Source organism: Pseudomonas sp. QTF5, from assembly GCF_000512695.2.
GTDB lineage: Bacteria > Pseudomonadota > Gammaproteobacteria > Pseudomonadales > Pseudomonadaceae > Aquipseudomonas.
Window position 1 is genome coordinate 1 of sequence record NZ_AZRW02000004.1, and the last position, 57,196, is coordinate 57,196.

Genomic DNA, 57,196 nt, shown 5'->3' on the forward strand with positions numbered 1-57,196 from the left:
TCCCCCTTCGGTTTTTACCGGACACTAGTGACGCTCTGCGTGGGAATGCAGCCCGTGACGCTCTGCGTCACATCGGTGTCTGGCTCGACAGCGGCGGTGTGGCTGGAACGCGGAGCGTCCCTTGAGGCATTCCTACGCGGAGCGTGGGAACGATCACCGTGTAGAGTTGGCGAAATCAGGATTGTCCGCTCAGCAGCCCAGCGGGAGCAAGCTCCCTCGCCACAGCAAGCCCCCTCACCACAAAACTCCGGTTACGGCTGAAGTCCGGTGATCAGATGAACAACCCCATCCCCCAGCATCATCACCCCCGGCACCCCCGCCACCGTCAACGCCTGCCGATCCATTCGCGTCATGTCCCGCAATTCCACCCGCACCCGGGTCAGCGCCACTGGCTGTTGCGACTTGAGGTTATCCACACCACCCAGGGCGGCGACGACATTCGCGGTCAAACCGAAAACAGGCTGAGCCACCACTTTCGGCTCATCCACTACCAGGTCCGGCGTCAATGCTTTCCAGAACGCCCGCTGCATTTTCTCGAACATGCTCAGTTCTCCAGAATCAATGAAGTATCGACCGTCGCCTCACGGTGCAGCCGCAGTGCCTCGCGCACTTGCTCGGCACTTTCCAGCCCCAGCACCTGCTGGGCGATGGCTTGGCAGTCCAGCAGATCCACTTCGCGAACTGCCGCTTTGATCGCTGGAATCAACGGCACGCTCACCGACAGTTCATCCACCCCAAGCCCCAGCAACAGCGGCACCGCCAGTTTTTCCGAAGCCATGGCGCCGCACACACCGACCCATTTGCCATGGGCATGGGCGGCTTTCACGGTATTGGCGATCAAACGCAGCACCGCCGGATGAAAACTGTCGGCCTGACTGGCCAGCCGTGGGTGATCGCGGTCCATGGCCAGGGTGTACTGGGTCAGGTCGTTGGTGCCAATGGAGAAGAAATCCACCTCGGGCGTAAACAGATCAGCCATCAGTGCCGCCGCCGGCACTTCGATCATGATCCCCAGCTTCGGTAGTTCGGTAAGCCCTAATGCCAGCGCCTCTTCTTCAAGCAGCTGACGGGCCTGCCGCAACTCCGACAGCTGCGCGACCATCGGCAGCATGATGTGCAGGCGAGCCAGCCCGGCGCTGCTCAAAATCGCCTTGAACTGATGGCGCAACAGCTGCGGGCGCTCCAGGCACAAACGAATTCCGCGCATACCCAAAAACGGATTGGTTTCGCGCTCCATCGGCACATAGGCCAACGGTTTGTCACCGCCGACATCCAGGGTTCGCACCACCAGATTGCGCGCCGGCCCCAAGGTGCGGGCGATGGCGCTGTAGGTGGAGGCCTGCTCGTCATGGCTCGGTGCGTGGTTGCGATCCAGATAAAGAAACTCCGAACGCAACAGACCGACGCCCTCGCCGCCCAGCGCCATGGCCTGTTCGGCTTCGGCCAGCGAAGCGATATTGGCGGTGATTTCAACGTGATGCCCATCGCGGGTACAGGCGGCCAGTCCTGCATTTTCCAGTTCGTATTGTTGGCGTTTCTTTTGTCGCTGACGATTGGCTTGCAACTGCTCAATGGCCGCCAGCTCGGGATCCAGCTGCAACTCGCCCTTGTCAGCATCGAGCAACACCCGGGTGCCGTTGGCCAGTGCCAACACCTGAACCGGCAAGCCGCAGATCGCCGGCAAACCGAAGGCCCGCGCCAGAATCGCCACGTGGCTGGTGGCGCCACCGCCGACCGTGGCGAACCCCAGCACCTTGCGCGTGTCCAGGCCAGCCGTCTGGGAGGGCGTCAGTTGCTCGGCAATCAAAATCGCCCCGTCCGGCAACTCCATCGCACGATCTTCTACGCCGAGAATCAGCTTGAGCACCCGTTGACCAACGTCGGCCAAATCCGCCGCCCGTTCGGCCAGCAAGGCATTGCCCAGGCTTTTGAACAAGGCTGCCGTCGACTCGGTGGCCGCACGCCAGGCGAAACCGGCGCTTTTGCCTGCATCGATCAGTGCCAGGGCCTGATCCAGCAGGCCTGGGTCTTCGAGCAGTTCCTGATGCGCCTTGAAGATGTCTGCCTGGGCGTCACCCGTGGCCTTGTCTCGCAACTGCTGCAAGGCCAGAACCGCCGCCACCAACGCCAGGGACAGGTACTCGCGCTCAACCTGAGGACTAACGCCTGACTCGCTCACCTCGAGAGTCTGCTCGGCAATCTGCACCACTTGGCCAAACGCCGCCCCCGGCGAAGCACAGACGCCGCGCAGCACCTTCAGCGATGAGGCTTCAGCGGCAACCGTCTCAACCTCTGCCATCACCGTCACGGTTTCCCCGCAACCGGCAGCCAGCAACTCGGCCAGCGTCTTGATCGCCATTTCGGCATCCGCGCCCGCCGCGCTGACCTGCAGGATGTCACCATGGGCGGTTTGCAAAGCCATGATCGCCACCAGGGATTTGGCATTCGCGCTGTCCTGCTGTTTATGCAGGCAAATGCTCGCCGAAAAGCCTTTCGCCGCCTGGGCAAACACTGCCGCAGGGCGCGCGTGCAAGCCGTTGGCATTGGGCAACGTCACCGGTTTGGAGAACAGCGCTTCACCCTCCTCCGGCATCGGCTCAGCGGCCACCACTTCGGATGGATTCAAACTCAGCAGCGGCTGACCGCTTTCCACCCCACCTGTTTCGGGCGTCAGCCAGGTGAACGGCTCACCGCTGACCACCAGCATCAAAGTCAACAAACTGCGGGCGTTCAAGGCAATGTAATCGGCATCGAACTCGATCAGCGCCTGCCCCACTGCTACCCGCTGACCTTCCTCCACCAACCGGGTGAAACCTTTTCCAGCCAGATTCACGGTGTCGAGGCCGATGTGCATCAGCACCTGCACGCCATTGTCGTCGGTGATGCTGACGGCATGCCCACTGACCTGCACATTGCTGATCACCCCGGCCAGCGGTGCGCACAAGGTTTGCGAAGTCGGATCGATGCACAGACCGTCGCCGATCACGCGACTGGAAAACACCTGATCGGGCACTTGGTCCAGCGGCATCAGCACGCCGGACAAGGGTGCCAGCAGTTGCAATTGTTGGGGTGTGGCCATGACGTCACCTGCTGTTTTGTTCTTTAAAAGACGCTTGCGATCTCGCGGTACCTGGTAGGAGCTGCCGAAGGCTGCGATCTTTTGATCTTCCGCTTGAGATTCAAGTGAGCCCAAGAGAAAAGATCGCAGCCTTCGGCAGCTCCTACGGGGCTATGCGGCGTTTATTTCCACCAATACTCGACCTGCAATCCGACGTTCGAACCGTGTCGCGCTGTGCCGAAGGCGCCGGTGTCGGACAACGCCGAACCCGCCGCCAGTTCATTGGCCGCCCGTTTGGCCGCCTCGTTCCAGCTGGCATAGGTGTAATACAGACGCACCTCGGGGCGCGCCCAGAATTCCGGGCCCTTGGGCGACCAGGTCGGGGCGAAGGTGAACTTGCTCAGCTTGCGCGTCCCGCCCGTGGCTTCAACCTGATCGTGGCCCAGTTCGGTCACCAGTTTGAACTGCTCGGTGATCGCATAGGCCGGGCGAATCCCGAGGGAAATCCAGTTCTGGTCGGTGCCGTCCGGGCGAATGTCTTTCTGGTAGACCGCCTCGACTTGCCCGCCGAAACGCGGCGTCACTTGCCAGTCGAAGAACTCCACCACCCGGTAGCTTTTGCTGCTGTCGTCCAGCCTCACGTTACCGGTATAGCCCAACCCGGTGCCGGGGCCTTCACCGTACTGAAAGGCCAGTTTATTCTTGCCGCCCAGAAAGCCCTTCTGCACATGCTGGGTGGTAATTGCCCAACCGCGATGAGCGTCACGGCTGTCGGGTTTGTCGATGTAGCTCAAACCGAATTCCAGCTCACCCCCAGGGTTGGTGTTGAAGCCGGCGACGTTGAAATCGTGACGGTTGATGTAGTCTTTCTGGTACAGGTTGTCCTTGCGCGAGAAGGCGTAGCTGTACTTCAGATCACCAATCAGCACATCTTCGATACCGCCGCCGGTGGCGCTCTGGTTCCAGTAGTAGAAGTCGGAAATATGGATATCGTTCCGCTTGTAATAACGCCGACCGGCCCACAGCGAACCACCGTTTAGGCTGGGCATGTTCGACCATTGCGCGTACAGCTGCGGCAGGCGCACCGAGCCGTTGTCACCGTTGAACGTCAGGTCCTTGTCGTATTGGTTATACAGCGATGCCATGCCGTCGACGCTGAGCACCGAACCATCGTCCAGGGTGTACAGATCCTGGCGCAATTCAAGTTCAGCGTACTGCTCACATTCGTTACCCAAGCGGTATTTGGTCTGCGCTCCCGGCAGCTGGAAACACTGCTGTTTACCGCTGTTAACCGAGGTGCCGACGCCGCTGCGCAAGTAACCGGCGAACTCCAGCGCCTGGGCTGACAGTGGTAAAGCCAGGCACACGCCCGCCGCTACAAGGCTGTGATTTATTGTTGTTTTCAAGAACCACCTCATTATTTTTATTGTGTGATGCAGCAAAATCGGCGCGCAAAACTCCCCCGCGCAGCGTTCTGCGTGTTTTTTGAAACGGTGTTTTTTTAGTGGTTAGTCAGGTGCAGCACGAACGACTCAAACGGCCGTAAAAACACCTGCTGATTGCGCAGCGGACAGTCCGGGTAGTTGCTGATGACCAGACGTTGAGCCATCGCTTCATTGATCACGTCTGGCGGTAGTTCGACTTCGCACGGCGCGCCATAGAAGTTGTTCAGCACCAGCAAACGCTCACCATCGCCTTCACGCACATACGCCCAGATTTTCGTGTGCTCAGGCAATAATTGCCGGTAAACGCCATCGGACATCAGCGTTTCACTGCGGCGCAGGGCAATCAGCTGACGGTAGTGATGCAGCACGGAATCCGGATCGTCGAGTTGATGAGCGACGTTGATCTGCGCTGCGTTGGCCGGCACCCCGATCCATGGTTCGGCAGCGCTGAAACCGGCGTTCGGCTCGGCGTTCCAGTGCATCGGCGTGCGACCGTTGTCCCGGGACTTCTGCATGATCGCCGCCATGTTGTCGACGTCACTGCTACCTGCCTCGCGCTTGAGCCGGTGAATGTTCAGGGTCTCGACATCGCGGTACTGATCGATGCGATCGAAGCCCGGATTGGTCATGCCTAGCTCTTCACCTTGATACACAAACGGCGTGCCCTGGAGGAAATGCAGCGCCGTGCCGAGCATCTTCGCCGACACCACCCGATGCTCACCGTCATGACCAAAACGCGAGACCACCCGTGGCTGGTCGTGGTTACACCAGAACAGCGCGTTCCAGCCGCCGCCGGCCTGCATCCCGGTCTGCCAGTCGGAGAGGATGCGCTTGAGTGCGAGGAAGTCGAAATCGGCGCGAACCCACTTTTGCAGGTTCGGGTAATCAACCTTCAGGTGATGAAAGTTGAAAGTCATGGACAGCTCTTTCGACTCCGGCCGCGAGTAACGAATGCAGTGTTCCAGGCTGGTGGATGACATCTCGCCGACGTTGATCAGGTCATGCCCCTCGAACACTTCACGGTGCATCTGCTGCAAGTAGTCGTGGACGTTCGGGCCGTCGGTGTAGAAGCGCCGACCGTCGCTGTTGTCCTCGGGGAAATTCGCCGGCTTGGAAATCAGGTTGATCACGTCCAGCCGGAAACCGCCCACACCTTTGTCGCGCCAGAAACGCATCATCTTGAAGACCTCGGCACGCACCTGGGGGTTGTCCCAGTTCAGGTCGGCCTGAGTGTGGTCGAACAAGTGCAGGTAGTACTGACCGGTCTGGGCCTCGTACTCCCAGGCCGAACCGCCGAACTTGGATTCCCAGTTGTTCGGCTGGTCGCGCCAGATGTAGAAATCGCGGTAAGGGTTGTCGAGGCTGCTGCGGGCCTGCTGAAACCAGGTGTGTTCGATCGAGGTGTGATTGACCACGATGTCGAGCATCAATTTGATCCCGCGCTTGCCCGCCTCGGCGATCAGCAACTCGCAGTCGGCCATGGTCCCGTAGCTGGGATCAATGGCGTAGTAATCGCTGATGTCGTAACCGTTGTCGCGCTGGGGCGAACGCAGGAACGGCGTGATCCACAGGCAATCGACACCCAGCCAGTGCAGGTAGTCGAGCTTGGCCACGACGCCGAGCAAATCCCCCGTGGGGTTGCCGGCGTGGCTGTGAAAACTCTTCGGGTAGATCTGGTAGATCACCGAACGTTGCCAGTCTTGCATGGCGGGATTCCTTCAATAAATTAGTGCGGTGACTGTTCTGGCCCCTTCGCGAGCAAGCCCGCTCCCACATTGGAATGCGGTCAACTGCGGGAGCGGGCTTGCTCGCGAATGCGATCAGGCGACCCGATACCCGGGCCGGACAATCTTCATGCTCAAGCCGCAGGTCAGAACAAACGGCACGACCATGGCAATCACCATCCCGACCACGAACATGGGAATGAACTGCGGAATGATCGAGATAAAACCGGGCAAGCCGCCGACGCCGATCGCCGAGGCCTGGACCTTGTTCAGCGACAGGAAGATGCAGCCCAGCGCCGAGCCGATCAGAGCCGCATAGAACGGAAATTTGTAGCGCAGGTTGACCCCGAACATGGCCGGTTCGGTGATGCCGAAGTAGGCAGAAATCGCCGAGGTCGAGGCCATGCTTTTGTCCCGCACACTGCGGGTCATGTAGAACACCGCCAGTGCCGCGCTGCCTTGGGCGAGGTTGGACATGACGATCATCGGCCAGATGAAGGTGCCGCCCTGAGTGGAGATCAGTTGCAGGTCGACCGCGAGAAACATGTGGTGCATGCCGGTGATCACCAGCGGTGCGTAGAGCAGGCCGAAAATTGCGCCGCCGACCATGGGCGCCAGGTCGAACAGGGTAACCACGCCTTCGGTAATGAGAATCCCCAGATGGCGGGTCACCGGACCAATCACCGCCAGCGCCAGCACACCGGTGACGACGATCGTGGTGATCGGTACCACCAGCAATTGCACCGCGTTAGGCACTCGCGCCCGCAGCCACTTTTCGATGACGCTCATCACATAGGCCGCCATCAGGATCGGCAGGATTTGCCCTTGATAACCGACCTTCTCGATCTGAAACATACCGAGGATGTCGAAGTACGGCAGGCTCTGCCCCTCCAGCCCAGCCACCGCTTTGCCGTAGTTCCAGGCGTTGAGCAGATCTGGGTGCACCAGCATCAGGCCCAGCACGATGCCGAGGATTTCGCTGCCGCCAAAGCGCTTGGCCGCCGACCAGCCCACCAATGCCGGAAGGAACACGAACGAGGTGTTGGCCATCAGGTTGATCAGGCTCCAGAGCCCGTCAAGCTTGGGGTAGGCATCCAGCAGGGTCTTACCCTCGATGAACATGCCCTTGGCGCCGATCAGGTTGTTGATGCCCATCAGCAGGCCGGCAATGATCAGCGCCGGGAGGATCGGCATGAACACGTCGGAAAATACCCGCACCAATCGCTGCATCGGGTTGATCTTGTCGGCGCTTTTCTGTTTGACGTCGGCAATGGTCGAGGCTGCGAGACCGGTTTGCCGGCGTAACTCGGCGTAGACCTTTTCCACTTCGCCGGGGCCGATCACCACCTGGAACAGGCCACCGGTAAAGAACGAACCTTTGACCAGATCGATCTGGTTCAGCGTGGCGCTGTTAACCAGCTTGGGGTCCTTGAGGGCCAGGCGCAGCCGTGTGACGCAATGCGCGGCCTGCTCGAGGTTGTCGCTGCCACCGAGGCTGTACAGCAACTCAGTGACGATGTTCGGATAGTCGTGGCTCATGCTTGTTCTTCCGCTGTAGTTTTTTGTTATTGGCAGCACGCCGAAGCGAAAAGTACTCGTCTGTACGAGTTAAAGCAATAACTCGTACAGACGAGTTTGATTTTGTTTACCCTGAACCCGACAGGCGGCGACATTTCCTACCTCCGAAGTCACAGAAACCCAAAGCCGCATGGACAAACCCCTACCCTGCCCTTAAGGTTCAAAACCTTGAGCACAACGCGGCACAGAGCCATCCCCATGAGTAAATACAACCAGATCTACAGCGATCTGCTTGCCAGCATCACGACCGAACGCCTGGAACGCGGCGCACGACTGCCTTCTGAAACCGAATTGATGGACAGCTATCAGGCCAGTCGCGGCACTGTGCGCAAGGCCATCGAGCAATTGCAGGAGCGCGGTTTCGCCCAGAAAGTCCACGGCAAAGGCACTTTCGTACTGTCGACCAACCCGATCGAATTTCAGCTCGGCGGCATCGTCAGCTTCCAGGAGACCTACCCGCGACTGGGCAACGACGTCAGCACTGAGGTGGTCGAGTTCACACAAATCCCCCTCGAAGGTCCGCTGCTCGAACACATCAAGGCTGCGGAAGGTAGCCTGATCACCCGGATCAAGCGCGTGCGGCGGATTGACGGCAAACGGGTGATCCTCGACATCAACCATTTCGTCAGCGACGTGATTCCCGGCCTGTCCCGCGACATCGCCGAGCACTCGATCTACGCCTTCATCGAACAGACCCTGCAACTGCAAATCGCCTACGCCCAGCGCACCATCGAAGCAGTGCCCCGCAGCAAGGACGACCAGCAACACCTGGACCTCGACGGCCAGAGCCATGTGATCGTGGTCAGTAACCAGACTTTCCTGCAGGACGGTCGACAATTCGAGTACACCGAGTCGCGACATACCCTGGACAAGTTCTATTTTTCGGATGTGGCCCGGCGCTGACACTACACGGTACTGAATCGACAATGGGCATAACTATGTAGTGCACATTCCTTGAGCGAACGGGTCATCCTCGATGCCCATTTCTCAAGGATAGAGAGCATGAACCCGAGTGAAACCCGTCCACTGCCCAATGCCGCCGACAAGGCAGCGCTCAAGGCCATCGCCACCACGGTGATCCAGACGTGCCCCGGCCTGCAAGACACGGCCCACGAAGTTGCCAGCGACCTGTTGAAAAAATACGGCATCGTCGGCCTCGATCCGGATCGGGTGTACTTTCACCGATTCCAGGCCGCCCAGAGTAATTCGAAAACCTTCACCGGCTGGGAGCATGTCAATGAACCTGCCTCGACGCCCCTGAGCTTGACGCAACTGGTCATTCAGCGCTTTCGCGCTACCGACCAAGACAACGCCGATCTACTGGACCTCTATGGTGGCTTTTACACGGCAGGCCCGGAGGCCGGGGACTTCGATGAGAAAAACGAAGTGCGGCTGCACGGCAACGAAGTCCTGAAAGATTTCTGGAACATTAACTTCAGTGATCTGTACACCGCTCGGTTGACCACCTTTTGGGAACGCTCGGCCAGCGACTTCCGAACTCTGACCAAGTGCAACTTCCTGATCAACGCCGTGCAGGCACGGGACAAGCGCCAGTTGAGCGACGACGATTTCAATCTCGTGGTAAACGCCGTCATGGGGCCGATCACCTGGCCGATCAGCCTGCAACAGCTGCAAACGGAACACCCTGATACACAAGGGCGCGTCCGCACCCTGGACGTCGATGGCTACGTCGCCACCAATACTCTGCGGATCGTCGCCCCCAAAGGCCGGCAGATCGTTTACCTGCCCGGTGAAACCAATGCCTTCCAGGTGCTGGAAACCGCCACGGACATGCACTTCTGGATGTTTCAAAGGATGAACACAGAGGATGCACGCCAGGCTTTCATGACTCACTTCGCCCTCGCTGACAGGCAGAAGATCGCCGAGAACATCACCGATATCATGAATCGGCTGGTCAAGACCTGGGGCAAGTACGACCATCACATGATCAACCAGAAAAACCAGATCATTCAGGGTGATGCATTTAGTTGGTTGCGCGATTCCACCAAAGAGGCAATGTTCGCCGAGGCCGAACTGGCGCTGACATCCAATGGCGATCTGCGCAAAAAACTCTGGATCGGATACCTCAGCGCCGGCTTGAAAGTTTTCGGTCCGATGGCCGTCGTCGGCTGGCCAATCGCACTGCCCGTGGTCGGCGCCAGCATTGCCAACATGGGCTTGAACATCGATCAGGCAGTCAATGCCAAAACTGCCGACGAGCGCAAGGCCGGCATTCTTGGCGCCGTGCTGAGTGGTATTGATTTGCTGTTCAACCTGCTCGTCCTGAAAGGCCCCGGCACGCTGCCAGAAATCGGCCCCGAAGTCGATGCCGCCGAAGCGACGGAAATGACCGATCTGATTGAATCGACGCAACCGGTCAAAGGGACCGGCCCGGCGACCGACCTCGAGGTCACGGCACCACGCACTACTCCGTCAAGCGCGAAGGTGCCACAGTCCGGGCTCGCGGATACCGAAGCGCTTGCCGGTGAACTGACTGATGACGTACTCGTCCCTGCCCTGCCAATGGCTGCACAAGGCCCCACGGTGCCGGACAACTGGCAAGCCAACGAATTGCTCGAAGGACTCACGCCTGTCAGCGAGCCCGGAAACTACCAAGGCATCTACCGCCTAGACTCCGAACCTTCCACTGCCATCATGATGAACGACGCTGCGTACTACGTGCGCTTCGAGGGCGACATCAACGGTGAAGGGCACTGGATGATCATCAATCCCGAGTTTCCCAACAGATTCCCGGGATCGATTCCCGTACGCCTGAACGCGGAGGGTAACTGGGGAACGATGCCGCGAAGCGGCCTCAAGGGTGGCGGCAAGACTCCAGGCCTTGCGGGTACAAGCGCACAGTCACCCGTTCGGCTACCCGACTCGCCTTATGAAGTCCCACAGCATTTGAGAGCCGAGCTGGAAGTCGGCGCCGATGGGCATGAACCTTATGCACTCCGTGATGAATACGACAGCCTCAAAGAGTTCGACCCCCACCGAGAATTCAAAGCCATCAGAAAACGCCTTTACCAGGATGCCGTACGTTTTTACGAAAATCCCGACCTCCCACCACGACCACCCATTCCACAACTCGCTCAGAACGCCACGGCAGAAGAGATTATCGACGCAACGCTGGAGCACGCCCGAGGACTGGTCATCGGAGAGAGTCATAGCGATATCGGCAGCAAACAATTCCTGATCGACAACATGGAACTGCTGGCCCGCAAAAAGGTGAAAACGCTCTACATGGAGCATCTGCTGACCGATTTCCACCAAGCAGATCTAGACACTTTTGCCGAGACACACGTGATGTCCATCAAGCTGGAAAAGTACCTTAGAGGTCTCGACATCGGGCAGATGACCGACCCGCTTGGCCGCTACACGTTTCTCGAACTGGTCAAGGAGGCCGGCAAGCACAGGATTCGGGTTCAGGCGATCGATTCCATGGCGAGCTACCGGGTCGAAGGCATGACCTTCCTTGGCCCGCAAGGGCGCGTTATCGACGAAACGGTGCGGCAGAAAATGATGAATTACTTTGCCAGAACCATCATTCGTACCGATCAAGCCATGCGCGGTGCTCACAAGTGGGTGGCGTTAATGGGCAACACACATTCCAATACGTATGAAGGCCTCGCCGGTATCAGTGAGCTTGAGGAAGGCATCGGGATTCGTGTCGAGGATGTTGCCGAAGGCACCGAAACCGGTGTCGATATCGACCCCGGAAGACGTCTTCCCCTCAAGAATATGCCGCACAGCCCCACTGCCGTGGTCAAAGGCGACTTGCGACTGCGAGTAGAAGTGCCGTGGGGGACGCAAAACCTGCAGGAAATCGAGGCGTTATTACCGCGTGCCGGCATGTACACCTTGAAGCAGGAACCGGGTGCTACATACGTGATGCATCGCAGCCGCGCTAAAGAGCTGGTACGCACTGTCATCCAGGAAGATGGAGATCGTTACTACATCGAACGTCCGCAATGGGCCTCGGTGAGCGGAAAACGCTTTGGCAGTATCAGGCAGCTGTTGCAGGCGCTGGACAACATGGGCATGGCATTGGCGGGTTGGTCGAAGCCGCTGTAATCGGCAAACGAAAAAGCCGTGTGAAATCGAGTTTCACACGGCTTGTTTTTACTGCTGCGTTCAAGCCATCACGGCCTGCGCGGGATCACTCCCACTCAATGGTCGCTGGCGGCTTGCTCGACACGTCGTAAGTGACGCGGGAGATGCCTTCGATTTCATTGATGATGCGGCCGCTGACGGTTTCCAGCAGTTCGTAAGGCAGGTGAGCCCAACGCGCGGTCATGAAGTCGATGGTTTCCACGGCCCGCAGGGCAACGACCCAGGCGTAACGACGGCCATCGCCAACAACGCCAACCGATTTCACTGGCTGGAACACCACGAATGCCTGGCTGACCTTGTGGTACCAGTCGGCTTTGCGCAGTTCTTCGATGAAGATGTGGTCGGCGCGACGCAGCAGGTCGGCGTATTCCTTCTTCACTTCACCCAGGATGCGCACGCCCAGGCCCGGGCCCGGGAACGGGTGGCGGTAGACCATGTCGTACGGCAGGCCAAGTTCCAGGCCCAGACGACGGACTTCGTCCTTGAACAGCTCGCGCAGGGGTTCAACCAGCTTGAGGTTCATTTCTTCCGGCAGGCCGCCCACGTTGTGGTGCGACTTGATCACGTGCGCCTTGCCGCTTTTCGCGCCAGCCGACTCGATCACGTCCGGGTAAATCGTGCCTTGGGCGAGGTATTTGATGTTATCCAGTTTGTTGGACTGGGCATCGAACACGTCGATGAAGGTACGGCCGATGATCTTGCGCTTCTTCTCTGGGTCGCTTTCGCCTGCCAGATTGTCGAGGAACTGGTCCTCGGCGTTGGCGCGAATCACCTTGACGCCCATGTTCTCGGCGAACATGGCCATCACTTGCTCGCCTTCGTGCAGGCGCAACAGGCCGTTGTCGACGAAGACGCAGGTCAACTGGTCGCCGATGGCCTTGTGCAGCAACGCGGCAACCACCGAGGAGTCAACGCCGCCGGACAGGCCGAGCAACACGTTGTCGGTGCCAACCTGGGCGCGGACCTGGGCGATGGCATCTTCAGCAATCTTCGAAGGTGTCCACAGGGCTTCGCAGCCGCAGATGTCGAGGATGAAGCGCGAGAGGATGCGACCACCTTGTTTGGTGTGGGTCACTTCCGGATGGAACTGTACGCCGTAGTAGCCGCGAGCATCGTTGAACATGCCGGCAATCGGGCAGCTCGGGGTGCTGGCCAGGATGTGGAAGTCTTCCGGCATCCTGGTGACCTTGTCACCGTGGCTCATCCACACGTCGAGGCCGAACAGGCCATCGGCGTCGATATGGTCTTCGATGCCATCGAGCAGACGGCTCTTGCCGACCACGTCAACGCGGGCATAACCGAACTCACGCAGCTCGGAACCTTCGACCTTGCCACCCAGCTGTTCAGCCATGGTCTGCATGCCGTAGCAGATACCGAAGACCGGTACGCCCAGGTCAAACACCGCTTGCGGGCAGCGCGGGCTGTCGGCTACGTGCACGGACTCGGGGCCGCCGGCGAGAATGACGCCTTTTGGAGCGAATTCGCGAATCGCTTCGTCGTCCATGTCGAACGGATGCAGTTCGCAGTACACGCCGATTTCACGCACGCGGCGGGCAATCAGCTGGGTGTACTGGGAACCGAAGTCGAGGATCAGGATGCGGTGGGCGTGAATGTCGAGGGCCATGTGGTCAGTCTCGTCTATGCAGTTCGGTGAAGAAAATCAGAAACAACTCGGGGCTGAAAACAGCCCCGGTTACTTAACTTATTGCTGGAAGCCTCAACCTACGCGGTAGTTTGGCGCTTCTTTGGTGATTTGCACGTCGTGAACGTGGGATTCGGCCATGCCGGCACCGGTGATCCGCACGAACTCAGGCTTGGTGCGCATTTCTTCGATATCGGCGCTACCGGTGTAGCCCATGGAAGAACGCAGCCCGCCCATCAGTTGATGGATGATGGCGCTCAGGGTGCCCTTGTAAGGAACACGCCCTTCGATGCCTTCCGGAACCAGTTTCTCGGCGCCTGCCGAGGAGTCCTGGAAGTAACGGTCGGAGGAACCTTGAGCCTGGGACATGGCGCCCAGCGAACCCATGCCGCGGTAAGCCTTGTACGAACGGCCCTGGAACAGTTCGATTTCGCCTGGCGCTTCTTCGGTACCGGCGAACATCGAGCCCATCATCACGCAGGAGGCACCGGCAACGATGGCCTTGGACAGGTCACCGGAGAAACGGATGCCGCCGTCGGCGATCAACGGAACGCCAGTGCCTTCAAGGGCAGCGGCGACGTTGGCGATAGCACTGATTTGCGGGACGCCGACACCGGCGACGATACGGGTGGTGCAGATCGAGCCAGGGCCGATACCGACCTTGACTGCGTCAGCGCCGGCTTCGGCCAAGGCCTTGGCGGCAGCGCCGGTGGCGATGTTGCCGCCGATGACCTGCACTTCAGGGAAGTTCTGTTTGACCCAGCGAACGCGGTCGATCACGCCTTTGGAGTGACCGTGAGCAGTGTCGACCACTACCACGTCAACACCAGCGTGGACCAGGGCAGCTACGCGGTCACCGGTGTCTTTACCGGTACCGACTGCAGCGCCAACACGCAGACGACCTTGATCGTCCTTGCTGGCCAGCGGGTAAGCCTTGGCTTTTTCGATGTCGTTGACGGTCATCATGCCTTTGAGGGCGAATTTGTCGTCGACGATCAGCACGCGTTCGATACGGTGCTTGTGCAACAGCTCACGGACGTCGTTCTTGTCGGCGCCTTCTTTGACCGTGACCAGACGCTCTTTAGGCGTCATCACTTCACGGACGCTGGCGTCCATGCGGTTTTCGAAACGCACGTCACGGGAAGTGACGATGCCGACCAGGTCGCCATCGTGCAGTACCGGAACGCCGGAGATGTTGTGCTGGCGGGTGAGTTCGAACAGTTCACGAACCGTGGCGTCAGCCTCGATGGTGATCGGGTCCTTGACCACGCCGGCCTCGTACCGCTTGACCTTACGCACTTCGGCAGCTTGCTGCTCGATGGTCATGTTCTTGTGGATGATACCGATGCCACCTTCCTGAGCCATGGCAATTGCCAAACGGGCTTCAGTAACGGTGTCCATGGCAGCAGAAACCAGTGGAATATTCAGCTCGATGCCACGGGTAAGGCGGGTCTTGAGACTGACTTCGTTAGGAAGAACCTCGGAATAACCGGGCACTAAAAGAATGTCGTCGAAGGTCAGAGCTTCTTGGCTGATACGCAGCATCGCGGGGGCTCCCGAGCGGGAAAATGGAAGCGCGCCATTATAGTCAGACACCCCCTCGGGTTCAATGTAAAACTCTGTCTATTATCGACGCGGTGATCGACGGAGGTTTTGGCACACAAATCCCGTAGGAGCGAGGCTTGCCCGCGAAGGGGCCATCACTGGCGCCAAAAGCTTCGCGGGCAAGCCTTAATGCCAGTCAGTTAAGCGCAATCCATGTGGGAGCGGGCTTGCTCGCGAAGACGGCGGCATAGTCAACATTGATGTCGGGACACACCGCTTTCGCGAGCAAGCCCGCTCCCACAGGTATCGCACCTTAACTGACTGGCATTGGGGCAAGCCTCGCTCCTACATTTACAGTTCGACCTTGACCCAACTCACGGGTTGATCCAGCCAATCGGCAAATTCGTCGATGAAGCTCTGCTTGAACCCGGCCTCGAGCCAGTTGTTGAAGATGAACCCCAGGTTAGAGAAGCCGCATTCCTGCAAGAACAGAAACCCGTTGATGTCGTCTTCATGCCCGCATTCAGGGCAGGTGAAGTTATCGGTGCGCCCTGGCATCCAGTCTTCCAGGCTTTCGAACAGCGCTTCGCCGATTTCCTTGCGGCACTCGGCGCAGCCGGCTTCTTCGAGAAATCCCTTGGCCGGTGTATAGATGCAGCGCTTGGTGATGATCTCCAGGCCATTGACCGGCTCGCCGAACGGCAGCGCGTCAGGGTGCAGGACCACCGCGCGAGCGCCGTCGGCGATGGCGTGGGCCATGCGATTGCCGGTGCGGCCACAGGTGGTCAGCTCTTCTTTAATGATGTTCTTGCGCACCAGCCAACGCACGACCGCCCGGGCCCGGGGTTCGTGTACCGGCAGTATGGAGATTTTCGGGACGATGATGCTTTGGGAGTTCATGGTGCAAGCCTACAAATACTGAATGATCCACCCTTGTGGGAGCGAGCCGGCTCCGGGCGGCGTTCCGACGATGAGGCCATTGCCAGCCAACATTGTTGTTGCCTGACCCACCGTCATCGCGAGCAGGCTCGCTCCCACAGGATTTGCGGCCGGGCAGCTTAATCCCTGACGAAATCCGGTCAAGTACTCAAATAACGCCCGATCAAGGCAATCCCGCTGGCCAGTACCAGCCAGGTCACCAGCCGCACGAATGCCTCGCGGGACAATTTCATGGTCAACCGCCGGCCGATCCACAACCCCAGCGCCATCGCCGGCAACAAACACAGCGCCAATACCAACAAGGGTAGCTCGGCATACACTCCGGCGACGGCAAACAGGCTCAAACGCACCACGGTGCTGCAACTGATCAGCGCACTCTGGGTCGCCCGGGCCGCGTCCTTGGGCAGGCGACTGTTCAAATAGATCGCATATAAAAAGCCGCCACTGCCAAACAACGCCCCGAACATCCCGCCCACCGTGCCCATCGGCACCGCCCACCCGGCGGACAATTGCGCCGGACGGGCTTTAATCCACAGGCTGTAAACCGCATAGGCACTGATAAACAGCCCCATCAATAGCAGCAAAACATCGGATTTCAGGTTCAGCAGAAAAATCACCCCCAACGTGCAGCCCACCGCCATGCACGGCAACAATCGCAGCAACTCGGGGCTCGCCACATTCCGTCGCGAAGGCAGTAAATTGCCGAACGCCGCGACGAAATCCAGCAGCACCAACAGCGGCACGATTTTCGACAGCGGCATGAACAGGATCAGAATCGGCCCCGCCACCAGCGCGGTGCCAAAACCGGCGATGCCGAACACGATGTAGGCCAGGGCAACGCCTAACCCGATCACCAGCCAATCCACCGCACCCCACGGCCATTGGTTTAACAACTCCAGCACACTCATCGTCACGGCTTCCTTTAATTCCTGTGATGACTTTAGCCAGCGCCGAGCGTTGCGACTAATATCTTCAATGTCGACTACTCATCTCGAAAAGGCATGCCTTGTGCTTTCAACCCGTCAATTACGCTACTTCGTGGAAATCGCCGAGAGCGGCAGCTTCAGCGCTGCGGCCGAACGACTGTTTATTGCTCAATCCGCCTTGAGCCGGCAGATCAAGGACATGGAAACCCGGCTGCAAACGCCGCTGTTCGAACGCACCGCGCGCCAGCCCCGACTGACGGCGGCGGGTGAAGCCTTTTTGCCTCGGGCGAGAAACCTGCTGAATGAATTGACCAAGGCCAGCGAGATGGCCACTCAGGTGGGTAACGGTCAACTCGGCGTGTTGCGCCTGAGTCACTCCAGCACTGTGCCCATGAGCGGTCGGCTGCTGCGAGCCATCAGCGTCTATCTGGATCGGCACGCCGGTGTGTCCGTGGACATCGTCAAACTGTCCTCCGAGGCGCAACTGGAAGAATTGGCCGAAGGTCGCCTCGATGTGGGTCTGTTGCGCCTGCCAGTATTGCGTCAGCGTGAAGGGGTGCAGATTGTTCCGCTGTACAGCGAGCGTCTGTTGCTGGCGGTGCCGCCGAATCATCGGCTGGCTGTGGATAAGTCCGCGCAAGGCATCGATCTGGCGCAATTGAAGAATGAAGCGTTTATTTCCATCCCTCATCCACAGCGTGGCGGCCTGAGCTATCTGTCCGCCGAGTTGTGCATGCGCCAGGGGTTCTTTCCCCGGGCGGCTCGAGTGGTGTCGCGCAAAACCACGCAACTGCAATTGATCCAGGCCGGGTTCGGCATCGCGCTGTTACCGGAATCGATGCAAGACATCGCGCCGCCGGATATCCATTTCCTGCCCTTGGCCGACCCCGATTGCCACAGCACCGTCGCCCTCGCCTGTCGGCAACATCCCACGGCACTGGTCCAGCAATTCATCAAAACCTGCACAACCCACTGTGGGAGCGGGCTTGCTCGCGAAAGCGGTGGGTCATTCAACAATGATGGCGACTGACATGACCTCTTCGCGAGCAAGTCGGATCGCCGCACCGCCGCTCCCACAGGGGATTTGTGTTGACTCATGGAGATTGATCGCCGAATGCCTTTAAACTGCGCCCCATGATTAAAGATCCCTTTGCAAGACTCGGCCTGGACCGGGAAGTCCTGACTGTCAGCCAGCTCAACGGCCGCGCGCGGGTGTTGCTCGAAGACGTGTTCAGCAACATCTGGGTCGAAGGCGAAATCTCCAACCTCGCCCGCCCGGCGTCCGGCCATGTGTATTTCACCCTCAAAGACAGCGGCGCCCAAGTCCGTTGCGCGCTGTTTCGCCAGAACGCCGCGCGGGTTCGCCAGGCGTTGAAGGACGGCTTGGCGGTCAAGGTGCGTGGCAAGGTTTCGCTGTTTGAAGGTCGTGGCGATTACCAATTGATTCTCGACACCGTGGAACCGGCCGGTGACGGCGCCCTGCGTCTGGCCTTCGACGCGCTGAAGGAAAAGCTCAGCGCCGAAGGCCTGTTCAGCGCCGAGCGCAAAGTGCCGCTGCCGGCGCACCCGCAACGCATCGGCATCATCAGTTCGCCCACCGGCGCAGTGATCCGCGACATCATCAGTGTGTTCCGCCGCCGCGCGCCGCAGATCCAACTGACGCTGATCCCCACCGCCGTGCAAGGCCGCGAAGCCACCGCGCAGATTGTCCGCGCGCTGAAACTGGCGGACGCCCGCGGTTTCGACGCGCTGATCCTGGCCCGTGGCGGCGGTTCGCTGGAAGACCTCTGGTGTTTCAACGAAGAAGCCGTGGCCCGCGCCGTGGATGCCTGCGTGACGCCGATTGTCAGCGCCGTCGGCCATGAAACCGACGTGTCGATCAGTGACTTCGTCGCAGACGTCCGCGCCCCGACACCCTCTGCTGCTGCCGAACTGCTCGCGCCGGATTCCGGCGATCTGGTGCGGCGCGTCGAAAGTCTGCATCGGCGCCTGGTGATGCGCATTCGCGACCGTTTGATGCGCGACCGGTTGCGTCTGGAAGGCATGGCCCGGCGCCTGCGTCATCCCGGCGAACGTCTGCGTCAGCAAGCACAACGTCTGGATGATCTGGACATGCGCATGCGCCGCGCGTTCGAACGCAGCCTCAATACCCGTCGCGAACGTTTGATCCGTCTGGAAACCCGCCTCGCCGGGCAACATCCGGGGCGGCAACTGGCGATGCTTCGCCAACGCCTCGACAGCCTCGCCGAACGCCTGCCCCGGGCCATGCGTGAAGGGCTTAAGTCCCGCCGTCTGCAACTGCAAAGTCAAATGCAGACGCTGCACGTGGTCAGCCCGTTGGCGACCCTCGCTCGTGGTTACAGCATTTTGCTGGACGAGCGCGGCAACGCGATTCGCAGCGCCGCGCAGACCCATACCGGCCAGCGCCTGAAAGCCAAACTGGGCGAAGGCGAACTGCAAGTGCGGGTCGAAGACAATCACCTGACGCCTGTCACCCTTTCTTTACTGGATTGATCCATGCCGCGTTTTTTAGCTCCGCTGCTGTTGCTGTGCCTGACCTTCAACGCCTACGCCGACAGCTACATCACCCGCCTGTTGAACAAACCGGTGCCGGGCGGCGTGGCGGTGGTGGATCTGGGCAGCTCCGCCCAGGCACCCAAAGCCAGCTATCAAGGCAAACCGGTATTGGTGGTCAAGGAACAGAACAACTGGCTGGCCATTGTCGGCGTGCCGCTGACTGTCAAACCGGGCAGCCAGTCGCTTAGCAGCGGTGGTCGTAACCTGAACTTCACCGTCGGCAGCAAGCAATACCCTGAACAGCACATCACCCTGAAAAATACTCAGCAGGTCAATCCGAACCCGGAGAATCTCAAGCGCATCGAGGGTGAGCTGGCGGAGCAGATCCAGGCCTACCGCAGCTTCAGCCCGAACACCCCGAGCAATCTGCTGCTGGACAAACCGGTCAACGGGCCGCTGTCGAGCAAGTTTGGCGTGCGCCGCTTTTTCAATGGCGAAGAACGCAATCCACACGCAGGCCTCGACTTCGCGGTGCCTGCCGGCACGCCGATCAAAACCCCGGCCGCCGGCAAGGTGATCCTGATCGGTAACTACTTCTTCAACGGTAATACGGTGTTTGTCGACCATGGTCAGGGCTTTATCAGCATGTTCTGCCACATGTCGAAGATCGACGTGAAGGTTGGCCAGCAATTGGCGCGTGGTGGTGTGGTCGGGAAAGTCGGCGCCACCGGGCGCGCGACCGGACCGCATATGCACTGGAATATCAGCCTGAATGATGCGCGGGTGGATCCGGCGATTTTTATTGGGGCGTTTCAGCCGTAAATAGTTGTTGAGGCTGATGGCCTCTTCGCGAGCAAGCCCGCTCCCACATTAGATTTTCGGCATGCACAGAATATGTGTTCACGCCGATCAAATGTGGGAGCGGGCTTGCTCGCGAAGGCGGCCTCATTGGCGCCGCTTATTCAGCCTCAAGATCCTCAATCCCATGTATCTCTCTGTGCGCCAGACACTCTTTGACCCAAGCCTGGGTTTCCTCCGAGAAACCAGCCAATTCTTCAGATGTGATCAGCTCATGAGTACACAGCCCCAGCAAGTGAGCAGGCGCTTCATTGCGTGAGTGACTGAAAACGCCAAACGCCCAATACAGCTCCTGCTGACCGGCCTTCAGCCTTTCTTCACTGGCTTCAATACGCTCATAAGGCGCCAGGCTTTTATCCAGCACCGTACGCTCGACCTCCTCCATGATCCGGATACACATCCGCTCATGGGCTACCGGACGCAGTGCGCTATAGAGCTTCCAATCCGATTCGTTCATTGCCAACTCCTGCTTTCTGGTCGTCTGGTTGAGGTTTTAAGAATAGCTGCGCCGGACGAACTGCAATCGCCAACCTCCAATTGCGCATCGCTCAAACCTCGCGCAAACATCAATACAATCCCTGCCATTCACCGCAACAAAATCTCAATAAACTCGACTTTTCGAGTATTCCTCTCAATTTTTTTCGACTGCTTGCCATCTTTTCCCCCCGCGGTTAGGGTTGAAGGCATGAAAACTTCTCACACCCTCATTCAGCTTCGCCAGCACCGCAGCCTGTGCCTGGTCAGCGCACGACTGCCAAGCTGAATCGCGGTGCCTCGTCTGACGCTTTATCCCCAGAACATTTGATCCACCGGCAGGCCGCCTTTTTTCGGCCCACACAATAAGGATTTCCCGATGAGCATGCTCAAAGACCCGTCTTCGAAATACCGCGCGTTCCCGACCATCGACATCCCGGACCGCACCTGGCCATCGAAGACCATCACCGCAGCGCCGATCTGGTGCAGCTCGGACCTTCGTGACGGCAACCAGTCGCTGATCGAGCCGATGGACGCGGTCAAGAAGCTGCGTTTCTGGAAAACCCTGGTGCAAGTCGGCGTGAAAGAAATCGAAGCCTCGTTCCCGGCCGCTTCGCAAACCGACTTCGACTTCGTGCGTACCCTGATCGAAGACGGCCACATCCCGGACGACACCACCATTCAGGTGCTGACCCAGGGCCGTGAAGATTTGATCGCGCGCACCTTCGAATCCCTGCGCGGTGCCAAGAAGGCCATCGTTCACCTGTACAACGCGACCTCCCCTTCCTTCCGCCGCATTGTCTTCAACCAGGACAAAGACGGGATCAAGGCCATCGCCGTGAACGCCGCCAAACTGTTCGTCAAATACGCTGCTCAGCAACCAAACACTGAGTGGACCTTCGAGTACTCGCCAGAAACCTTCAGCGCTACCGAACTGGAGTTCGCCAAAGAAGTCTGCGACGCAGTGATCGAAGTATGGAACCCGACGCCTGAGCACAAGGTGATCCTGAACCTGCCTGCCACCGTCGAATGCGCCACCCCGAACATCTATGCCGACCAGATCGAATGGTTCGGCCGCCATATCAACCGTCGTGACAGCGTGATCATCAGCCTGCACACCCACAACGACCGTGGCACTGGTGTGGCCGCCACTGAGCTGGGCCTGATGGCCGGCGCCGACCGAGTCGAAGGCTGCCTGTTCGGCAACGGCGAGCGTACCGGTAACGTCGACCTGGTGACCGTGGCCTTGAACCTCTACACCCAGGGCGTCGACCCTGAACTGGACTTCTCCGACATCGATGGCGTGCGCAAAGTCGTCGAAGAGTGCAACCAGATTCCGGTGCACCCACGTCACCCGTACGTCGGCGATCTGGTTCACACCGCGTTCTCCGGCTCCCACCAGGACGCCATCCGCAAGGGCTTCGCCCAGCAGCAACCGGACGCCCTGTGGGAAGTTCCGTACCTGCCGATCGACCCGGCCGACATCGGCCGCAGCTACGAGGCGGTGATTCGCGTCAACAGCCAGTCGGGCAAGGGCGGTATCGCTTACCTGCTGGAACAGGAATACGGCATCAACTTGCCGCGCCGTATGCAGATCGAGTTCAGCCAGGTCGTGCAGCGTGAAACCGATCGTCTGGGCCTTGAGATGACGGCCCAACAGATCCATGCGCTGCTGCACAGCGAGTACTTGCAGGCCAACACCCCGTACGCGCTGGTCAGCCATCGCTTGCAGGAAGAAAACGGTCACAGCGCCGTGGAAGTGGAAGTCTCAAGCAAAGGTCAGGGCGAAACCAATCTGCACTGGCGTGGCAAAGGCAACGGCGCTCTGGAAGCGCTGGTGGCCGGTCTGCCGATCCCGGTGGAAATCATGGACTACAACGAACACGCCATCGGCGCGGGCACCAATGCCAAGGCTGCGGCCTACATTGAACTGCGGGTGAATGGTGAGCGTGCGGTGCATGGTGTCGGCATCGATGAAAACATCACCACCGCCAGCTTCAAGGCCGTGTTCAGTGCGCTGAACCGCTCTCTGAGCCAGCCGGAAGCGAAAGCGGCGTAAAGAGCCCTGCGCTGCAATGCAAAAGGCCCCGGGGTGCGAACCTCGGGGCCTTTTTGTTTGCCTGGGATTTTTGTGTTGCCTGTTCTGGCCTCTTCGCGAGCAAGCCCGCTCTCACAGTGGATTTTTGGTGTACACAAAATCTGTGTAAACACCGATCAAGTGTGGGAGCGGGCTTGCTCGCGAAGACGGACGGTCAGGCAAAGACAATCTCAGGTGAACTCGAAGGTATCCGCATCCAGATTCGCCGGAAACCGTGCGCGATAAGCCGCCAGCTCCGCCGCGTCCAGAACGACCTTGAATACACCATCGGCATCGCCTGCGCTGAGCAACGTCTCGCCCTGAAAATCCAGGACCTGACTGTCACCGGTATAAGCAAAGCCTTTGCCATCGGTACCGATGCGGTTCACCGCCGCCACATAGCAGAGGTTTTCAATCGCCCGTGCCGGCAGCAAACGGTTCCAGTGCTGGCGCCGAGCGCCCGGCCAATTGGCGGTGTAAAGCAACAGGTCGGTGTCTTGAGGATCGCGACTCCAGACCGGGAATCGCAGGTCGTAGCAAATCAGCGGCCGCACTCGCCAGCCCTTCAATTCGAACTGCACCTGACGCTCGCCCGGAGTGAAATGGTTGTGCTCGCCCGCCATGCGGAACAGATGACGCTTGTCGTAGTGCCACACCTCCCCGTCCGGCCGCGCCCACAACAGACGATTGCGATGACTGCCGTCAGCCACCTGAACGATGATGCTGCCGGTGATCACCGCGTCCAGTTTCGCCGCCTGAACCCGCAGCCATTTACTGGTGGGGCCATTTTCTGGCTCGGCGAGGGTTTCCGATTCCATGGAGAAACCGGTGGTGAACATCTCCGGCAGGATGATCAGATCAGCGCCGCGAGCCTGTTCCAGCAACGGCTCGAAATGCTCCAGATTGGCCGGACGATCATGCCAGGCCAAGGTGGTCTGGATCAGCGCGACATTCAGATTGGGCAGAGCACTCAGATCACGCATAGTTTTGCCGCTGCTTCACGCAGGGTCTCCTCGCGTTTGGCAAAGCACAGGCGCACCAGGCGCTGGCCGACCGGTGGCGTCTGGTAGAACACCGAGATCGGGATGCTCGCGACACCATGTTCGCGGGTCATCCACAGCGCCATCTCGACGTCATCGAGGTCCGGGCGAATCTGCGAGTAATCGACCAATTGGAAATAAGTACCGGCCACGCGGCTGAAACTGAAGCGTGACGGCGCCAGCAGATCGCAGAACAGATCGCGCTTGGCCTGATAGAAACCCGGCAATTCTTCGACATGCTCCGGGTGCTCGGCCATGTAATCGGCCAACGCATATTGCAACGGCGTCACGCCGCAGAAACTGACGTATTGGTGAACCTTGCGCAGCTCCGCGGTAAGGGCTGGCGGAGCCACCACGTAACCGGTTTTCCAACCAGTGACGTGGTAGGTCTTGCCGAATGAACTGACCACAAATGCGCGCTGATAGAGTTCTTCGTGGGCCAATACGCTGACGTGAGGCACGCCGTCGAACACCAGGTGCTCGTAGACCTCATCACTGATCACATAGATATCGCGGTCGCGGATCAACGCCGCCAGTTGATCCAGCTCGGCACGACTGATCAATGCGCCGCTGGGGTTGTGCGGGGTGTTAAGAATGATCATCCGCGTACGCGGGCTCAGCGCATCGGCAAGCTTCTGGAAGTCGATACTGAAATCGTTGAGGCCCAGTTGCACATGAACGCAACGGCCACCGGCCAGCTCCACCGAAGGTTCATAACTGTCGTAGGCCGGATCGAACACGATCACTTCATCGCCGCTGTGGATCACCGTCTGAATGGCGCAGAAAATCGCCTGAGTCGCGCCGGGGGTGACCGTCACTTCACTGTCGGCATCGACATGGGCGCCGTAGCTGCGAGCGATCTTCACCGCGATCTGCTGACGCAACACCGGCAGGCCGGTCATCGGCGAATACTGGTTGTGACCACTGGCGATATGCCGGCCGACCGCATCGCGCAGGGCCTGCGGGCCGTCGAAATCGGGAAACCCCTGAGACAGATTGATCGCCCCGGTTTGCGCCGCAAGCTGAGACATCTGAGTGAAGATAGTGATGCCGACATTCGGCAGCTTACTGGTGATCATCGGTGATTCCCTGGCTCTACACCCGGCTCTACGACGGCACGGGAGAGCTCGAGAATAGCCCAAACGGCGCCCATAAAAAAAGGGCGCCTTAAGCGCCCTTTCTGTAACCCGATCCTGTGGGAGCGTGGCTTGCCCGCGATAGTCACGCCGCGGTGTCACAGGTACACCGCGTTATCGTTCATCGCGGGCAAGCCCGCTCCCACAGGAACCGGGTTAGCCATAAATCAGCGCTTGTCGCGGCGCTTCTTGTCGGCTTTTTTGTGGTGAGTCATCAAACGACGCTTCTTGTTGACCTGGCGGTCGGTGAGCGTGTTCTTGTTGCCTTCGTACGGGTTTTCGCCGCCCTTGAACTCGATGCGGATCGGCGTACCGACCAGCTTGAGCACACGACGGTAAGTGTTTTCCAGGTAACGGACGTAAGACTTCGGCACCTTCTCGATCTGGTTACCGTGAATCACGATGATCGGCGGGTTCGCGCCACCCAAGTGGGCATAACGCAGCTTGATCCGGCGGTTGTTGACCATCGGTGGCGCGTGTTCGCCGACCGCATCTTCCAGAATCTGGGTCAGGCGGTTGGTCGGCCAGCGGGTGACCGCGGACTTGAACGAGTTCTGTACCGACGCGTAGAGGTTGCCCACGCCAGTGCCGTGCAAGGCCGAGATGAAGTGGATGTCGGCGAAGTCGACGAAGAACAGTCGACGTTGCAACTCGACCTTCACGAAGTCGCGCTCGCTCGGCGTCATGCCGTCCCACTTGTTGATCGCGATAACCAACGCACGACCTGCTTCCAGGGCAAAGCCCAGCAGGTTGAGGTCGTGGTCCACCACGCCTTCGCGGGCGTCCATCACAAAGATCACCACGTTGGCGTCTTTGATCGCCTGCAGGGTTTTGACCACGGAGAACTTTTCGACTTCTTCGTGGATCTTGCCGCGCTTGCGCACACCGGCGGTGTCGATCAGCGTGTACTTCTCGTCGTTACGTTCAAACGGGATGTAGATGCTGTCGCGGGTGGTGCCGGGCTGGTCATAAACGATAACCCGGTCTTCACCGAGCATGCGGTTGACCAGCGTCGACTTGCCGACGTTCGGACGACCGATGATGGCGATCTTGATACCGTCTTTTTCACTCGGGCCAGGAATGCGCTTGGCTTCCTCGCCTTCGGCAACGATCTCTTCCTCGCCTTCTTCCGATTCTTCTTCGTCTTTCGGGAAATCGCTCAGGGCAATTTCCAGCATCTGGGTGATGCCACGGCCATGAGCACCGGCGATCGGGATCGCGTGGCCCATGCCCAACGGGGCGAATTCGGCGCGGGCCATTTCAGGGTCGATGTTGTCGACCTTATTGGCAACCACGTAAGAACGCTTGTTACGCTTGCGCAAGTGCTCGGCGATCATCTGGTCGGCCGCGGTGAAACCGGCCTTGGCATCTACCAGGAACAGAACGACATCCGCTTCTTCAATGGCCAGCAGCGACTGCTCGGCCATTTTTTCGTCCATACCGTGCTCGTCACCGGAGATACCGCCGGTGTCGACCAGAATGTAGGAACGCCCTTGCCACTTGGCCTCACCGTACTGGCGATCACGGGTCAGACCGGACAAGTCGCCGACGATGGCGTCGCGAGTCCTGGTCAGGCGGTTGAACAAGGTGGACTTGCCGACGTTCGGTCGGCCCACCAGGGCGATTACGGGAACCATGCGGCTCTCCACTTCGTTATTTCAGAAAATACAAAAGCCGCTGCGAGGCAGCGGCTGGTGCTCGGGGCAGCACTGTGGGAGCGGGCTTGCTCGCGAAAAAACGTAATAGCACCGCATTTACTCAGGCTGTACGTGTCATCGTTGACGCCCTTCGCGAGCAAGCCCGCTCCCACAGGTGAAGCCGCTTGGGGATCAACCCCAAGCATAGTTGTTACTTAATGGTCAGGGCTTCCAGTTTGCCACTGTTGCCATACAGATAAATCGTGTCACCCACCACCAGCGGACGGGCACGCAGGCCGTCGCTGTCGATGCGCTCGCGGCCGACGAAACGACCGTCCACCTGACTCAGCAGGTGCAGGTAACCTTCCATATCACCGACTGCAACATAGCTGGAGAACACTTCCGGAGCCGACAGTTGACGGCGGGCCAGCGAATCGTTGCTCCACAAAGCAGTGGTAGAACGTTCGTCGACGCCTTCAACGGTGCCTGCAGACAGGCTCACGTAGACGCTGCCAAAACCCTGAGCAACGCCGGCATAACTGGAAGCATCACGCTGCCAGAGCTGACGGCCGCTTTCCAGGTCCAGTGCCGCAACGCGACCCTGATAGCTGGCGACATACAGTGTACCGCCGGACAGCAGCAAGCCACCGTCGATATCGACCACACGCTCCAGCTCCGAACGACCTTGTGGAATCGCTACGCGCTGTTCCCACACCGGCACGCCGTTGGAAACATCCAGAGCGACCACTTTACCAGTCGACAGGCCAGCCACCGCGAGGCGGTTGGTGACGATCGGTGCGCTGGTGCCGCGCAGGGTCAGAACCGCTGGCGTGCTGTCATACAACCAGCGCGGGTTGCCGGTAGCGGCATCCAGACCGATCAGACGGTCATCCTGGGTCTGAACCACAACAACGTCACCGTTGGTGGCCGGCGGCGCGAGCACTTCACTGGTCACGCGAGCGCGCCATTTCTCTTCACCGCTGCTGGCGTCCAGGGCAACGATTTCGCCCTTGAGCGTGCCGATCATGACCAGCCCGTAACCCACGCCAACGGCACCGGAGACAGGCAGTTCGAGATCTTTCTTCCATTTGACGTCGCCATTGCTGCGATCCATCGCCATCACCACACCGGTGACGTCGGCGGCATAGATGGTATCGCCATCGATCGCCGGAACCAGCATGTTGTAGGTTTCGCCCTGACCGTCACCGATCGAACGACTCCACTGCTTTTGCAGAACCACTTCTTCTTTGAAGTCGGTCAACTCGGCCGGTGGCAATTCTTTTTTGCTGTTGCTGCTGCAACCCGCGGCCAATATGGCCAGAGCCAGCAATGCTGCATGTTTCCAACGGATCACGTCACGCATCCCCTTTGGCCAAGTCGTCCAGCTTGATTTGTAGGCCACCGACCGCCGCTTCATCCGACAGTGCCGCCTTGGCTTTTTGATACGCCGTGTTCGCTTCGTCGGTACGACCCAACTGCACCAGCAGGTCGCCTTTGAGTTCTTCGCGAGTAGCCAGGAAGGCTTTGTCGGCATCGCCTTCGAGCAGTTTCAGGGCTTCATCGACCTTGTTCTGCGCGGCCAGTACTTGCGCCAGACGCTGACGGGCAATTTCGCCGAGTGCCGGGTTGGCCGGTTTGGCGACAATGGCTTTCAGCTCGCTGGCTGCGTCGTCCAGCTTGGCGCTGTCGACCGCGACTTTCGCCACGAACAGGCTGCCATATTGCGCGTAAGCGGTGCCGCCGAACTCGCTGTTGAGCTTGCCAGCCAGATCCGAAACACGGGCAGCATCAGGCTTGCCGTCAGGCGTCAGCGTGGTTTCGAGCAATTGCTGATAGAGAATCGAGGCGCCTTGCGACTGATTGCTCTGATACTTCTGAAAGGCCTGCCAGCCGAACACGATGACCAGCGCCAACAGGCCGCCAGTGACCAGGGGCTTGCCGTTGCGTGTCCACCAGTCCTTCAACTCCGCCAGATGTTCGTCTTCGGTACTCGACACCCCAATACTCCTTAATCGCTAAATCGGCTGTTTGACAGCTTCAACCCTGCACGACGCAGGTGGCCAGGTGTGCAGCAAGCGCATCCCAGGCAATGCTTTGTTGTTCGCCCTGGCCACGCAGGGGTTTGAAACCTACCACTTGCTGGGCCATTTCGTCGTCACCGAGAATCAATGCGTACAGCGCACCGCTCTTGTCGGCTTTCTTGAACTGGCTTTTGAAGCTGCCGGCACCGGCATTGACTTGCAGGCGCAGGTTGGGCAATTGATCACGAACACGCTCGCTCAGGGCCAGCCCGGCCAGCTCGGCGGCTTCACCGAAGGCGCAGAGGTAGACATCGACCTGACGGGAGATTTCTTCGGGAATCTGCTCCAGGGTTTCAAGCAGCAGCACCAGACGTTCGATGCCCATGGCGAAGCCAACGCCCGTGGTCGGCTTGCCGCCCATCTGCTCCACCAGACCGTCGTAACGGCCACCGGCACATACGGTGCCCTGGGCGCCCAACTTGTCGGTGACCCATTCGAAAACGGTCTTGCTGTAGTAATCCAGCCCGCGAACCAGCTTCGGGTTGATCACATAAGGAATGCCGGCGGCGTCCAGACGAGCCTTGAGGCCCTCGAAGTGCACACGAGACTCTTCGTCAAGGTAGTCGGCCATTTTTGGCGCGTCGGCCAACGCCGCTTGAGTGTCGGGGTTCTTGGTATCCAGAACCCGCAGCGGGTTGGTCTTCAGACGGCGCTGGCTGTCTTCGTCCAGTTGATCCAGGCGAGCGGACAGGTATTCGACCAGGGCGTCACGATAACGACCACGGGACTCGCTGGTGCCCAGGCTATTGAGTTCGAGCTTGACCGCATCGCGGATACCCAACTCGCCCCACAGGCGCCAGGTCAGCACGATCAACTCGGCGTCGATGTCCGGACCGTCGAGGTTGAAGACTTCGCAGCCGATCTGGTGAAACTGGCGATAACGACCTTTCTGCGGACGTTCGTGACGGAACATCGGGCCGATGTACCAGAGTTTCTGCACCTGACCGCCGCCGGTGATGCCGTGCTCGAGCACCGCACGCACGCAGGCCGCTGTGCCTTCAGGGCGCAGGGTCAGGGAATCGCCGTTGCGGTCGTCGAAGGTGTACATCTCTTTTTCGACGATGTCGGTCACTTCACCGATGGAGCGTTTGAACAGCTCGGTGAACTCGACGATCGGCATGCGAATCTGCTTGTAACCGTAGTTATCCAGCAGACGCGAAACAGTGCCCTCGAAATGACGCCACAGGGGAGTCTGTTCGGGCAGGATGTCGTTCATGCCACGAATGGCTTGCAGAGACTTGCTCACTTAAAATCCTTAAATTCATTCGGCTCTTTAGTCAGGGTCAGCCGCGAGCGATTACAGCTGCGTCGGCTTCGACCTTTTCGGCCGCTTTCTGGCGGATCAAGCGTTCAAGCTCATCCACCAGATTGTCATTAGTCAGTTTCTGCGCCGGCTTGCCGTCGATGTAAATCAGGTTTGGCGTACCGCCGGTCAAGCCGATATGGGCTTCCTTGGCTTCGCCCGGCCCATTGACCACGCAACCAATCACCGCGACATCCAGCGGCACCAGCAGGTCTTCGAGACGCCCTTCAAGCTCGTTCATGGTTTTGACCACATCGAAGTTCTGCCGCGAGCAGCTCGGGCAGGCGATGAAGTTGATGCCACGGGAACGCAGGTGCAGGGATTTGAGAATGTCGTAGCCGACTTTCACTTCCTCGACCGGGTCGGCCGCCAACGAGATGCGAATAGTATCGCCAATCCCTTCGGCGAGCAGCATACCGAGGCCCACGGCGGATTTCACTGTGCCTGAGCGCAAACCACCCGCTTCAGTGATGCCCAAGTGCAGCGGCTGGACGATTTCCTTGGCCAGCAAGCGGTAGGCAGCGACAGCCATGAACACGTCGGAGGCTTTCACGCTGACCTTGAAGTCCTGGAAATTCAGGCGTTCGAGGTGTTCGACGTGACGCAAGGCGGACTCGACCAGCGCAGCGGGGGTCGGCTCGCCGTATTTCTTTTGCAGGTCTTTTTCCAGGGAGCCGGCGTTGACGCCGATGCGGATCGGAATCCCGCGATCACGGGCAGCATCGACCACCGCACGCACGCGGTCTTCGCGACCGATGTTGCCCGGGTTGATCCGCAGGCAATCGACGCCCAGTTCGGCTACGCGCAGCGCAATTTTGTAGTCGAAATGAATATCGGCCACCAACGGCACTTTGACCAGTTGCTTGATCTTGCCGAAGGCTTCGGCGGCATCCATGTCCGGCACGGAAATCCGCACGATATCGACGCCAGCGGCTTCCAGGCGATTGATCTGGGCCACGGTGGCGGCCACGTCATTGGTGTCGCTGTTGGTCATGCTCTGCACAGCGATAGGCGCATCGCCGCCCACGGGCACGTTACCGACCCAGATCTTGCGGGATTCGCGACGTTTGATTGGAGATTCGCCGTGCATGACTTATTGACCCAACTTCAGGCGAGCAGTCTCGCCACTGGTGAACGGAGCGACATCAACCACCTGCCCGTTGTAACTGACCTGCGCACCACGGGCGAAGCCCAGACGCACGGAAAATGGCGGTTTGCCGCTGACAGTAACATTTTCGCCTTTACGCTTTAGACCGCTTAACAGCACCTTGCCCGCGCCATCGGTCACTTGCGTCCAGCAATCGGCGGTGAATTGCAGTTGAACCTGGCCTTGGCCGGCCACCGGAGCTGGAGCTGGAGCTGGAGCTGGAGCGGTCGGAGCAGTAATAACGGGTGCAGGTACAGCGGGAACAGCCGGGGCAGGCGTCGCCGGTGTCGCGACAACCGGAGCAGTGCTGTGGGCCGCAGCCGCAGGCGTTACTGCTGGAGCCGCTGGTGCTGGAACCGGTGCGCTCGTTTCGGCACTGACTGGCTCCTCGGTCGAAGTCTCGGCCTGAGGCAGCGCAAGAGGCGTTGCACCTTCAGCCTGGCCTTGAGCAACAGCCTGGTCTTCCGGCTCGTCCAGTGGATGGATCTGGGTGGTGCCGTCGGCGCCTTCGACTTCAACGTGTTCCGGGGCCAGGCCGATCAAGTCCTTGGTGCGCAATGAGGTTTGATCCTGCCACCAGATAAAACCACCGCCAATCACCGCGAGCAGCAACACCAGGCTGACAATTCGCAAAATGGTGTGAGAAACCCGAACCGGCTCTTCGATGCGCCCCAGGCTGTGGACGTTGCTGCCCTGGGAGTCGGTGCCGGTGGATTGGTCGAACTGCTGGACCAGAATGGCCTGGTCCATACCGAGCAATTTGGCATACGCGCGAATATAGCCACGAGCAAAGGTGTGCCCTGGCAGCTTGTCGAAAGCGCCGGCTTCCAGATTGCTCAGGGAATTGACGGTGAGGTTGAGCTTGAGGGCCACTTCGGCCAGCGACCAGCCATTGCTTTCGCGGGCCTGGCGCAAAGTCTCACCGGGGTTAACGCGATTCGCTGCTACAACTTCGGGATGCGCCGCTTTCATCATTGCTCCGACAGGTATTGCTGATATTCCGGCGTACCGGGATAGAGTCGTTTTAATTGCAGGCCAAAACTGGCGGCCTTGTCGCGATCTTCGAACACTTTTGCCAGCCGAACGCCGAGCAATAGACTACGTGCATTTTGTTCGGTGAGCAGGCTAAAACGGTCGTAATAGTCACGCGCGGGCACATAATGCCTGTCTTCGTAAGACAACTCAGCCATTTCCAGCAATGCACGTGGCTGTTGGCGATTCAAGCGCAGGGCTTTTTCCAGTTGCTGGCGGGCCAGATCACGCTGGCCAAGCTTTGAAGCGGTCATGCCCAGGTTTTCGAAAACCCGCGAACGCTCAGGATACAGGGTATCGGCGGCGGCCTGTTCGAAGCGTTCGTACGCCTCTTTGTAACGTTTCTCTTCGAAAAGAAAGCTGCCGTAGTTATTCAGGATTCGCGCATCGGCGGGACGTGAAGACAGCGCCTTGCGAAAATGCTGATCGGCCAGTTCCGGCTCCATCTCGGCCTGGAACACCAGCCCCAGCGCCGCGTTGGCGTCAGGATCCGAGCTATCCAGGTCCAAAGCCTTCTTCAACGGGACTTTGGCACGCTCGGTCATGCCCTGCTGCAAATACCCCAGGCCCAGCTGCACGTAGGCGGCACGCGCTTCATCACGGCCCTTGCTGGTCTTCATCGGGTTGAAATCGCCCGACAGGACACAACCAGCACAGAGGCTGGCCAACAGCACAAGCAGCGCGAAGCGCAGGGACATAGAGATCCTCTCTTAATTATTGTTCGCAGCGTTTGTTGCGATATCGTTTTCTGCGCTCAACTCGCGCACGGCGATATAACGTTCGCTGCGACGGGTGCGATCCAGCACCTGCCCTACCAATTGGCCACACGCGGCATCGATGTCTTCACCGCGGGTGGTGCGTACGGTGACGTTGAAGCCTGCATGGTGAAGCTGATCCTGGAACCGGCGAATCGCGTTGTTGCTCGGACGCTCGTAACCGGAATGCGGGAACGGGTTGAACGGAATCAGGTTGATCTTGCACGGAATGTTCTTGAGCAACTCCATCATCTCAACGGCATGTTCAACCTTGTCGTTGATGTCCTTGAGCAAGGTGTACTCAATGGTCAGCACGCGCTTCTCGCCCAGGGACGACATGTAGCGCTGGCACGACTCGAGCAGCATCTTAAGCGGATACTTCTTGTTGATCGGCACCAATTGGTTACGCAATGCGTCGTTCGGTGCGTGCAGGGACAACGCCAGGGAAACGTCGATGTGCTTGGACAGCTCATCGATCATCGGCACCACGCCCGAAGTGGACAGGGTTACGCGGCGCTTGGAGATCCCGTAGCCCAGGTCATCCATCATCAGATGCATGGCGGCCACGACGTTGTCGAAGTTCAGCAGCGGCTCACCCATGCCCATCATCACCACGTTGGTGATGGCACGGTCGGCGGTCGCCGGGATGCTGCCGAACGATTTATTGGCAATCCACACCTGACCGATCACTTCGGCGGCGGTGAGGTTGCTGTTGAAACCTTGCTTGCCGGTGGAGCAGAAACTGCAATCCAGGGCACAGCCTGCCTGGGACGAAACGCACAGAGTGCCGCGTTTGCCCTGGGGAATGTACACGGTCTCGACGCAGCTACCGGACGCCACGCGCACCACCCACTTACGGGTGCCATCGGTGGAGATGTCCTCGCTGACCACTTCGGGGCCGCGGACTTCAGCAATGGCCTTGAGCTTGTCGCGCAAGGCCTTGCTGACGTTCGTCATGGCGTCGAAATCATCAACGCCAAGGTGGTGAATCCATTTCATTACCTGACCGGCACGGAAACGCTTCTCCCCGATTGAGTCGAAGAATTTTTCCATTTCCTGTTGAGTCAGACCCAGCAGGTTGGTTTTTACAGTCGATGTAGTCATGGATTCACCTTCACTCTTAAGCCAATGCTTAGCGAGTGGTTACTTCAGTAGCTGCGAAGAAGTACGAGATTTCGCGAGCAGCAGCGGCTTCGGAGTCCGAACCGTGTACAGCGTTGGCGTCGATGGAATCAGCGAAGTCAGCGCGGATGGTGCCGGCAGCAGCTTCTTTAGGGTTGGTAGCGCCCATCAGCTCACGGTTCAGAGCGATAGCGTTTTCGCCTTCCAGAACCTGAACGACAACCGGACCGGAGATCATGAAAGCAACCAGGTCGCCGAAGAAACCACGAGCGCTGTGCTCAGCGTAGAAGCCTTCAGCTTCAGCTTTGGACAGTTGCTTCAGTTTCGAAGCTACAACGCGCAGGCCAGCTTTTTCGAAACGAGTGGTGATCTCGCCGATAACGTTTTTTGCAACAGCGTCAGGCTTGATGATGGAGAAAGTACGTTGAACAGCCATGGTGTAACTCCAGAAACGGTAATTTGCGAAAAATTAAACCCGCGAATTATACGCGGGTTCTTTGGTATTGCCTAACTGCGTACGGCGCAGACTCAGTCTGCTTCTTCGATCCAGGCGGCCTGAATGGCTTCAAGCACCTTCTCGCCACCGCGGGTCGGATCATCACTGAACTCCGGCAATGCCAGCACCCATTTGTGCAGATCGACGAAGTTCACGTAACGCGGGTCCACATCCGGCCTGGATTCAGCCAGCTGGATCGCGATTTCAAGCACATCAACCCATTTCAGACTCATGTCGGTTCCTTGAATCAGTGCGGCGCTTCGGCTGCATGGTTGAGCGAGTATTTCGGAATCTCGACGGTCAGGTCTTCAGTCCCGACGATCGCCTGACAGCCTAGACGCGATTGCGCTTCCAGACCCCAGGCCCGATCAAGAAAGTCTTCCTCCAGCTCATCCGCTTCTTCCAGCGAGTCAAAACCTTCGCGGATGATGCAGTGGCAAGTGGTGCAAGCGCAGACGCCGCCACAGGCGCTTTCCATCTCAATATGGTGTTCATGGGCCAGTTCGAGAATGGAAATACCGGGCTCAGCCTCTACAACCATGCCTTCCGGGCAGAACTTCTCGTGTGGCAGAAAAATGACCTGCGGCATCAGTTATCCTCGATTTCATTCAGGTTGCGCCCCGCCAGAGCGGCTTTCACCGTCGAGTCCAGGCGGCGGGCAGCAAAGGCATCGGTCACCTGCGACAGACGCTTGGTCTGCTGCTCGATGGCGTAACCATCGGTGCCTTTCATCAATTCGTTCAGTTCCTGCATCTGCAATTCGATGACCATGCGCTCTTCGGCGTCGAGCAGGCGTTCGCCGTCAACCTCCAGAGCGCCCTGCACCGCCTCGATCAGGCGCTGGGCATCGACTTGCTGCTCACGCAATACGCGGGCGACTTTGTCGTCGTTGGCGTGCTGGAACGAATCCTTGAGCATTTTGGCGATTTCGCCGTCGGTCAGGCCGTAGGACGGCTTGACCTGGATGCTGGCTTCGACGCCAGAGCCCAATTCGCGGGCCGAGACACTGAGCAGACCGTCGGCATCGACCTGGAAGGTCACGCGAATCTTCGCCGCACCGGCCACCATCGCCGGAATACCGCGCAATTCGAAGCGCGCCAGGGAGCGGCAGTCGCTGATCAACTCGCGCTCGCCCTGCAATACGTGGATCGCCATGGCCGACTGGCCATCTTTATAAGTGGTGAAGTCCTGGGCCCGGGCGACGGGGATGGTGGTGTTGCGCGGAATCACCTTCTCCATCAGGCCGCCCATGGTTTCCAGCCCCAGGGACAACGGAATCACGTCGAGCAACAGCAGTTCGCCGCCATCACGTTTGTTGCCGGCCAGGGTATCGGCCTGGATCGCGGCACCGATGGCGACGACTTGATCCGGATCGATTTCGGTCAGCGGTTCGCGACCGAAGGCGTGCGCGACGGCTTCGCGGACGCGAGGCACGCGCGTCGAGCCGCCGACCATGACCACAGCGTGAACGTCTTCCAGTTCGATACCGGAATCACGCACAGCGCGGCGGCAGGCTTTCAGGCTGCGAGCAACCATCGGCTCGATCAGCGCATTGAAGGCTTCACGGGTCAGCTCGGCCTTCCAGTCGCCATAAGCAACTTCGACGGACGAGGACTGGGTCAGGGCTTCTTTGGCCGCACAGGCGGTTTGTAGCAGATGGCGCTGCGTACCCGGATCGAGGTCGGCCGACAGACCGGCGCCCTCAATAATCCAGCCAGCAATGGCGTGGTCGAAGTCATCGCCACCCAGGGCGCTGTCGCCGCCGGTAGCCAGCACTTCGAACACACCGCCAGTCAGGCGCAAAATCGAAATATCGAACGTACCGCCGCCCAGGTCATAAATCGCGACCAGCCCTTCGGCGTGCTGATCCAGACCGTAAGCGACCGCGGCAGCGGTTGGCTCATTGAGCAAACGCAGCACGTTCAGACCGGCCAGCTTGGCCGCATCCTTGGTAGCTTGACGCTGAGCATCATCGAAATAGGCCGGAACGGTGATCACCGCGCCAACCAATTCGCCACCCAAGGTCGCTTCAGCACGCTGACGCAGTACCTTGAGGATATCAGCGGAGACTTCGACCGGGCTTTTCGGGCCTTGCACCGTGTCGATGAACGGCATGTGCGACTCGCCGTCGACAAAACGGTACGGCAGCTGATCGCCCAATTGCTTGACGTCGGACAGACCACGACCCATCAAGCGCTTGACCGACAGCACAGTGTTCAAAGGATCGGACGCGGCGGCCAGTTTGGCCGACTCGCCAACTTCGACGTGATCGGCGTGATAGCGCACGGCAGACGGCAGGATGACCTGCCCTTGCGCGTCGGCCAGAGGCTCGGAAAGACCACTGCGCAATGCAGCGACCAGCGAATTGGTAGTGCCCAAGTCGATCCCCACAGCCAGACGACGCTGGTGCGGTTGAGGACTTTGGCCGGGTTCGGCGATCTGCAGTAGGGCCATCGTTATCAGGACTTATCTGTATATCAGGCGTGCGACCGGAGCGGCACTGGGTTAATCGTCGAGGCGCTCTTCTAACTGGCGCACTTCGTAGGTGAGCTTGTCGAGGAACTGCATGCGCCGCATCAGGCGTTCGGCCTGTTCACGTTGCGCTGCATCATCCCAACAGGCTGCGAAGCTTTCGTTCAGTTCATCCTGAGCGGTCTTCAGGCGACGCTTGAACACCGCAACACCCGCCAGGTCGGCGCTGTCTTGCAGGTCTTCGAGCTCTTCACGCAACTCCATCTGTTGCAGAAGAAACTCCGGATCATGCACCGTGACCTCCAGCGGCAGCTCGCGACCGCCCATGGCGAGCAAGTAGCGCGCGCGTTTGGGGGGGCTTTTGAGCGTCTGGTAGGCCTCGTTGAGGCTCGCGGATTGCTCGAGCGCCAGCCGCTGCTCACGCTCGGAAGCGTCGGCAAAGCGGTCTGGATGAACACCGCGCGCCAACTCACGGTAGCGCGTGGCCAACTGCTCGAGATCCAGACGGAAACTCGGCTGCAGTTCAAATAAAGCGAAATGACAAGGAGTACCCACGAGCAGCCTCAGATATTGAAGCTTTCGCCGCAGCCACATTCACCGCGTACGTTGGGATTGTTGAACTTGAAGCCTTCGTTCAACCCTTCCTTGACGAAATCGAGTTCGGTGCCGTCCAGGTAGGCGAGGCTTTTCGGGTCGATGATCACTTTCTCGCCGTGACTTTCGAACACTTGATCCTCTGCCACCACCTCGTCGACAAACTCCAGCACGTAGGCAAGGCCGGAACAGCCTGTGGTGCGAACACCCAGACGAATCCCTTCACCTTTGCCGCGCCCGTTGAGGGAGCGTCGCACGTGTTGAGCAGCCGCTTCTGTCATGCTGATAGCCATCGGTGACTCCTTACTCGTCGCCAAATCTTGAAAGTCAGATCAAGCCTTTCTTCTGCTTGTAGTCGCGAACGGCCGCTTTGATAGCGTCTTCAGCAAGTACGGAGCAGTGAATTTTCACTGGCGGCAGAGCCAGTTCTTCGGCCAGCTGAGTGTTCTTGATGGTCTCTGCTTCATCCAGAGTCTTGCCTTTCATCCACTCGGTCGCCAGGGAGCTGGAGGCGATCGCCGAACCGCAACCGTAAGTCTTGAACTTGGCGTCTTCGATGATGCCTTGTTCGTTGACCTTGATCTGCAGGCGCATCACGTCGCCGCACGCCGGAGCGCCGACCATGCCGGTGCCGACATCAGGATCTTCCGCGTCCATCTTGCCGACGTTGCGCGGGTTCTCGTAGTGGTCGATGACCTTTTCGCTGTAAGCCATGATTCTTAATCCTCACTCATCAGGAGTCGCTCTTGAAGCCCTGCCAATCGTGGATTAGCAGGGCCCGGTTGCGGCGACTTGAATATCAGTGCGCCGCCCACTCGATTTTCGAAATGTCGACGCCATCTTTGTACATGTCCCACAGCGGCGAGAGAGTGCGCAGCTTGGTAACGGCCTCGCAGACTTTCTGCGCGGCGTAGTCGATTTCTTCTTCGGTGGTGAAACGGCCGAAGGTGAAGCGAATCGAGCTGTGTGCCAGTTCGTCGTTGCGGCCCAGGGCGCGCAGTACATACGAAGGCTCAAGCGATGCCGAGGTGCAGGCCGAACCGGACGAAACCGCCAGATCCTTGAGCGCCATGATCAGCGATTCGCCTTCAACATAGTTGAAGCTCAGGTTCAGGTTGTGCGGTACGCGGGCGGTCATGCTGCCATTGACGTACAGCTCTTCCAGGCCTTCGACCTGCTTGAAGAAACGGTCGCTAAGGGCTTTGATGCGTACGTTCTCGGCAGCCATGTCTTCCTTGGCTACACGGAAAGCTTCGCCCATGCCAACGATCTGGTGGGTCGCCAGGGTGCCGGAGCGCATGCCACGTTCGTGACCGCCGCCATGCATGGTCGCTTCGATGCGAACACGCGGCTTGCGGCTGACGTACAGCGCGCCGATGCCTTTAGGGCCGTAGGTTTTGTGGGCAGAGAACGACATCATGTCGACTTTCAGTTTCGACAGGTCGATCTCGACCTTGCCGGTGGACTGAGCAGCGTCGACATGGAACAGGATCCCCTTGGAGCGGGTCAGTTCGCCGATGGCCGCGATGTCGTTGACGGTGCCGATTTCGTTGTTCACGTGCATGATCGACACCAGGATGGTGTCGTCGCGCAGGGCAGCTTCGACCATCTCTGGAGTTACCAGACCATCTTCGCGAGGATCGAGGTAGGTCACTTCGAAACCTTCACGCTCCAGTTGGCGCATGGTGTCGAGGACAGCCTTGTGCTCAATCTTGGTGGTGATCAGGTGCTTGCCTTTGGTGGAGTAGAAATGCGCCGCACCCTTGATTGCCAGGTTGTCGGATTCGGTGGCACCGGAAGTCCAGACGATTTCACGCGGATCGGCGTTAACCAGGTCAGCGACCTGACGACGAGCGTTCTCGACGGACTCTTCAGCTTTCCAGCCGAACACGTGGGAACGGGACGCCGGGTTACCGAAGTTTCCGTCGACCAGCAGGCATTCACTCATCTTTTGCGCGACACGCGGATCAACCGGGGTGGTCGCAGAGTAATCAAGGTAAATCGGCAATTTCATGGACTATCTCCTAAATCAGGCTGGCTGGCGTGCCGCTAGCTCTTTGGCTGTCATTCGACGGCGGACGCTTCAATCTTGTCCAGGCGTGGCGCCTTGCTGTTGCAACGACGCTGGTCCTGACGCTGGGCTACTTCTTGCACCTCACGGCGAGTTACAAGGTCAGCCAAGCTGATACCGCTCAGAAATTCGTGAATCTGCAGGCTCAGATCGCACCACAAGTGGTGGGTCAGACAGGTGTCGCCGGAATGGCAATCGCCCTGGCCCTGGCATTTGGTTGCATCGACCGATTCGTTGACCGCATCGATCACCTGGGCGACCTGGATGCCCTGCATGTCGCGGGACAGCTGGTAACCACCGCCTGGACCGCGAACACTGGACACCAGATTGCTGCGGCGCAATTTGGCGAAAAGCTGCTCGAGGTAGGACAGGGAGATGCCTTGGCGCTCGGAGATATCGGCCAGGGACACCGGCCCGTGCTGCGCGTGCAACGCCAGGTCAAGCATGGCGGTCACAGCGTATCGGCCTTTTGTAGTCAGTCGCATGGACAATTACCACGGAATTCGGAATGGGGCGAGTATGCAATTCCCGAGTATTTAAGTCAACTATAAGACCTAGTACTTTAGTCAGGTTTACCCGCAAAAGAGCGGCCGCATCATAGCAAAGGCTGGCCGTGTACAGCCAGCAATTGCGCGATGAAGCCGACACGGTCTAGCTGGCCTGACTCTGATCCTTGTCCTTCACACAGGCAAAGTCTTCTTCGCGCAGTTCAGGCAGATCTTTCGCACAGTAATTGCTACCCAAGTCCTTCAGCGCCCCGCACATCCCTTCAAGTCGACCATCGACCGCCTGCAGATGATCGAGCAACTGGTTAATGGCGCGAGCCACCGGGTCCGGCATGTCTTCGCCGACACCATAGGCATCGAAACCGATCTTCTCGGCCATGGCCTTGCGCCTGGCATCCTGCTCTTCATCGGACTTGACGATGATCCGTCCAGGAATCCCCACCACCGTCGCCCCGGGCGGAACCGCCTTGGTGACCACGGCATTGGAACCCACCTTGGCTCCGGCACCGACAGTGAACGGGCCGAGCACCTTGGCGCCCGCTCCGACCACTACGCCGTCTTCCAGAGTCGGGTGACGTTTGCCCCTGTTCCAGCTGGTGCCACCGAGGGTTACGCCCTGATACAGGGTGACGTCGTTGCCGATCTCGGCGGTCTCACCGATAACGATGCCCATGCCATGGTCGATAAAGAAGCGACGACCGACCTTGGCACCCGGATGAATTTCGATCCCGGTCAACCAGCGACCGAAGTTCGACACCAGCCGCGCCAGCCATTTCCAGCCCATGCCCCACAACGCTGACGAGAGGCGATGGATCCAGATGGCGTGCATGCCCGGGTAGCACGTCAGAACCTCAAAAGCATTACGCGCCGCCGGGTCACGATGGAAAACACTTTGGATATCTTCACGCAAACGCTCGAACATCATTAATCCTTCCGCTTTAGAAGCTCGCCACGGGCCGCTTTCTGGGTTTCCGTGAGGATGCCACGCAATATATTCATTTCCGCTCGACTGACCGAGCTGCGTCCGTACAACCGGCGCAGACGCGCCATCAAGTGCCGTGGTTTTTCCGGATCGAGGAATTCGATGGCCACCAGGGTCTGCTCCAGGTGCTCATAGAATCGCTCCAGCTCATCCATGGTCGCCAGCTCACCACTCTTGGTGGACGCCACTTCATCCTTCTCGACCTTGCTCGGCTGACCTACAGCCGCCAACCAGGACATGCGCACTTCATAGCTCAACACCTGCACCGCCGCCCCAAGATTCAGCGAACTGAACTCAGGGTCTGATGGGATGTGCACGTGATAATGACATCGCTGCAGTTCTTCGTTGGTCAGGCCGGAGTCTTCACGACCGAACACCAATGCGATCTCGGCACCCTGCTCCGCTTCCTCGACTACCTTCACACCGCATTCACGGGGATCGAGCAACGGCCAGGGAATGCGGCGATCGCGAGCACTGGTACCGAGCACCAGATTGCAGCCGACCAAGGCATCTTCCAGGGTGGCGACGACTTGAGCATTTTCAAGAATGTCACCGGCACCGGACGCACGCGCATCAGCCTCGTGATGCGGGAACAACCGCGGTTCGACCAGCACCAGCCGCGACAGGCCCATGTTCTTCATGGCACGCGCAGCACCGCCGATATTCCCGGGGTGACTGGTATTGACCAGGACGACACGAATGTTTTGCAGCAAGGGAGGCGCTCTCGAACACAATAAGGGGAGCCGAATCTTACAGCGCTCCATGGTGTCCCGCCTCAAAAATAACTGTTCACTTTTGACGGCGCTCAATGTGGCGTGTTGCGTTGCCGCTTCTCCCTATAGCGAGCTATGAGTCGGCGCGGCACCTTGCCTGCCAACATTGACCACTCGTCAAAATGTGAGCGTATTTCCGAGACGGGACACACCGTTAAGACATGAAAGCGAACACCGACCTTCTCCTGTAGAAACTTTCTGATAGAATGCCCGGCTTTCTTTAACAACCTTAGGTGACACATCCATGCAGCCCATGCTGAATATCGCGCTGCGCGCCGCCCGCAGCGCCAGTGAATTGATCTTCCGCTCCATCGAGCGCCTGGATACCATCAAGGTCGACGAAAAAGACGCCAAGGATTACGTATCCGAGGTGGATCGCGCCGCCGAACAGAAAATCATCGATGCACTGCGCAAGGCTTACCCTAATCACTCGATCATGGGTGAAGAAACCGGCATGCACGCCGGTAGCGGCATCGAAGGCGAAGAGTACCTGTGGATCATCGATCCGCTGGATGGCACCACCAACTTCCTGCGCGGCATTCCTCACTTCGCTGTCAGCATCGCCTGCAAATACCGTGGCCGCTTGGAACACGCCGTTGTTCTGGACCCGGTTCGCCAGGAAGAATTCACCGCCAGCCGCGGTCGCGGCGCCCAACTGAACGGTCGTCGCCTGCGCGTCAGCGGCCGCACCAGCCTGGACGGCGCCCTGCTGGGTACCGGCTTCCCGTTCCGTGACGACCAGATGGACAACCTCGACAACTACCTGGGCATGTTCCGCGCCCTGGTTGGCCAGACCGCCGGCATCCGCCGCGCTGGCTCGGCGAGCCTGGACCTGGCCTACGTGGCTGCCGGCCGTTTCGACGCTTTCTGGGAATCAGGCCTGTCCGAGTGGGACATGGCTGCAGGCGCCCTGCTGATCCAGGAAGCTGGCGGCTTGGTGAGCGACTTCACCGGCGGTCACGACTTCCTTGAGAAAGGCCACATCGTCGCCGGTAACACCAAGTGCTTCAAGGCAGTATTGACGGCGATCCAGCCGCACCTGCCAGCTTCGCTGAAACGCTAAACGCAAAAGCACCTCAAGAAAACGCCCCGACTTGTTCGGGGCGTTTTTTTTTGCGCAACCCCCCCCCCCCCCCCCTAACGCCGCGATCCATGTGGGAGCGGGCTTGCTCGCGAAGAGGGAGTGTCAGTCGACATCAATGCCGCCTGGCACACCACCTTCGCGAGCAAGCCCGCCCCCACAAGTTACGCGCTCTAACTGAGCAGCATTAAATGCAGCCATAACGAAAAATGCCCCGCATCTTTCGATACGGGGCATTTTCTTGAATCGCCAGCCTGAACAGGCTGGCGTTTCGGCATCGGAAGCTGGACTTAAGCCAGTTTTTCCTTGATGCGAGCTGCTTTACCGGACAGGTCACGCAGGTAGTACAGCTTGGCTTTACGTACGTCACCGCGACGCTTAACAGCCATGCTGTCGATTTGCGGGCTGTAGGTCTGGAAAGTACGCTCTACGCCAACACCGTTGGAGATTTTACGAACGGTGAAAGCACTGTTTACGCCGCGGTTACGCTTGGCGATAACGACGCCTTCGAACGCTTGCAGACGCGAACGATCGCCTTCCTTCACTTTCACCTGAACGACAATGGTGTCGCCCGGGGCAAAGGTAGGGATCTCTTTGGTCATCTGCTCTGCTTCGAGTGCAAGGATGATTTTGTTAGTCATGCTGTGCTCCTAAGGTAAATCGTCGGATCTACCATCGATACGTTGTTAACTATCGTCCCGCTCGCGGATGTATTCCTCGAGCAGCTTCTTCTCTTCTCCAGAAAGCGAGCGGCTTTCCAGAAGATCGGCGCGTCGTTCAAAGGTCCTACCAAGGGACTGCTGTAAACGCCAACGCCGGATATGCGCGTGATTGCCACTTAGCAATACGTCGGGAACACGCTGATCCGCATACACCTCCGGTCGGGTGTAGTGCGGGCAATCCAGCAAACCATCCGTAAAGGAATCTTCCTCGGCGGAGTCCGCATGCCCTAAAGCTCCAGGCAGCAGTCGTGTAACCGCATCGATCAGGACCATCGCCGGCAGCTCGCCGCCAGACAGTACATAGTCGCCAATCGACCACTCTTCATCGACATGAGCATCAATAAAACGCTCGTCAATGCCTTCATAGCGGCCGGCAATCAGGATCAATGCATCCAGATTCGCCAACTCGCGTACCGCCGACTGAGTCAGTTGACGGCCTTGGGGGGACAGGTAAATTACCTTCGCCGCCTCCCCGGCTGCTGCCTTGGCCTGAACCAGAGCATCTTCCAGGGGCTTGATCTTCATCACCATGCCCGGACCACCGCCAAATGGGCGATCGTCCACAGTGTGATGTCGATCCGTCGTGTAGTCTCGCGGATTCCAACAGGTGAGCTGCAACAGCCCCTGTTTCACCGCACGACTGGTGATGCCGTACTCGCTGATGGCGGAGAACATCTCGGGAAACAAACTGATCACTTCTACGCGCAGGTTAGCCACGTTTAGAAGTCCGCATCCCATTCCACCTTCATCTCGCCTGCGGCAAGGTCGACAGCCAACACGCATTGCTCCGTATAGGGCAACAGGCGTTCGCGATCATCCAGGCTGCCAGCGCAAGGCTTGACCACCATTACATCATTGGCGCCGGTTTCCAGAAGATGATCGATTTTCCCGAGCAATTGCCCGAGTTGATCAACAACCTTCAGACCTTCCAGCTGGTACCAGTAGTACTCGCCGTCGGTCAATTCAGGGAACAGGTTACGCGGCACGCAGATCTCGTAACCGGCCAGAAGACGAGCTTCTTCACGATCATCAAGACCCTTGAGCTTTGCGACCAGGAACTTGTCGTTCCCACGCCCGCTGACCAGCTCAACCTGTTTCACACTACCTTCGCGCTTGAGCGTCCAGGTTTTGTACTCCAACAGGTTTTTGATCGGATCAGTAAAGGAATACACCTTCACTTCGCCGCGAACGCCATGAACAGAATAAATTTTGCCAATAACGATCAAATCATCGGCAACAGCTGGCGTCGCGCTCATATTGCTCAGGCCGCAGCCTTGGCAGATTCCTTCAACAACTGAGCAACGCGCTCAGAAGGTTGTGCACCAACGCTCAGCCAGTAGGCTACGCGCTCTTGGTTCACGGACAGACGAACTTCTTGACCACGAGCAACAGGGTTGAAGAAACCAACCTGTTCCTTGTGCGAACCGTCACGCGGGTTGCGGCTGTCGGTTACGGTCAAGTGGTAAAACGGGCGCTTTTTGGAGCCGCCAAGGGCAAGACGGATTGTTAGCATGTGAACATCGTTCCTGTAGTCGGTGCTGCAAATCTAAAGGCACAGCGGGCATAGGTGCCCGAAAGGCCGCATATTCTAAGGAATATCCGGACTTTTGCAAATGTCTTTTTCCGGCGGCCTATCGGTCGCCATCCAGATTTGCTATAGAGCCATCGTTGAAGATGGCCAGTCAGCTCCCGCCAAGTGCGGGTTTGCTGGAGATCCCACTTCCATGTGGGAGATGCAAGGGCAAGCCCTTGCGTGAATACTTTACATCTTTGGCATGCCGCCGCCGGGCAACATACCGCCCATGCCGCGCATCATTTTGGCCATTCCGCCTTTCGCGGAGAACTTCTTCATCATCTTCTGCATCTGCTTGTGCTGCTTGATCAAGCGACCGATGTCCTGCACCTGGGTGCCGGAACCCATGGCGATCCGGCGCTTGCGCGAACCGCTGATCAGCTCAGGGTCGCGGCGCTCGGCCGGGGTCATGGAATTGATGATGGCTTCCATCTGCTTGAACTGCTTCTCTGCCGCGCCCTGGGCGTTGCCCATCTGCGCCAGATTCACGCCGCCGATGTTCGGCAGTTTGTCCATGAGGCCGCCGAGGCCGCCCATGTTCTTCATCTGTTGCAACTGATCACGGAAGTCTTCGAGATCGAAGCCCTTGCCCTTCTTCAGCTTCTTGGCCAGTTTATCGGCCTTGTCCTTGTCGAGGGTCTGTTCGGCTTGCTCGATCAGGCTGAGTACGTCGCCCATGCCGAGGATGCGCGAAGCGATACGCTCAGGATGGAATGGTTCGAGCGCTTCGGTCTTCTCGCCCATACCGATGAACTTGATCGGCTTGCCGGTGATGGCTCGCACCGACAGCGCGGCACCGCCACGGGCATCGCCGTCGACCTTGGTCAGGATCACACCGGTCAGCGGCAGCGCATCGCCAAAGGCCTTGGCCGTGTTGGCGGCGTCCTGGCCGGTCATGGCGTCGACCACGAACAGGGTTTCGACCGGGTTGATCGCGGCGTGCAACGCCTTGATCTCGCCCATCATCTCTTCGTCGATGTGCAGACGACCGGCGGTATCGACGATGACCACGTCGATGAATTTCAGTTTGGCTTCTTTAATAGCCGCTTGTGCGATGTCGACCGGCTTCTGGCTCAGGTCGGACGGGAAGAAGGTAACGCCAACTTCACCCGCGAGCATTTCCAGCTGCTTGATCGCCGCCGGACGGTAAACGTCCGCGGACACGACCATGACCGACTTCTTCTTGCGCTCTTTAAGGAAGCGCGCGAGTTTGCCGGCGGTGGTGGTTTTACCCGCACCTTGCAAACCGGCCATCAACACGACGGCAGGAGGAACGGCGCTGAGGTTCAAGTCTTCGTTGGCCGCGCCCATCAGGCTTTCGAGTTCGGCCTGGACGATTTTCACGAAGGCCTGGCCCGGCGTCAGGCTGCGCGACACCTCGGTGCCGACAGCGCGCTCCTTGACCGAATTGACGAAGTCTTTGACCACCGGCAGGGCGACGTCGGCTTCGAGTAACGCCATGCGAACTTCGCGCAGGGTGTCTTTGATGTTGTCTTCGGTCAGCTTGGCCTTGCCGGTGACATGGCGCAGCGTCTGCGAGAGACGGTCGGTTAAGTTTTCAAACATTGCGCGATCCTTTCAGGCCCTGTGTAGACCGGGATAATGGCGGCCCAGACCGGAATAAACATGTGCTCGGCGAGCCTGCGGCGTGGGCAGGTCGCGGATTATAGCGAAGACTGCGTCTGGCGGACACCTCGCCGTCAGGTTGCATGGTCTTTCGTGCTGTGGGGGTTCTATGCCAAACTCAGCGCCTTTCGGGCTTGCCTAACAGGATTTATGCTCCCCTTGTCACCCAGTTTGCTTACCACCCTCGCCGCCGCCTGCTTATATGCCGCTGCGACCCTCTATCAAGGCACTCGTCTGGCCACCGGCGCCAAGGCGAACAAGCGCCTGCTGGTCACGCTCGGTGTGCTGGCCGTGCTGGCCCACAGCGTCAGCCTGATCACCTATCTGCTGACACCGATCGGCCTGGCCCTGGACTTTTTCAGCGCCGCCAGCCTGATTGCCGCAGCGGTCATCGCCCTGACCCTGCTGGCCTGCTCGCGGATTCCGGTGGAAAACCTGCTGCTATTGCTGTTCCCGCTGGGCGCCGCCACCGTGCTGCTGGCACAGTTTGCCCCCGCCGGCACGGTGCAGATCATTGATGAAGAGCCAGGCATCCTCGCCCACATCCTCTTGTCGATCCTCGCTTACGGCATGTTCACCATCGCGGTGTTCCAGGCTTTGCTGCTGCTGGTTCAGGACCATCAGCTCAAGCACAAGCATCCGTCCGGGCTGATCAAGAACTTCCCGCCACTGCAAACCATGGAAAGCCTGCTGTTTGGTTTCCTCTGGGCCGGCTGGAGCCTGCTGTCGCTGTCGCTGATCTCCGGCTGGCTGTTCGTCGAGAACCTGTTCGCCCAGCACCTGGTGCATAAAACCCTGCTGGCGTGCCTGGCCTGGATCGTATTCAGCGTGCTGCTTTGGGGGCGCAACCGCCTCGGCTGGCGCGGACACAAAGCCATCCGCTGGACCCTTGCCGGTTTCTGCCTGCTGATGCTGGCATATTTCGGAAGCAAGCTGGTCCGCGAATACATTCTGCATATCTGACGGGCGGCATTAATGGACGACTTGCCCATTGGACCGATGCTCGCGGTGCTGGCCCTGCTGATTTTATGGTCGGGGCTGTTTACCGCCATCGAAATCGCACAACAGCACTTGCTGGCCCAGCGCACGGCCTCGCGCTCGAGCGACAAACCGCCGGCCAAGCTGAACTTCCCGCTTAACAGCCTGATCCTTTGCAACACCCTGTGTCGCGCACTGGTGGTGGTCATCAGCACCTTGCTGGCGATTTTCACTTGGGCGCAAAACGGCCCATGGATTGCCGGCCTCGGTGCCAGCGCGGTGCTGCTGGTATTCGCCGACTATCTGCCGCGCAGCCTCGCCATGCGCCATCCGGATGCTGTGCTAAGCCTTGGCAACACACTGCTCGGCGTACCGTTGAAAATCGTCTATCCGTTCGCCTGGCTACTCAATGGCATCGGCCAACTGCTAATGCGGCCATTCGCCCGCAAAATCAACGTGGTGCAGCAAAGCGAAGACGAGGCCCCGGCAGATCGGCACGACGATCACGAACACGCGGCCTGTCGCCCGCATTCGCTGTCAGGTATCCACGCGCTGGATAACATCACGGTCAACGATATTCTGGTGCCGCGCAGTGACGTCGACGGAATCAATCTGGACGACTCCCTCGAAGAAATCATCGAGCAACTTCGCCATAACAGGCGCACCCGCCTGCCGGTATTCCACAGCGACATCAACCAGGTCGAAGCGGTGCTCAACACCCACCAGATCCGTCATTTGCTCCCGGATTCAAGCCTGACCCGAGAAGCTCTGCTGGCAGCCAGCCACGAACCGTACTTCGTACCGGAAAGCACGCCACTGCACCTGCAATTGCTGAACTTCCACAAGCAGCAGCGGCGTTTGGGCATGGTGGTCGACGAATACGGCGAAGTACTGGGCATCGTAACCCTGGAAGACATTCTCGAAGAAATCGTCGGCGAGTTCGAAAGCCAGCACAGCCTGGATAACCCGCACATCCACCCGCTGGCCGATGGGCGTTTGGTCATCGAGGGTGCGGCGTCGATTCGTGAATTGAACAAAAGTCTTGGCTGGCACTTGCCCAGCGATGGCCCGAAAACCCTCAACGGGTTAGTGACCGAGGCGCTGGAGACGATTCCGGACAGTGCGGTTTGCCTGAAGATCGGGCGTTATCGGCTGGAGATTCTGGAGACGGAAGACAATCGCGTCACGCGCGTGTTGATCTGGCATACCAGCTCAGTGCCTGCCCTTTCCAAAATCTGACGCGATCCCTTGTGGCGAGGGAGCTTGCTCCCGCTGGACTGCGAAGCAGGCCCGATCACAAACAGCGCGATCATCCTGAAAGAATGCATTCATCCGTTTGCGGCCGCTACGCGCCCGAGCGGGAGCGGGAGCGGGAGCAAGCTCCCTCGCCACAAAAGCCATCGCATCCTCCAAGCCGCTTGTTGAATCATTAGCCGCCTTCCTATAATCAAGCCGCTTACCCAAGCCCCCCGCCGAACCACGTGCTTACCCCGCACGCAGCAGGTTCCGGCCAGATCATCGACAATATCCGCACCACTGCGACGACTGTTCCTACCTTGAACAGCGACCGTATCTCAACCCACATCCCTGGGTATTCGACCATAATAATTCGCTCCACTGGGGCACATGACTGTCAGGGATTACCGCATGACGACCAGCACAACGTTCAGCGACACCGCGCCTGTCCAACCAACCAACTCCGCCACCCGAGTAGCCACCGCGAGTTTCATCGGCACGGCTATCGAGTTCTACGACTTCTACGTCTATGCCACTGCGGCAGCGCTGGTGATCGGGCCGGTGTTTTTTCCGCAAACCTCCGGCACCGCCCAGATGCTGTCGGCGTTCCTCACCTTCGGTATCGCCTTCCTTGCGCGGCCACTGGGTTCGGCGCTGTTCGGCCACTTCGGTGACCGCATCGGGCGCAAATCGACACTGGTCGCCTCCCTGCTGCTGATGGGCGTGTGTACCACGCTGATCGGCGTGCTACCGGGTTACGACAGCATTGGCGCCTGGGCGCCGATCCTGCTTTGCGTGCTGCGCTTCGGCCAGGGCCTGGGGCTGGGCGGTGAATGGGGCGGCGCCGCATTGCTGGCTACGGAGAACGCGCCCAAAGGCAAGCGCGCCTGGTACGGCATGTTCCCGCAACTCGGTCCATCGATCGGGTTCCTGGCGGCCAACGGCCTGTTCCTGACGCTGGCCATGAGCCTCAACGACGAGCAGTTCCGTTCGTGGGGCTGGCGGATTCCGTTCCTGCTCAGTGCTGCATTGGTGATGGTGGGCTTGTACGTACGCCTCAAGCTCCACGAAACCCCGGTGTTCGCCAACGCCATGGCTCGCCAGGAGCGGGTGAAGATCCCGTTGGTCGAGCTGTTCAGCCAATATTGGGCGCCGATGCTGCTGGGTGCCGGGGCGATGGTGGTGTGTTACGCGCTGTTCTATATCTCGACGGTGTTTTCGCTGAGCTACGGTGTGTCGACGCTCGGCTACACCCGCGAAACCTTCCTCGCGCTGCTGTGTTTCGCTGTGCTGTTCATGGCGGCCGCGACACCGCTGTCGGCCTGGGCCAGTGATCGTTTCGGGCGTAAACCGGTGCTGATCATCGGTGGCGTGCTGGCGATTCTGTCCGGATTCCTGATGGAACCGCTGCTGACCCAAGGCTCGACCTGGGGTGTAGCGCTGTTTCTGTGCATCGAACTGTTTCTGATGGGCGTGACGTTTGCGCCGATGGGCGCGCTGCTGCCGGAGCTGTTTCCGACCCACGTGCGCTATACCGGCGCATCGGCGGCCTACAACCTGGGCGGGATTGTCGGAGCTTCGGCGGCACCGTTCTTTGCGCAGAAACTGGTGGCGATGGGCGGTTTGAGTTATGTCGGAGGGTATGTGTCGGGGGCGGCGGTGCTGAGTTTGATAGCGGTGCTGTGCCTGAAGGAGACGCGGCATAACGATTTGAATCGGGTGGCCTGACAGACCGCCATCGCGGGCAAGCCCGCTCCCACAGGTTTTGGGTGTACGCAACATCTGCGAACAACCTAAATCCTGTGGGAGCGGGCTTGCCCGCGATAGCCGCGACTCGGTTACAGCTCTACAACAACAGCCTGAGAAGCACGGGTCGCTTTAGCCCGTGCGGCTTCGATCGACTCATCACGCGCCAACGCCACACCCATCCGACGCTGGCCATTGACCTCAGGCTTGCCGAACAGACGCAATGCAGTATCCGGCTCGCTCAGCGCAGCGCCCAAATTGGCGAAAGCGGTCTGTGTCGACTGCCCTCCCACCAGAATCACCGCCGAAGCCGAAGGCCCGAACTGACGGATCAATGGAATCGGCAGGCCCAGGATCGCCCGAGCGTGCAGCGCGAACTGCGACAGGTCCTGGGAAATCAGGGTCACCAGACCGGTATCATGCGGGCGCGGCGAAACTTCGCTGAACCACACCTGATCACCCTTGATGAACAGCTCGACGCCAAACAGACCACGGCCACCCAGAGCTTCAGTCACGGCTTTGGCAACGCGCTCGGATTCAGCCAGAGCAACCGGGCTCATGGCTTGTGGCTGCCAGGATTCCTGATAGTCGCCCTTCTCCTGACGGTGGCCAACCGGCGCACAGAACGTAGTGCCGCCAATGTGACGCACGGTCAGCAGGGTGATTTCGTAGTCGAAGTCGATGAAGCCTTCGATGATCACGCGACCTTTACCGGCGCGGCCACCTTCTTGAGCGTAATCCCAGGCCTTGCGCACGTCATCGACGCTGCGCAGCAGGCTCTGGCCTTTGCCCGAGGAGCTCATGACCGGTTTGACCACGCATGGGAAACCCAGATTTTCGACAGCCTTGCTGTAGTCCTCGAAGGTGTCCGCGAAATGATACGGCGAGGTCGGCAGGCCCAGCTCTTCGGCGGCCAGGCGACGGATGCCTTCGCGGTTCATGGTCAGCTGTGCGGCGCGAGCGGTCGGGATCACGGTGAAGCCTTCGGACTCCAGTTCAACCAGGGTCGCGGTGGCGATGGCTTCGATTTCCGGCACGATGAAATGCGGCTTCTCGGCTTCGATCACTGCACGCAGGGCGGCGCCGTCGAGCATGTTGATCACATGGCTGCGATGGGCGACTTGCATGGCTGGCGCATTGGCGTAGCGATCCACGGCAATCACTTCAACGCCCAAGCGTTGCAGCTCGATCACCACCTCCTTGCCCAACTCGCCACAGCCACACAGCAATACGCGGGTCGCGGTTGGCGACAATGGAGTTCCGATACGGGTCATCTCAGGTCCTCAAGAAGCGGATCATCGAGGGAAGCGCGCTTCCCATGGGGAGAAAGCGCGGCATTTTACATGAACCTGAGGGTTTGGCTTCAGGTGGCGACTGCCTGATTACGCAAGCGCCAGGCCATGATCAGCCACACGACCGTCACACCTGCGAACTTCGAGCCCATGGCGGTGAGGATCACGGCCGGAGTGAAGGCATCGATCATGCCGAAGAAGATGAAGGTGTCCAGCGGGATGCTCAGCGCCGAACTTATCCACAGGCGATCATGCAATGGACGCTTGGTAATGCTGAACACCAGCCAGTCGATGCACTCGGACACGGCAAATGCGATGGCGCTGGCCAGGGCGATGGACGGGTCGGAAGTGACGTAGGACAGTACTAACGCCACCAGCATCGCCGCGATCGCGCCGTGACCGAACCGGGTTTGCACCATGTCGCGCAGCACAAACACCAGCCCACCCCAGGCCGACCAGATAATGTCCAGGTGCGGGGCGCTGGAAAAAGCGTAATTGATCAGCACGACGCTGCTGATGTAGGCGATCAGGAAGAGCATGGGGCGGGAGGATACCTGTCAATTTGACGCACAGGGTACTTCAGGGATGCGACGGGGCCAAGGAGGTGGTGCCTGTGATGGCCTCTTCGCGAGCAAGCCCGCTCCCACATTGATTCGGTGTCGATCACAAACGGTGTGGGCAACATCAATCAAATGTGGGAGCGGGCTTGCTCGCGAAAAAGTGCGCAGCACTTTCAAGGCATCACTCAAACGCCCGGCTTCTGCCCGATCATCCAGATCAACCCACTCGACTTCGCCCGCTCATGACACAACCCCAACACCTTGCGCCGTTCTGTGTTGTCCATCCGGCTCCAGCGGGTGATTTCTTCCACGGTGCGCTGACACCCGGTGCAAATGTCATCCTCATCCAGCGCACAAATGTTCACGCACGGCGATGGGACCGGTCGCTCGATGGTGCTCATTCTTCCTGCTCGACCAGATCGCGGGCATAACGCTGCGAGTTATGCACATAGTGGGCGGCGCTGGCTTCGAGCATTTTCTTTTGCGGCTCGGTCAATTCGCGTACGACCTTGCCCGGTGAGCCCATGACCAGCGAACCGTCCGGAATTTCCTTGCCCTCACCGATCAGCGAATTGGCGCCGATGATGCAGTTCTTGCCGATTTTCGCGCCGTTGAGGATCACCGCGTTGATGCCGATCAGGCTGTAATCGCCCACCGTGCAGCCGTGGAGCATCGCGTTGTGGCCGATGGTCACGCCGGTGCCGATGGTCAGCGGGTAGCCCATGTCGGTGTGCATCACGGTGCCGTCCTGCACGTTGCTGTTCTTGCCGATCAGGATCAACTCGTTGTCGCCACGCAACACGGCGTTGAACCAGACATTGGCGCCCTCTTCCAGTTTGACCTTGCCCACCAGCACGGCATTGGGTGCGACCCAGCTCTGCGGATGGGTGTCGACACGGGCGTCGCCCAGGCGGTATTTCATCGTATTGTCCTCAAGGCCAGGCAGGCTCACTAGCGAAAGCAGGATTCACGCCATGCGAACGATGGCTTCAGGTTTTGATAAAACTCTTGGGTGGTTGATGCAGGCTGATTTTCGCGTCATAGAGCAGGTTGATCAACTCGACGATCATGATCGCCGTCAGCCCCCAGATCTTGTACTCGCCATAACGGTAGCTCGGCACGTACCAACTGTGGCCCTGATAGTCGATGCGGTGGGTGTGCTCGCGCGGGTCCTTGCGGAAGAACTCCAGCGGCACGCTGAACACCGCGGCGATCTCGGCATCGTTGGCCTGGTACTCGACGAAATCCGGGATCACGCCGACAAAGGGCGTGACCTTGATGCCGTGCAGGGAGATCAGTGGGCTCAGCGGGCCGATCACTTCGACCAGCCCAGGCGGCAGGCCGATTTCTTCTTCGGCTTCGCGCAGGGCGGTAAAAATCAGATCGGGGTCTTCGGGGTCGCGTCGACCGCCGGGGAAAGCAACTTCGCCGCCATGGGTCGAAAGCCCGCTGGCGCGAAGGGTCAGGACCAATTCCGGTTCGTCACTGCGTGTGATGGGCAACAATACCGCGGCTTCGGGGAAACGTCGGTCGGTTTCCAGCGTACGCGGCGTGTGATTGCTTACCCGGTGCAGTAGCTCGTCCAGCATGAGTCTTCTCGATCTGTGCCTTACCCTGCATCATGCACCAATCGCATCGGCCGCCCAAGCCCCGAACAGCCTCATGTCGCGAAACGACAACTTGCCGACCGACACCGCCGCACGCCAAGATAGGCGCAGCATTCAGGAACCCAAGCATGAAATTTTGCAGCCAATGCGGCAACCCGGTAACCCAGCGCATTCCCGAAGGCGATTCGCGCCTGCGTTTTGTCTGCGACAGCTGTCATACCATCCATTACCAGAACCCCAATATCGTCGCCGGTTGCGTGCCGACCTGGGGTTCGAAGGTGTTGCTGTGCCGTCGCGCCATCGAGCCACGGCTCGGTTACTGGACCCTGCCCGCCGGCTTCATGGAAAACGGTGAGACCATCGAACAGGCCGCCATTCGCGAGACCGCCGAAGAGGCCTGCGCCCGGGTGCGCAACCTGAATATCTATACGTTGATCGACGTGCCGCACATCAGCCAGGTGCATGTATTCTTTCGCGCCGAACTGGTGGACCTGGATTTTTCCGCGGGTCCCGAGAGCCTGGAAGTGCAACTGTTCGAAGAAGCCGACATCCCTTGGGGCGAACTGGCTTTCCGCACGGTGGGCCGTACCTTAGAATGCTTCTTCGCTGACCGGCAGTCCGAGGTCTACCCCGTGCGGTCCGAATCGATCCCGCCGCTCGTCCAGCCTGCCATCATTTAAAGCTCCTACACATAAAAGCAGCTATAAAATAAATAATCGCGACACCTCTTAGGGATATTGTTCCAATGCGCTGGTTGCTTGCCGTTTTTTGCTTATCGTTCGTCGCTGTCACCCAGGCTTCCTCCACGGAAACGCTGGACGGCCGAGTCATCGAAAAAGTTCTGGTTCTCAAATCAGCCCATCAATTGCAATTGATCAATGACGGCAAGCCGATCAAGACCTATCGCATTTCCCTGGGCAAACGCCCCAAGGGGCCGAAGCTGATGGAGGGCGACAAACGCACCCCCGAAGGCTTTTATTGGGTGGACTGGCGCAAGATCAGCGACCGTTTCAACCTGTCGATGCACATCTCCTACCCCAACATCAGCGACGCCGCCCGTGCCCGGCGCGAAGGCGTCGAGCCTGGCGGCATGATCATGATCCACGGCACCCCGGATACCGAAGACAACCCCGAAGACCTGTTCCACACCCTGGACTGGACCGACGGCTGTATCGCCATGCGCAACATGGACATGCGCGAAGTCTGGGGTCTGGTGCCGGACGGCACGATGATCGAGATTCGCCCGTAACGGCTACCTTCAATTCAAGGCTGGCTAGAAGCTTCTGTGGCGAGGGAGCTTACTCCCGCTGGGCTGCGAAGCGGCCCCAAAGTTCTATCTGAAACCGCATTCGCTAATCGAGGGCCGCTTCGCGCCCCAGCGGGAGCAAGCTCCCTCGCCACAGAAGCATCGCCTTACTTTCCATCCATGCTCTGGCCGCTTCCTTCGGGCGGCATCGAAAAATAAATTCAAAAGATCGCAGCCTTCCGGCAGCGCCTACAGGGGAATCAGCTTCAATCCAAAGAGGTCCAAACTGACAGCGCCGTCAGTTACCAGTCACTCTCCTGACGGGCTAACAGGTTTATAAAGGAAGGTATAAACCTGACAAAAACTCCGACCACTCTGCCCGGCGCCCCGCTCGCATGCGAATTCAGAAAAAAACCGCCCTGTTCGCCGCCCTTCTGATCACCCTGGCAGCGCTGGGCGTGTGGTACGCCACCAAACCCGCCACGACCAAAATGGCCGCCCCCACCGCCATTCCCGTGCGAGTGGTCAGCGTCGCCGAAAAAGACGTGCCCCGCTACATCAGCGGTATCGGCTCGGTGCTGTCGTTACACAGCGTGGTCGTACGTCCGCAGATCGACGGCATCCTCACCAAACTGCTGGTCAAGGAAGGCCAACTGGTGAACAAAGGTGATCTGCTGGCCACCATCGACGACCGCTCGATCCGCGCCAGCCTCGACCAGGCCCGGGCGCAACTGGGTGAAAGTCAGGCGCAACTGCAAGTGGCTCAGGTCAACCTCAAACGCTACAAACTGCTGAGCGTTGACGACGGCGTGTCCAAGCAGACCTACGATCAGCAACAAGCCCTGGTCAACCAACTCAAAGCCACTACCCAAGGCAATCAGGCATCGATCGACGCCGCTCTGGTGCAGCTTTCCTACACACAGATTCGCTCCCCGGTCACCGGTCGCATCGGTATTCGCACGGTGGACGAAGGCAACTTCCTGCGCATGACCGACACTCAAGGCCTGTTCACGGTGACCCAGATCGACCCGATCGCTGTGGAATTTTCCCTACCGCAGCAAATGCTGCCGACCCTGCAGGGCCTGATCAACGATCCACAACACACTCCGGTCAAGGCTTACATCGGTGCCGACACCGACGGCGAAACCGGCAATCTGCTGGGCGAAGGTCACCTGACCCTGATCGACAACCAGATCAACGCCAATACCGGGACCATCCGCGCCAAGGCCGAATTCGCCAACCCCGCACAGAAACTCTGGCCGGGCCTGCTGGTAACGGTAAAGATTCAGACAGCGCTGGATAAAAATGCGCTGGTGGTGCCGCCCACCGTCGTACAACGTGGCCTCGATCAACATTTCGTCTACCGGGTCAATGGCGACAAGGTCGAAGCCGTTCAGGTGCAGATGGTTTATCAAGGCAGCGGCCAGGACATCATCAAAGGCGTGAAACCGGGCGATGTGCTGGTCAGCGACGGCCAGTCACG

Annotated in this window: 54 protein-coding genes (1 of these 54 cut by a window edge); 13 read left to right on the plus strand and 41 right to left on the minus strand. The window is 59.2% G+C overall.

What is annotated here, in order from left to right; translation table 11 throughout:
• Positions 1 to 251 precede the first annotated feature (251 nt).
• From IC37_RS04175 to treP, 5 genes are all read right to left on the minus strand, one after another.
• A complete protein-coding gene (locus tag IC37_RS04175; protein ID WP_030129870.1) occupies positions 252 to 542 on the minus strand; it encodes a PTS transporter subunit EIIB in 291 nt (96 codons plus the stop codon).
• Between the two features lie 2 nt (positions 543 to 544).
• Positions 545 to 3,079 carry a phosphoenolpyruvate--protein phosphotransferase gene (gene ptsP, locus IC37_RS04180; RefSeq protein ID WP_030129869.1) on the minus strand — a complete coding sequence of 845 codons (2,535 nt, stop codon included), beginning with the start codon at positions 3,077 to 3,079 and terminating at the stop codon, positions 545 to 547.
• A gap of 161 nt (positions 3,080 to 3,240) precedes the next feature.
• Entirely contained in the window at positions 3,241 to 4,464 is a 1,224-nt protein-coding gene (locus tag IC37_RS04185; protein ID WP_030129868.1) for a carbohydrate porin, read from the minus strand.
• Between the two features lie 95 nt (positions 4,465 to 4,559).
• Positions 4,560 to 6,209, minus strand: coding sequence for an alpha,alpha-phosphotrehalase (treC, locus tag IC37_RS04190; protein WP_030129867.1), 1,650 nt, complete (start codon positions 6,207 to 6,209; stop codon positions 4,560 to 4,562).
• A gap of 114 nt (positions 6,210 to 6,323) precedes the next feature.
• Positions 6,324 to 7,766, minus strand: a complete 1,443-nt coding sequence (treP, locus tag IC37_RS04195) for a PTS system trehalose-specific EIIBC component (RefSeq protein ID WP_030129866.1) — start codon at positions 7,764 to 7,766, stop codon at positions 6,324 to 6,326.
• A gap of 237 nt (positions 7,767 to 8,003) precedes the next feature.
• Between treP and treR the strand changes: the two genes are divergently transcribed.
• Both treR and IC37_RS04205 read left to right on the plus strand, forming a co-directional pair.
• Complete coding sequence (gene treR, locus IC37_RS04200; RefSeq protein WP_030129865.1) at positions 8,004 to 8,708, plus strand: trehalose operon repressor; 705 nt, start codon at positions 8,004 to 8,006, stop codon at positions 8,706 to 8,708.
• A gap of 99 nt (positions 8,709 to 8,807) precedes the next feature.
• Positions 8,808 to 11,882: a membrane-targeted effector domain-containing toxin gene (locus tag IC37_RS04205; RefSeq protein WP_030129864.1), complete on the plus strand. Its 3,075-nt coding sequence runs from the start codon at positions 8,808 to 8,810 to the stop codon at positions 11,880 to 11,882.
• Between the two features lie 85 nt (positions 11,883 to 11,967).
• Here IC37_RS04205 and guaA read toward each other — a convergent pair whose 3' ends face one another.
• From guaA to IC37_RS04225, 4 genes are all read right to left on the minus strand, one after another.
• The gene (gene guaA, locus IC37_RS04210) at positions 11,968 to 13,545 is read right to left on the minus strand and encodes a glutamine-hydrolyzing GMP synthase (RefSeq protein ID WP_030129863.1); all 1,578 of its coding nucleotides are present in this window, start codon (positions 13,543 to 13,545) and stop codon (positions 11,968 to 11,970) included.
• A 93-nt stretch (positions 13,546 to 13,638) separates the two neighbouring features.
• Positions 13,639 to 15,108, minus strand: a complete 1,470-nt coding sequence (guaB, locus tag IC37_RS04215; protein WP_030129862.1) for an IMP dehydrogenase — start codon at positions 15,106 to 15,108, stop codon at positions 13,639 to 13,641.
• Positions 15,109 to 15,459: 351 nt separating this feature from the next.
• Positions 15,460 to 16,008: a hypothetical protein gene (locus IC37_RS04220; protein ID WP_030129861.1), complete on the minus strand. Its 549-nt coding sequence runs from the start codon at positions 16,006 to 16,008 to the stop codon at positions 15,460 to 15,462.
• Positions 16,009 to 16,187: 179 nt separating this feature from the next.
• Positions 16,188 to 16,955, minus strand: coding sequence for a sulfite exporter TauE/SafE family protein (locus IC37_RS04225; RefSeq protein ID WP_030129860.1), 768 nt, complete (start codon positions 16,953 to 16,955; stop codon positions 16,188 to 16,190).
• A gap of 100 nt (positions 16,956 to 17,055) precedes the next feature.
• Between IC37_RS04225 and IC37_RS04230 the strand changes: the two genes are divergently transcribed.
• From IC37_RS04230 to IC37_RS04240, 3 genes are all read left to right on the plus strand, one after another.
• A complete protein-coding gene (locus IC37_RS04230; RefSeq protein WP_030129859.1) occupies positions 17,056 to 18,003 on the plus strand; it encodes a LysR family transcriptional regulator in 948 nt (315 codons plus the stop codon).
• Positions 18,004 to 18,107: 104 nt separating this feature from the next.
• Positions 18,108 to 19,487, plus strand: a complete 1,380-nt coding sequence (xseA, locus tag IC37_RS04235) for an exodeoxyribonuclease VII large subunit (RefSeq protein ID WP_030129858.1) — start codon at positions 18,108 to 18,110, stop codon at positions 19,485 to 19,487.
• A gap of 3 nt (positions 19,488 to 19,490) precedes the next feature.
• On the plus strand, positions 19,491 to 20,312 hold the full coding sequence (locus IC37_RS04240) for a M23 family metallopeptidase (RefSeq protein ID WP_030129857.1): 822 nt from the start codon (positions 19,491 to 19,493) through the stop codon (positions 20,310 to 20,312).
• 136 nt (positions 20,313 to 20,448) lie between these two features.
• Here the strand turns inward: IC37_RS04240 and IC37_RS04245 are convergent, their stop codons facing one another.
• Positions 20,449 to 20,805, minus strand: a complete 357-nt coding sequence (locus IC37_RS04245) for a hypothetical protein (RefSeq protein WP_030129856.1) — start codon at positions 20,803 to 20,805, stop codon at positions 20,449 to 20,451.
• A gap of 396 nt (positions 20,806 to 21,201) precedes the next feature.
• On the opposite strand from IC37_RS04245, the gene leuA reads away from it, so the two are divergent.
• Positions 21,202 to 22,881 (plus strand): 2-isopropylmalate synthase, encoded by a 1,680-nt coding sequence (gene leuA, locus IC37_RS04250; protein ID WP_030129855.1) that lies wholly within the window; start codon positions 21,202 to 21,204, stop codon positions 22,879 to 22,881.
• A 209-nt stretch (positions 22,882 to 23,090) separates the two neighbouring features.
• Here leuA and IC37_RS04255 read toward each other — a convergent pair whose 3' ends face one another.
• From IC37_RS04255 to trmJ, 21 genes are all read right to left on the minus strand, one after another.
• Positions 23,091 to 23,882: an amidohydrolase gene (locus IC37_RS04255; RefSeq protein ID WP_030129871.1), complete on the minus strand. Its 792-nt coding sequence runs from the start codon at positions 23,880 to 23,882 to the stop codon at positions 23,091 to 23,093.
• Positions 23,870 to 25,018 carry a pyridoxal phosphate-dependent aminotransferase gene (locus tag IC37_RS04260; RefSeq protein ID WP_030129854.1) on the minus strand — a complete coding sequence of 383 codons (1,149 nt, stop codon included), beginning with the start codon at positions 25,016 to 25,018 and terminating at the stop codon, positions 23,870 to 23,872. The genes IC37_RS04255 and IC37_RS04260 overlap by 13 nt, the downstream gene beginning before the upstream one ends.
• Before the next feature lie 224 nt (positions 25,019 to 25,242).
• Complete coding sequence (gene der, locus IC37_RS04265; RefSeq protein ID WP_030129853.1) at positions 25,243 to 26,712, minus strand: ribosome biogenesis GTPase Der; 1,470 nt, start codon at positions 26,710 to 26,712, stop codon at positions 25,243 to 25,245.
• Positions 26,713 to 26,923: 211 nt separating this feature from the next.
• On the minus strand, positions 26,924 to 28,075 hold the full coding sequence (bamB, locus tag IC37_RS04270; RefSeq protein ID WP_030129852.1) for an outer membrane protein assembly factor BamB: 1,152 nt from the start codon (positions 28,073 to 28,075) through the stop codon (positions 26,924 to 26,926).
• Entirely contained in the window at positions 28,068 to 28,709 is a 642-nt protein-coding gene (locus tag IC37_RS04275; protein ID WP_030129851.1) for a tetratricopeptide repeat protein, read from the minus strand. The genes bamB and IC37_RS04275 overlap by 8 nt, the downstream gene beginning before the upstream one ends.
• Positions 28,710 to 28,749: 40 nt before the next feature.
• On the minus strand, positions 28,750 to 30,039 hold the full coding sequence (hisS, locus tag IC37_RS04280; RefSeq protein ID WP_030129850.1) for a histidine--tRNA ligase: 1,290 nt from the start codon (positions 30,037 to 30,039) through the stop codon (positions 28,750 to 28,752).
• A gap of 37 nt (positions 30,040 to 30,076) precedes the next feature.
• The gene (gene ispG / locus IC37_RS04285; RefSeq protein ID WP_030129849.1) at positions 30,077 to 31,186 is read right to left on the minus strand and encodes a flavodoxin-dependent (E)-4-hydroxy-3-methylbut-2-enyl-diphosphate synthase; all 1,110 of its coding nucleotides are present in this window, start codon (positions 31,184 to 31,186) and stop codon (positions 30,077 to 30,079) included.
• Between the two features lie 3 nt (positions 31,187 to 31,189).
• Positions 31,190 to 32,215, minus strand: a complete 1,026-nt coding sequence (locus IC37_RS04290; RefSeq protein WP_030129848.1) for a RodZ family helix-turn-helix domain-containing protein — start codon at positions 32,213 to 32,215, stop codon at positions 31,190 to 31,192.
• Complete coding sequence (pilW, locus tag IC37_RS04295; protein ID WP_007903601.1) at positions 32,215 to 32,973, minus strand: type IV pilus biogenesis/stability protein PilW; 759 nt, start codon at positions 32,971 to 32,973, stop codon at positions 32,215 to 32,217. The genes IC37_RS04290 and pilW overlap by 1 nt, the downstream gene beginning before the upstream one ends.
• A 12-nt stretch (positions 32,974 to 32,985) precedes the next feature.
• Positions 32,986 to 34,134 carry a 23S rRNA (adenine(2503)-C(2))-methyltransferase RlmN gene (gene rlmN / locus IC37_RS04300; RefSeq protein WP_030129847.1) on the minus strand — a complete coding sequence of 383 codons (1,149 nt, stop codon included), beginning with the start codon at positions 34,132 to 34,134 and terminating at the stop codon, positions 32,986 to 32,988.
• A 28-nt stretch (positions 34,135 to 34,162) separates the two neighbouring features.
• Positions 34,163 to 34,588: a nucleoside-diphosphate kinase gene (gene ndk / locus IC37_RS04305; RefSeq protein ID WP_007916882.1), complete on the minus strand. Its 426-nt coding sequence runs from the start codon at positions 34,586 to 34,588 to the stop codon at positions 34,163 to 34,165.
• A gap of 92 nt (positions 34,589 to 34,680) precedes the next feature.
• Positions 34,681 to 34,881, minus strand: coding sequence for a Fe-S cluster assembly protein IscX (gene iscX, locus IC37_RS04310; protein ID WP_030129846.1), 201 nt, complete (start codon positions 34,879 to 34,881; stop codon positions 34,681 to 34,683).
• A gap of 14 nt (positions 34,882 to 34,895) precedes the next feature.
• Positions 34,896 to 35,237: an ISC system 2Fe-2S type ferredoxin gene (fdx, locus tag IC37_RS04315; protein ID WP_008014719.1), complete on the minus strand. Its 342-nt coding sequence runs from the start codon at positions 35,235 to 35,237 to the stop codon at positions 34,896 to 34,898.
• Complete coding sequence (gene hscA / locus IC37_RS04320) at positions 35,237 to 37,102, minus strand: Fe-S protein assembly chaperone HscA (protein ID WP_030129845.1); 1,866 nt, start codon at positions 37,100 to 37,102, stop codon at positions 35,237 to 35,239. Before hscA ends, fdx begins: the two co-directional genes overlap by 1 nt.
• Before the next feature lie 51 nt (positions 37,103 to 37,153).
• Entirely contained in the window at positions 37,154 to 37,675 is a 522-nt protein-coding gene (gene hscB / locus IC37_RS04325) for a co-chaperone HscB (protein WP_030129844.1), read from the minus strand.
• A gap of 8 nt (positions 37,676 to 37,683) precedes the next feature.
• Complete coding sequence (gene iscA, locus IC37_RS04330) at positions 37,684 to 38,007, minus strand: iron-sulfur cluster assembly protein IscA (protein WP_007903589.1); 324 nt, start codon at positions 38,005 to 38,007, stop codon at positions 37,684 to 37,686.
• A gap of 34 nt (positions 38,008 to 38,041) precedes the next feature.
• Positions 38,042 to 38,428, minus strand: a complete 387-nt coding sequence (iscU, locus tag IC37_RS04335) for a Fe-S cluster assembly scaffold IscU (protein WP_003443374.1) — start codon at positions 38,426 to 38,428, stop codon at positions 38,042 to 38,044.
• Between the two features lie 85 nt (positions 38,429 to 38,513).
• Positions 38,514 to 39,728 (minus strand): IscS subfamily cysteine desulfurase, encoded by a 1,215-nt coding sequence (locus IC37_RS04340; protein WP_030129843.1) that lies wholly within the window; start codon positions 39,726 to 39,728, stop codon positions 38,514 to 38,516.
• 50 nt (positions 39,729 to 39,778) lie between these two features.
• On the minus strand, positions 39,779 to 40,270 hold the full coding sequence (gene iscR, locus IC37_RS04345; RefSeq protein WP_003227911.1) for a Fe-S cluster assembly transcriptional regulator IscR: 492 nt from the start codon (positions 40,268 to 40,270) through the stop codon (positions 39,779 to 39,781).
• 166 nt (positions 40,271 to 40,436) lie between these two features.
• Positions 40,437 to 41,213 carry a serine O-acetyltransferase gene (gene cysE, locus IC37_RS04350; protein ID WP_030129842.1) on the minus strand — a complete coding sequence of 259 codons (777 nt, stop codon included), beginning with the start codon at positions 41,211 to 41,213 and terminating at the stop codon, positions 40,437 to 40,439.
• Between the two features lie 2 nt (positions 41,214 to 41,215).
• The gene (gene trmJ, locus IC37_RS04355) at positions 41,216 to 41,986 is read right to left on the minus strand and encodes a tRNA (cytosine(32)/uridine(32)-2'-O)-methyltransferase TrmJ (RefSeq protein ID WP_030129841.1); all 771 of its coding nucleotides are present in this window, start codon (positions 41,984 to 41,986) and stop codon (positions 41,216 to 41,218) included.
• Between the two features lie 304 nt (positions 41,987 to 42,290).
• Between trmJ and suhB the strand changes: the two genes are divergently transcribed.
• Positions 42,291 to 43,109, plus strand: a complete 819-nt coding sequence (gene suhB / locus IC37_RS04360; RefSeq protein WP_008070994.1) for an inositol-phosphate phosphatase — start codon at positions 42,291 to 42,293, stop codon at positions 43,107 to 43,109.
• A gap of 308 nt (positions 43,110 to 43,417) precedes the next feature.
• On the opposite strand, the gene rplS is transcribed toward suhB, so the two are convergent.
• The 5 genes from rplS to ffh all read right to left on the minus strand — a co-directional run bounded on the left by rplS (position 43,418) and on the right by ffh (position 46,988).
• Positions 43,418 to 43,768 (minus strand): 50S ribosomal protein L19, encoded by a 351-nt coding sequence (gene rplS / locus IC37_RS04365; protein ID WP_003175895.1) that lies wholly within the window; start codon positions 43,766 to 43,768, stop codon positions 43,418 to 43,420.
• A gap of 45 nt (positions 43,769 to 43,813) precedes the next feature.
• Positions 43,814 to 44,587 (minus strand): tRNA (guanosine(37)-N1)-methyltransferase TrmD, encoded by a 774-nt coding sequence (gene trmD, locus IC37_RS04370; protein WP_173667518.1) that lies wholly within the window; start codon positions 44,585 to 44,587, stop codon positions 43,814 to 43,816.
• Entirely contained in the window at positions 44,569 to 45,105 is a 537-nt protein-coding gene (gene rimM / locus IC37_RS04375; protein WP_030129840.1) for a ribosome maturation factor RimM, read from the minus strand. Before rimM ends, trmD begins: the two co-directional genes overlap by 19 nt.
• A 5-nt stretch (positions 45,106 to 45,110) precedes the next feature.
• The gene (gene rpsP / locus IC37_RS04380) at positions 45,111 to 45,362 is read right to left on the minus strand and encodes a 30S ribosomal protein S16 (protein WP_003198088.1); all 252 of its coding nucleotides are present in this window, start codon (positions 45,360 to 45,362) and stop codon (positions 45,111 to 45,113) included.
• A 249-nt stretch (positions 45,363 to 45,611) separates the two neighbouring features.
• A complete protein-coding gene (gene ffh, locus IC37_RS04385; RefSeq protein WP_030129839.1) occupies positions 45,612 to 46,988 on the minus strand; it encodes a signal recognition particle protein in 1,377 nt (458 codons plus the stop codon).
• Between the two features lie 210 nt (positions 46,989 to 47,198).
• Here ffh and IC37_RS04390 point away from each other — a divergent pair, with 210 nt between their 5' ends.
• The 3 genes from IC37_RS04390 to IC37_RS04400 all read left to right on the plus strand — a co-directional run bounded on the left by IC37_RS04390 (position 47,199) and on the right by IC37_RS04400 (position 50,990).
• The gene (locus IC37_RS04390) at positions 47,199 to 48,011 is read left to right on the plus strand and encodes an inner membrane protein YpjD (protein ID WP_030129838.1); all 813 of its coding nucleotides are present in this window, start codon (positions 47,199 to 47,201) and stop codon (positions 48,009 to 48,011) included.
• Between the two features lie 12 nt (positions 48,012 to 48,023).
• Positions 48,024 to 49,265: a transporter associated domain-containing protein gene (locus IC37_RS04395; RefSeq protein WP_030129837.1), complete on the plus strand. Its 1,242-nt coding sequence runs from the start codon at positions 48,024 to 48,026 to the stop codon at positions 49,263 to 49,265.
• 408 nt (positions 49,266 to 49,673) lie between these two features.
• Positions 49,674 to 50,990, plus strand: a complete 1,317-nt coding sequence (locus IC37_RS04400) for an MFS transporter (protein WP_030129836.1) — start codon at positions 49,674 to 49,676, stop codon at positions 50,988 to 50,990.
• 110 nt (positions 50,991 to 51,100) lie between these two features.
• Here IC37_RS04400 and purT read toward each other — a convergent pair whose 3' ends face one another.
• The 5 genes from purT to IC37_RS04425 all read right to left on the minus strand — a co-directional run bounded on the left by purT (position 51,101) and on the right by IC37_RS04425 (position 54,449).
• Positions 51,101 to 52,282, minus strand: coding sequence for a formate-dependent phosphoribosylglycinamide formyltransferase (gene purT / locus IC37_RS04405; protein WP_030129835.1), 1,182 nt, complete (start codon positions 52,280 to 52,282; stop codon positions 51,101 to 51,103).
• 89 nt (positions 52,283 to 52,371) lie between these two features.
• Positions 52,372 to 52,839, minus strand: a complete 468-nt coding sequence (locus IC37_RS04410) for a VUT family protein (RefSeq protein WP_030129834.1) — start codon at positions 52,837 to 52,839, stop codon at positions 52,372 to 52,374.
• 206 nt (positions 52,840 to 53,045) lie between these two features.
• A complete protein-coding gene (locus IC37_RS04415) occupies positions 53,046 to 53,261 on the minus strand; it encodes a DUF1289 domain-containing protein (protein ID WP_030129833.1) in 216 nt (71 codons plus the stop codon).
• Positions 53,258 to 53,782, minus strand: coding sequence for a gamma carbonic anhydrase family protein (locus IC37_RS04420; RefSeq protein ID WP_003221962.1), 525 nt, complete (start codon positions 53,780 to 53,782; stop codon positions 53,258 to 53,260). The genes IC37_RS04415 and IC37_RS04420 overlap by 4 nt, the downstream gene beginning before the upstream one ends.
• Before the next feature lie 67 nt (positions 53,783 to 53,849).
• Entirely contained in the window at positions 53,850 to 54,449 is a 600-nt protein-coding gene (locus tag IC37_RS04425) for a CoA pyrophosphatase (protein WP_030129832.1), read from the minus strand.
• A 146-nt stretch (positions 54,450 to 54,595) separates the two neighbouring features.
• Between IC37_RS04425 and IC37_RS04430 the strand changes: the two genes are divergently transcribed.
• The 3 genes from IC37_RS04430 to IC37_RS04440 all read left to right on the plus strand — a co-directional run.
• A complete protein-coding gene (locus tag IC37_RS04430; RefSeq protein WP_030129831.1) occupies positions 54,596 to 55,147 on the plus strand; it encodes an NUDIX hydrolase in 552 nt (183 codons plus the stop codon).
• 65 nt (positions 55,148 to 55,212) lie between these two features.
• Positions 55,213 to 55,716, plus strand: coding sequence for a murein L,D-transpeptidase family protein (locus IC37_RS04435; RefSeq protein ID WP_030129830.1), 504 nt, complete (start codon positions 55,213 to 55,215; stop codon positions 55,714 to 55,716).
• A 392-nt stretch (positions 55,717 to 56,108) separates the two neighbouring features.
• Positions 56,109 to 57,196 carry the 5' portion of an efflux RND transporter periplasmic adaptor subunit gene (locus IC37_RS04440; protein ID WP_030129829.1) on the plus strand. 73 nt of this gene lie beyond the right edge of the window, so 1,088 of the gene's 1,161 nt are visible here — the first part of the coding sequence; the start codon lies at positions 56,109 to 56,111; the stop codon falls past the right edge of the window.

Coding starts and splice junctions, on each gene's coding strand:
- IC37_RS04175 (WP_030129870.1), bottom strand. CDS start 542: ATGTTCGAGAAAATGCAGCGGGCGTTCTGGAAAGCATTGACGCCGGAC.
- ptsP (WP_030129869.1), bottom strand. CDS start 3,079: ATGGCCACACCCCAACAATTGCAACTGCTGGCACCCTTGTCCGGCGTG.
- treC (WP_030129867.1), bottom strand. CDS start 6,209: ATGCAAGACTGGCAACGTTCGGTGATCTACCAGATCTACCCGAAGAGT.
- treP (WP_030129866.1), bottom strand. CDS start 7,766: ATGAGCCACGACTATCCGAACATCGTCACTGAGTTGCTGTACAGCCTC.
- treR (WP_030129865.1), top strand. CDS start 8,004: ATGAGTAAATACAACCAGATCTACAGCGATCTGCTTGCCAGCATCACG.
- IC37_RS04205 (WP_030129864.1), top strand. CDS start 8,808: ATGAACCCGAGTGAAACCCGTCCACTGCCCAATGCCGCCGACAAGGCA.
- guaA (WP_030129863.1), bottom strand. CDS start 13,545: ATGGCCCTCGACATTCACGCCCACCGCATCCTGATCCTCGACTTCGGT.
- guaB (WP_030129862.1), bottom strand. CDS start 15,108: ATGCTGCGTATCAGCCAAGAAGCTCTGACCTTCGACGACATTCTTTTA.
- IC37_RS04220 (WP_030129861.1), bottom strand. CDS start 16,008: ATGAACTCCCAAAGCATCATCGTCCCGAAAATCTCCATACTGCCGGTA.
- IC37_RS04225 (WP_030129860.1), bottom strand. CDS start 16,955: ATGAGTGTGCTGGAGTTGTTAAACCAATGGCCGTGGGGTGCGGTGGAT.
- xseA (WP_030129858.1), top strand. CDS start 18,108: ATGATTAAAGATCCCTTTGCAAGACTCGGCCTGGACCGGGAAGTCCTG.
- IC37_RS04240 (WP_030129857.1), top strand. CDS start 19,491: ATGCCGCGTTTTTTAGCTCCGCTGCTGTTGCTGTGCCTGACCTTCAAC.
- IC37_RS04245 (WP_030129856.1), bottom strand. CDS start 20,805: ATGAACGAATCGGATTGGAAGCTCTATAGCGCACTGCGTCCGGTAGCC.
- leuA (WP_030129855.1), top strand. CDS start 21,202: ATGAGCATGCTCAAAGACCCGTCTTCGAAATACCGCGCGTTCCCGACC.
- IC37_RS04255 (WP_030129871.1), bottom strand. CDS start 23,882: ATGCGTGATCTGAGTGCTCTGCCCAATCTGAATGTCGCGCTGATCCAG.
- IC37_RS04260 (WP_030129854.1), bottom strand. CDS start 25,018: ATGATCACCAGTAAGCTGCCGAATGTCGGCATCACTATCTTCACTCAG.
- der (WP_030129853.1), bottom strand. CDS start 26,712: ATGGTTCCCGTAATCGCCCTGGTGGGCCGACCGAACGTCGGCAAGTCC.
- bamB (WP_030129852.1), bottom strand. CDS start 28,075: ATGCGTGACGTGATCCGTTGGAAACATGCAGCATTGCTGGCTCTGGCC.
- ispG (WP_030129849.1), bottom strand. CDS start 31,186: ATGCACGGCGAATCTCCAATCAAACGTCGCGAATCCCGCAAGATCTGG.
- IC37_RS04290 (WP_030129848.1), bottom strand. CDS start 32,215: ATGAAAGCGGCGCATCCCGAAGTTGTAGCAGCGAATCGCGTTAACCCC.
- pilW (WP_007903601.1), bottom strand. CDS start 32,973: ATGTCCCTGCGCTTCGCGCTGCTTGTGCTGTTGGCCAGCCTCTGTGCT.
- rlmN (WP_030129847.1), bottom strand. CDS start 34,134: ATGACTACATCGACTGTAAAAACCAACCTGCTGGGTCTGACTCAACAG.
- ndk (WP_007916882.1), bottom strand. CDS start 34,588: ATGGCTGTTCAACGTACTTTCTCCATCATCAAGCCTGACGCTGTTGCA.
- iscX (WP_030129846.1), bottom strand. CDS start 34,881: ATGAGTCTGAAATGGGTTGATGTGCTTGAAATCGCGATCCAGCTGGCT.
- fdx (WP_008014719.1), bottom strand. CDS start 35,237: ATGCCGCAGGTCATTTTTCTGCCACACGAGAAGTTCTGCCCGGAAGGC.
- hscA (WP_030129845.1), bottom strand. CDS start 37,102: ATGGCCCTACTGCAGATCGCCGAACCCGGCCAAAGTCCTCAACCGCAC.
- iscA (WP_007903589.1), bottom strand. CDS start 38,007: ATGGCTATCAGCATGACAGAAGCGGCTGCTCAACACGTGCGACGCTCC.
- iscU (WP_003443374.1), bottom strand. CDS start 38,428: ATGGCTTACAGCGAAAAGGTCATCGACCACTACGAGAACCCGCGCAAC.
- IC37_RS04340 (WP_030129843.1), bottom strand. CDS start 39,728: ATGAAATTGCCGATTTACCTTGATTACTCTGCGACCACCCCGGTTGAT.
- iscR (WP_003227911.1), bottom strand. CDS start 40,270: ATGCGACTGACTACAAAAGGCCGATACGCTGTGACCGCCATGCTTGAC.
- cysE (WP_030129842.1), bottom strand. CDS start 41,213: ATGTTCGAGCGTTTGCGTGAAGATATCCAAAGTGTTTTCCATCGTGAC.
- suhB (WP_008070994.1), top strand. CDS start 42,291: ATGCAGCCCATGCTGAATATCGCGCTGCGCGCCGCCCGCAGCGCCAGT.
- rplS (WP_003175895.1), bottom strand. CDS start 43,768: ATGACTAACAAAATCATCCTTGCACTCGAAGCAGAGCAGATGACCAAA.
- trmD (WP_173667518.1), bottom strand. CDS start 44,587: ATGGGATGCGGACTTCTAAACGTGGCTAACCTGCGCGTAGAAGTGATC.
- rimM (WP_030129840.1), bottom strand. CDS start 45,105: ATGAGCGCGACGCCAGCTGTTGCCGATGATTTGATCGTTATTGGCAAA.
- rpsP (WP_003198088.1), bottom strand. CDS start 45,362: ATGCTAACAATCCGTCTTGCCCTTGGCGGCTCCAAAAAGCGCCCGTTT.
- ffh (WP_030129839.1), bottom strand. CDS start 46,988: ATGTTTGAAAACTTAACCGACCGTCTCTCGCAGACGCTGCGCCATGTC.
- IC37_RS04390 (WP_030129838.1), top strand. CDS start 47,199: ATGCTCCCCTTGTCACCCAGTTTGCTTACCACCCTCGCCGCCGCCTGC.
- IC37_RS04395 (WP_030129837.1), top strand. CDS start 48,024: ATGGACGACTTGCCCATTGGACCGATGCTCGCGGTGCTGGCCCTGCTG.
- IC37_RS04400 (WP_030129836.1), top strand. CDS start 49,674: ATGACGACCAGCACAACGTTCAGCGACACCGCGCCTGTCCAACCAACC.
- purT (WP_030129835.1), bottom strand. CDS start 52,282: ATGACCCGTATCGGAACTCCATTGTCGCCAACCGCGACCCGCGTATTG.
- IC37_RS04410 (WP_030129834.1), bottom strand. CDS start 52,839: ATGCTCTTCCTGATCGCCTACATCAGCAGCGTCGTGCTGATCAATTAC.
- IC37_RS04415 (WP_030129833.1), bottom strand. CDS start 53,261: ATGAGCACCATCGAGCGACCGGTCCCATCGCCGTGCGTGAACATTTGT.
- IC37_RS04420 (WP_003221962.1), bottom strand. CDS start 53,782: ATGAAATACCGCCTGGGCGACGCCCGTGTCGACACCCATCCGCAGAGC.
- IC37_RS04425 (WP_030129832.1), bottom strand. CDS start 54,449: ATGCTGGACGAGCTACTGCACCGGGTAAGCAATCACACGCCGCGTACG.
- IC37_RS04430 (WP_030129831.1), top strand. CDS start 54,596: ATGAAATTTTGCAGCCAATGCGGCAACCCGGTAACCCAGCGCATTCCC.
- IC37_RS04435 (WP_030129830.1), top strand. CDS start 55,213: ATGCGCTGGTTGCTTGCCGTTTTTTGCTTATCGTTCGTCGCTGTCACC.